Genomic DNA, 43,527 nt, shown 5'->3' with positions numbered 1-43,527 from the left:
GCCCAACACCCCGGGTACGTCCGCGCCGAACCCGACCAATGCCCCCGCCCATTCCGAGCAGCCGGCACCCACCACCGCGGCGCCGGCCCCTCAGACTCCGGGGGAGAACTGCAGGAAGGCGGACTGATGTCCGCACCGGCACCGCCGTCCGCTGGAGCGTTCCCCAGTCCACCGGGCGGGTTCGCTCCCGCGCCGCCACCCTCGACCCGCCGCAACGTCGAACTGTTGCTGCTGGGTTTCGCGGTGGTCATCACCACGGTTGCGCTGGTGCTGGTGGAGGCCAGTCAGGATCAGGAAATCACCTGGGATCTGGCCAAATTGGGTTTCGCCTATCTGGCGCTGTTCGGTGTCGCCCATCTCGCGGTGCGGCGCTTCGCCCCGTTCGCCGATCCGCTGCTGTTACCGATCGCGGCACTGCTCAACGGACTCGGGCTGGTGCTGATCCATCGCCTGGATCTCGCCGACGAGCAGACCGCGATCCACAACTCGTGGTCGATCCCCTCCCCCGACGCCAATCAACAGGTGCTGTGGACAGCGCTGGGGATCACTCTGTTCATCGCGGTGCTGGTGCTGCTGCGCGACTACCGCACCCTGGCCCGCTACGGCTATACCCTCGGGCTGCTCGGCCTGGTGGCGTTGATGATCCCCGCGCTGCTGCCGGGGAGGTTCTCCGAAACCAACGGCGCCAAGATCTGGATCCGGTTGCCCGGTTTCAGTGTGCAGCCGGGTGAGTTCGCGAAGATCCTGCTGATCATCTTCTTCGCGTCGGTACTGGTCGCCAAGCGGGATCTGTTCACCGCGGCCGGGCGCCATGTCCTGGGAATGGAGTTGCCGCGACCGCGCGACCTCGGCCCGATTCTGCTGGTGTGGGCGGCCTGCCTGGTCGTGTTGTTCTTCGAGAAGGACCTCGGCACCTCGCTGCTGATCTTCGCCACCGTGCTGGCGATGCTCTACATCGCGACCGAGCGGGTGGGCTGGCTGATCGTCGGCGCCGGACTGCTGGCGCTCGGATTCTTCCTCGCCTACAACGCCTTCGGCCACGTGCGGGTACGAGTGTCGACGTGGTTGCACCCGTTCGACGACTACAACAGCACCGGCTACCAGATCTCGCAATCGCTGTTCGGGCTCGCGACCGGCGGCCTGGCCGGGACCGGACTCGGCAGCGGCCGGCCTTCCCAGGTGCCGTTCGCCAAGACCGACTTCATCATCGCCACCATCGGTGAGGAGCTGGGCCTGATCGGGCTCACCGTGGTGCTGATGCTGTTCGCCGTCTTCGTGGTGCGCGGATTGCGCACGGCCCTGGCGGTCCGCGACAGTTTCGGCAAGCTGCTCGCCGCCGGATTGGCGTTCACCATCGCCATTCAGGTATTCGTGGTGGTGGGTGGCGTCACCAAACTGATTCCCCTGACCGGACTCACCACCCCCTTCGTGTCCTACGGCGGCTCCTCGCTGCTCGCGAACTACGCCCTGCTGGCGTTACTGGTGAAGATCTCCGACGCCGCTCGGGCGCCGGCGCCGGCTCGCCGCCGGGAAGCCGCACCGATCGCCGAAGCACAGACCGAGATGATCCGCGCCGAGACGCCCCGACCCGAGAAGGGAGAGCCGGCATGAACACCCCGCTCCGCCGGGTCGCGATGGCGGTCATGGTGATGATCGTCGCGCTGCTGGTGAACGCGACCTACGTCCAGGTCATCAAGGCCGACAGCCTGCGCAACGATCCCCGCAACTCCCGGGTGCTGCTCGACGAATACAGCCGCCAGCGCGGTCAGATCTCGGCCGGCGGCACGGTGCTCGCCAGTTCGGTGGCCACCGACGACCGCTACAAATACCTGCGCACCTATCCCACCGATCCCTCCGCCTACGCCCCGGTGACCGGCTTCTATTCGATGCAGTACGGCAGCACCGGTCTGGAGCGTTCCGAGGATTCGGTGCTCAACGGTTCCGACAGCGCGCTGTTCGGCCGCCGCCTGATCGACATGATCTCCGGCCGCGATCCGCGCGGCGGCAACGTGGTGACCACCATCAATCCGATGATGCAGAAGGTCGCCTACGACCAGCTCACCAGCAAGGGTTACACCGGCTCCGTCGTCGCGATCGAACCGGGTACCGGCCGAATTCTGACCATGGTGTCGACACCGAGCTACGACCCCAACCAGCTGTCCACGCACGACGGCGCGCGCGCCACCCAGGCCTGGGAATCGCTGAGCGCGGACCCGAGTCAGCCGATGTTGAATCGTGCGGTGTCGCAGACGTATCCACCCGGTTCGACCTTCAAGGTCGTCGTCGCGGCGGCCGCACTGTCGATGGGGATCAAGCCGGAGGACGCGTTCACCGCGGCGCCGAACATCACCCTGCCCGGGACGAACACCACGCTGGAGAACTACAACGGCACCCCCTGCGGCGGGGGTGCGACCGCGACCATGCACGACGCGTTCCGGCTCTCGTGCAACACCGCCTTCGCCGAGATCGGCATGAAGGTGGGCGCGGCCAAACTGAAGGACGAGGCCACGGCCTTCGGCATCGGCCCGCATTCGGGCATCCCGATCCCGGTGGCCGACAGCACGGTCGGCCCGATTCCGGACAACGCGGCGCTGGCCCAGACCAGCATCGGCCAGCGAGACGTAGCTCTCACCCCACTCGACGATGCGGTGATCGCGGCTACCGTAGCCAATGGCGGTGTGCGGATGGAGCCGCATCTGGTCGACCGGACCCAGGGTCCCGACCTGCGCGATCTGTCCACCACCAAACCGGTGTCGGTCGGGCAGGCGATCAGCGCCCCGGTGGCCAGCCAGCTGACCGGGCTGATGATCGATTCGGAGAAGGCGACGGCCGGGGGCACCCAGCCGCGGCCGTACCAGATCGCCTCCAAGACCGGCACCGCCGAACACGGCAGCGACCCGCGCAACACCCCGCCGCACGCCTGGTACATCGCGTTCGCGCCGGCGCAGAACCCGAAGATCGCGATCGCGGTCATCGTGGAGAACGGCGGCGACCGCGCGCTGGCCGCGACCGGCGGATCGGTGGCGGCGCCGGTGGCACGGGCGGTGCTGGATGCCGGATTGCAGGGGGGCTGAGGACGATGAGTAAGCGAGGACCAGGACCCCAGGTGGATATGCAACAACGTCGTGATCGGCGAACCTACCGTCGGGGGCGGCCATGCTGAACAACGGTGCCCTGATCGCCGATCGGTATCGGCTGCAACGTCTGATCGCCACGGGCGGTATGGGCCAGGTGTGGGAGGCGTTGGACACCCGCCTGGACCGCCGGGTCGCGGTGAAGGTCCTCAAGGCCGAATTCTCTGCGGATCCGACGTTCCGGCATCGGTTCAAGACCGAGGCCAAGACCACCGCGCAGCTCAACCACCCCGGCATCGCGGGGGTCTACGACTACGGCGAGACCTACGACCCGCAGGGCGGTGAAACCGCCTATCTGGTGATGGAGCTCGTCCAGGGCGAACCGCTCAACGCGGTGCTGAACCGGCTCGGCCGGCTCTCGGTCGGCCAGGGTCTGGACATGCTGGAGCAGACCAGCCGCGCCCTCGAGGTCGCCCATGCCGCGGGCGTGGTCCACCGCGACGTGAAGCCCGGCAATATCCTGGTCACCCCCACCGGCCAGGTGAAGATCACCGACTTCGGCATCGCGAAGGCGGTCGACGCCTCACCGGTGACCAAGACCGGCATGGTGATGGGCACCGCCCAGTACATCGCTCCCGAGCAGGCCACCGGCGAGGATGCCACCTCGGCCAGTGACGTGTACTCGCTCGGCGTCGTCGGCTACGAGGCGCTGTCGGGCCATCGGCCGTTCACCGGTGACGGTGCCCTGACGGTGGCGATGAAGCATGTGCGCGAGGCGCCGCCGCCGATGCCGGCCGATCTGCCGCCGAACGTGCGCGAACTGATCGACATCACGATGACCAAGGATCCGACGCGGCGCTACCACAGCGGCGGCGAATTCGCCGATGCCGTGGCCGCGGTCCGGGCCGGTCGCCGTCCACCGCCGCCGCGCGGAGGTGCGGTCCCGCAGACCGGCGCCACTCGTGTCCTCCCGCCCGGCCCGACCGCGATCATCCCTCGCGGTGATTACGACGGCGCGACCGCCCGTTATTCGACCGCTGAACCGGCCCGGGTGGGCGCGGCGGGCGGTTCGACGGCCATGATGCCGGGCCCCGGCCCGGCCGGCGACACCGAGAAGCCGGGATTCACCACCGGTCAGAAGGTGATGGCCGGACTCGGCGCGGGCGCGGTTCTGCTCGGCGGCCTGGCCGCCTGGGTGCTGCTCAGCGGTAAGGCCCCGGATTCGACGGTGTCGCCGGTGAAGTCGACCACCTCCGTGGTCGCGCCCCCGCCGCCGACCACGGTGTGGACCACGAACGAAGAGCCGACGACCACCATCCAACCGGCCCCGCCGCCGGTGGTGACGACGACTCCCGAGCCGACGACGACCACCACACCCCCGCCGACCACAACCACCACGGCACCGCCGACGACCACCACCCGGGAGCGGCCGACCCGCACCACGCGTCCCACAACACGCCCGTCCGTCCCCTCGCTCGACCTACCATTGCCGGGGGCCGGCGATTCACTACCGGGGGCCGGCGGTACGCACGAAGCCGACAGCAGTAGACACCCTGACACCTCCTCACAAGGACTGCCATGACGACCCCGAAGAATCTGTCTTCTCGCTACGAACTGGGCGAGATCATCGGATTCGGTGGTATGTCGGAGGTGCACAAGGCTCGCGACCTGCGGCTCGGGCGCGACGTGGCGATCAAGGTGCTGCGCGCGGATCTCGCCCGCGACCCCACGTTCTATCTGCGCTTCAAGCGCGAGGCACAGAACGCGGCGGCGTTGAACCACCCGGCGATCGTCGCGGTATACGACACCGGCGAGGCCGAGATCGACGGCGGCCCGCTGCCCTACATCGTGATGGAGTACGTCGACGGCGAGACGCTGCGCGATATCGTGCGCGGCAAGGGTCCGCTGCCGCCGCGCCGGGCGATGGAGATCATCGCCGATGTCTGTGCCGCACTGGATTTCAGCCACAAGAACGGCATCGTGCATCGCGATATGAAGCCGGCCAACATCATGATCAACCGCCAGGGTGCGGTGAAGGTGATGGACTTCGGTATCGCGCGTGCCATCGCGGACAGCTCGAATCCGATGACCCAGACCGCCGCGGTGATCGGCACCGCGCAGTATCTGTCACCGGAACAGGCGCGCGGCGAACAGGTCGACGCCCGGTCCGACGTGTACTCCGTCGGCTGTGTGCTGTACGAAATCCTCACGGGACAGCCGCCTTTCACCGGTGATTCACCGGTCGCGGTCGCCTACCAGCATGTCCGCGAGGATCCGAAGCTGCCCTCGCTGGTTCATCCGGGCGTACCGCGCGAACTCGATTCGGTCATCCTCAAGGCGATGAGCAAGAATCCGGCCAACCGGTATCAGTCCGCCGCCGAGATGCGCGCCGATCTGATCCGGGTGCTGGGTGGCCAGAAGCCGCAGGCGCCGATGGTGATGACCGAGGAGGACCGCACCACCTTCCTCGGCAGTATGGATCCCGAACCTCGCAGCTACCGCACGGTCGAACGCAACGACGGCGACGACGAGCCGGAACCCGAATCCGACGGTTCGAGGCGCAAGGTGTGGATCGGCATCGGTGCCGCCGCGGTGGTCGCGGTGCTGGTCGCGCTGTTCTGGGTGTTGATCGGTCCGGGCAGCAGACCCGATCAGGTCGCGATCCCCGATCTGTCCAATCAGCCGGCGGAGCAGGCGCGCAACGATCTCCAGAAGCTGGGATTCAATGTCGCCGTCCAGCCGAAACCGGACGGCAAGGTCGCCAGCGGCAATGTGGTCGCCACCCAGCCCCTGGGCGGTGCGCGCGTCGACAAGGGGTCCACGGTGACCCTGCAGATTTCGACCGGTCCGCAGCAGGTGCCGGTGCCACAGCTGACGAAACTGACCCAGCAACAGGCCGAGCAGAATTTGAACGCGGCCGGGCTGCTCCTGGATCCGCAGATCCAGCGCGGCGCCTCCAGTCCGGAGGACAAGGACAAGGTGATCGCCGAATCACCCGCCGCCGGAACCAAGATCGATGCCGGTTCGAAGGTGACGATCACCCTCGGCAAGGGGCCGGACCAGGTTCGCGTGCCGGATGTGGTGGGCCAGTCGATCGATGTGGCGGAACCGAATCTGGCCGACAGCGCGGGGTTCAAGGTCGTGATCCAGAAGGTCAGCTCGTCGCGGCCCGCCGGTGAGGTGCTGTCCACCGATCCGGCCGGCGGTTCGATGGCCGACAAGGGCTCGACCATCACCGTGCAGGTGTCCAGCGATCAGATCACCATGCCGTCGCTGACCGGTCTCACCCCGTCGCAGGCCGTGGACAAACTGCGCTCGGTGGGCTGGACCGGTGGTGTGGGCCAGATCAGCCAGAGCACCCAGGGCACGTTCGACGCGAGCAATGTCGGCCGGGTGATCGATCAGCAGCCGCGGCCCGGTTCGTCGGTGGCACGCAACGCGACCATCACGATCGTCACGGGAGTGCTCGGCCCGCCCTGACGCGGGCCGGTGATCACAGCGCGAGGTGGCGATTCATCGACATGGCCTCCTCGGCCAGGTCGGGAAGTTCGACCACCTCGACTCCGTGGTCGCGCAGATTCTCCACGCCGACACAGTTCTCCACGAAGGTGCGCGGTTCACGCCATGCGATGACGACGCGCGGAATTCCGGCGGCCAGGATGCGGTCGGCACACGGGACGCGGCCGACCGAGGCCCGGGTGGAACACGGTTCGAGCGTGCTGTAGATGGTGGCCTGCGCGAGCCGGGGATCGGCGCCGAGTTTGTTCAGTGCCGATTCCTCGGCGTGCACCTTCGCCTCGGTTTCACGGGAGTAGCCGTGGGCGAGTTCGACGCCGTCCGGGCCGACGATCACCGCGCCGACCGAGAAGGCGGTGGCACTGGGCGGGCACAGCCGGGCCAGGCCGATCGCGTGATGCATCCAGAACCGGTGCGCCCCGGGCCGGCCGGGGATACGGCTGCCCGACTCGACCGACTCCCACGCATCGGATTCGGTTGTCACTGTGCGTCTTTCATCGTCGCCGAACTCCCATCGGACGGTGCCGGCCGCGGCAGATACCGCAGGACTGCGATATCTCCGAGGCGAGTGATATCCACCAAAGCCATTCTGCGCCGAGAACCGCCGGGAAAGTCGGCCGGATGCAAAAATTTCGGGGCCGCGCTGTCACCGACCAGTACCGGGGCGACCGCCATCAGCAGTTCGTCGGCCAGATCCGCCGCCAGGAAGGCGGTGTGGATGCGGCCACCGCCCTCGACCATCAGGCGGGCGATCCCGCGCTCGCCCAGATCGTCGAGCAGCGCGCCGAAGTCGACGGAGCTGCCGAGGGCGACGACCTCGGCTCGGCCGGTGAGCCGATCGCCCAGCCGCTCCCGCCCGGCCGTGGTCGTATAGACCAGCCGCCGGCCACCCTGATTCCACAACCGCTGCCCGGGATCGAGTTCACCGCTCGCGGTGACGACGACGCGCACCGGGAATTCGGGTTTTCCCGCCGCGATCCGCGCCTCGCGTCGCCGCTCACTGTTCAGCGACAACCGAGGATCGTCGCGTCGCAGGGTCTCGGCTCCGATCAGAATCGCGTCGGACTCGGCACGCACCTGGTCGACACGATCGAAATCCTCGGCGTTGGACAGCAGCAATCGTTGCGGACCGGCGTCATCGATATATCCGTCGATGCTGGTGGCCACCGAGAGCACGACGTACGGCCGGGCCATCAGCGCCGCCGGGGCACGATGACCGCGCCGAGCTCATGCATGCGCAAACTCCTTGTCACGGTGAGGCTTTCGCGTGCCCCGGCGCGGCGGCCCGGTCACACCAGCGCGGCGACCTCGGATTCGAGCGTCTGGACCAGGCCCTCGGCCGGACGCTCGCCGCACACCTCGAGCCAGTTCGCCAGCATCCGGTGCCCACCCTGGGTGAGCACCGATTCGGGGTGGAACTGCACGCCGTGGATGGGCAGGTCGCGGTGCCGTACGGCCATCACGATGCCGCTCTCGGTGCGTCCGATCACCTCGATATCACCGGGCAAAGTGTCCTCGAGCACGGTCAGCGAGTGATAGCGGGTGGCGGTGAACGGGTCGGGCAGCCCCGCCAGCACTCCGGCACCGATGTGGAAGACCGAACTCGTCTTACCGTGCAGCAGCTCGGGGGCGCGGGTCACGGTCGCGCCGAACGCCTCTCCGATCGCCTGATGTCCCAGGCACACGCCGAGCAGCGGAGTCCGGGTCCTGGCGCAGGCGCGGACCAGTTCGATACTCGCGCCGGCACGGTCCGGGGTGCCCGGGCCCGGGCTGATCAACAGGCCGTCGAAATCGGCGGCCACGGCGTCGGTGTCCTGCAGCCGGGAGTCGTCGTTGCGCCAGACGGTCGCCTCGGCACCCAGCTGGCCCAGATATTGGACCAGGTTGAATACGAAGCTGTCGTAATTGTCGACGACCAGAACACGCATGGTTCGAGAGTACGTGGCGCCACCATCGATACGCAGCTGAGATAGCCTTTAGGCAGACCTGCACGCCGAATACGAGGACGTCATGCCCAAGTCGAAGGTCCGCAAGAAGACCGACTACACGATCAACCCGACCAGCCGCACTCCGGTGAAGGTGAAGGGCGGTCCGTCGCCGGTCTGGTATGTGGCGATCATGCTCGGCTTCATGCTGGCCGGTCTGGCGTGGTTGCTGGTCTACTACCTGGGCGCCGACCACATCCAGTGGATGAGCGATCTCAACGCCTGGAACTTCCTGATCGGCTTCGGACTGATGGTGATCGGCCTGATCATGACGATGCGGTGGCGCTGAGCGTTCTGTCGCACGGTGGCGCTGATCGCGCGGCGTTTGCGCTTATTACACGCGTGTGATTCATGCACACCTGTGGATGATTCTGTGGACAACTCGAGGAGCAATTGGGGACCGTGAGCACACCGCCCGAACACCCCGAGTCCGATCGTCCGGGGTCCGCTGGGGAATTCGGTAGTTCGGAGCCGGCGCCCCGGCTCGAGTGGTCCACGCCGGCGCCCGCCCTGGCCGCTGTCTCCCTCGGCGGAGTGGCGCTGGCCGTGGCCGCCGCGTTCGCCTCCGACGCACCGAGCCGGCTGTTGATCGGCTTGGCCGCGGCGCTGCTGCTGTGCCTGGCCGGACTGGGCTTCCGACAGCGCCCACGCCTGACTGTCGTTCCCGGAAAACCGGCCCAGCTGGTGATTCGTGGCCTGCTCGGGCCGGTCGGCTACGGTCCCGACCAGATTCTGCGGGCCCGAGTCGTCGGGTTCCGGCGCCTGGGCCGCAGCATCCCCAATCTGGAACTCGACGTCGACCACAAGGGCGAGGAGCGGCTGGTGATCTTCGGCCGCTGGGACCTCGGTACCCACCCCCAGGACGTCCTGGATGTGATGAGCGTGCACGGTCTCGTCCCCCCCGAACCCCGCAACAACTGACACCGGGATCCGCCGGGGACCGAATCAGGCGAGAACGGCCGCACCCGCGCCGATCAGCGCGATCGTCAGCGCCGCGAGGCCGGCCACCGAACTCCATCCGATCCATCGGATCGAATCCCGGGTCCGCGCCCGCAGCCATTCCGGTAGGAACAGGATTCCGGCGGCGGCGAGCGTGCCCGCCACCAGCCCACCGAGATGGCCCCACAGCGAGATACCCGGCAGGGACACGCTGATGAGCAGGTTGATCGCGATCAACACCAGCATCTGCACGGGACTCTGCCGCAGCCGCAGCAGAATGACGGTCATCGCGCCGAACAGGCCGTAGATGGCGCCGGACGCACCGGCCGTGGCGGAATCGGTCGCCAGCCACATGACCGCCGCCGATCCGCCGAGCAGCGAAACCAGATAGATCGCGAGGAATCGCGCACGTCCCAGCACGAGTTCGATATCGCGGCCGAGAATGTAGAGGGCGAACATGTTGACCACCAGGTGCAACGGCCCGTAGTGCAGGAACCCGGAACCGAGGACGCGAATCCACTGCCCCTGTGCGACCCACTTCGGTGCGAGCACCCAGTCGTAGAACAGCTGCGACAGATGATTGTCGGTGACACTGTGGGCTTGGCTCGCGGTGACCGCGAAGACCGCGACATTGATCGCGATCAACGCGTAGGTGACATACGGCGTGCGACCTGCGGTGGCGGACGGACCGCTGACGGCCGGCCGGCCGGAACGAATATCGCTGCGCCCCTGCGCGACACACTCCGCACAGTGCTGTCCGACGGCGGCCGGTTGCAGACATTGGGGGCACGCCGGCCGCCCGCACCGCGTGCATGCCAGGCCGGTGGTGCGATCGGGATGGCGGTAGCAGGTCGGTGCGGGCGGTTGCGGATTCACGAAACTCCGATGGGTCAGCTCAGGGTGATGCTCGAGATGACGACCGGCTCCTTCGGCCGGTCGTTGCGGTCGGTCGCGGTGGTCGCGATGGCGTCGACGACCTTGCGCGAATCGGCGTCCACCACTTCGCCGAAGATGGTGTGGCGGCGGTTCAGGTGCGGCTGCGCACCGACGGTGATGAAGAACTGCGAACCGTTGGTGCCGGGCCCGGCGTTGGCCATGGCCAGCAGGTAGCCGCGGTCGAAGCGCAGTTCGGGGTGGAATTCGTCGGCGAATTCGTAGCCCGGCCCACCACGGCCGGTACCCGTCGGGTCACCGCCCTGAATCATGAAACCGTCGATCACGCGGTGGAATACGCTGCCGTCGTAGAACGGTCCGGAGGTGCCGCCGCCGGCGTTCTTCGTCGTGTAGGCCGCGCTGCCGTCGGCGAGGCCGACGAAGTTGCGCACCGTCTTCGGGGCGTGGTTACCGAAGAGCGAGATCTTGATATCGCCGAGGTTGGTGTGCAGGACGGCCACGGCGGTCTGATTCGGTGAGGTCACGCCGAATATCGTGCCATGTCGGCTGTCCGTACTCGCAGGGCGCGCCTAGCCGGTGTGCGCCGCGTCGTCGGCCGGCTGCGCCGCCGTCCCAGGTGCGGTCGCTCCGCCCGCATATCCCAGCCGCGGCGGTTCCGCGGCCGGCTCCGGCGGCTGCGGGCGACGTGAGGCGGCCGCCCATGCGGCACCGCCCGCGGCCGCGGCAACGCCCGCCGCGATGAGCCGATTACGCAACCGACCGGATTTCCGGGAACTGCCCAACTGCATGCCCCCATGCTGTCACAGCCCCGGGCCGGCCGCAGTAGCGCCAGGTGAGAGCCTCACCGGCTGACGGACCGCTTGAACTGACGAAGTGCCAGTGGCACGAAGATCACCAGAATCGCCACCACCCAGATCAATGTCGTCGCCACCGGATGCTGCAGCGACCACACGTCGGGCGTGGGATTCGCCGGACTCGTGTTGCCGAACAGATCGCGCGTCGCCTGCGTCACCGCCGAGACCGGATTCCATTCCGCGACCACGCGCAGCGGCGTGGGTAGCACCTCGCTGGGCACGAAAGTGTTGGCGATGAAGGTCAGCGGGAAGATCACCATGAAACTGGCGTTGTTGAACACTTCCGGCGCCCGCACCAGCAGACCGACCACGGCCATGATCCAGGAAATCGCGTAGGCGAACAGCAGCAGCAGTACGTAGGCCAGCACGGCCTCGAGGAAGGAGCCGTGGATGCGCCAGCCGACGAGCAGTCCGGTCACCGACATCACCACCAGGCTCACCACATTGATGGCGACGTCGGCCACGGTGCGCCCGACCAGGACCGCCGAGGGCGCCATCGGCAGCGAGCGGAACCGGTCGATGATTCCACGCTGCATATCCTCGGCCAGGCTGGTGCCGGTGAACGTGGCGCCGAAGACCGAGGTCTGGGCGAAGATGCCGGCGATCAGGAATTCGCGATACGAGGTGCCCTGCACGCTGATCGCCGATCCGAAGATGTAGGCGAACAGCAGGACGAACATGATCGGCGACAGCGTCGAGAAGATCAGCACGTCGGGCACTCGTTTGATCTTGATGACGTTGCGCTTGGCGATGGTCAGGCTGTCACCGGCAACGATGGCCGCGCGTTCGGCCAGCGTCGGTCTGCGGGTATCGATCGCCGCGGTGATCATCTGCTGTGTCCTTCCGTGGCTTGTTCGAGGGTCTGCGCGGCATCGGCCGGGTCGATGGAGTCGGCGGCCTCGTGCCCGGTCAGGGTGAGGAAGACGTCGTCGAGCGAGGGCCGCCGCAGGCCCACGTCCTGGATGCGCACCCGGTGCGCGGACAGCCGCTCGATGGTGTCGACCAGCGCCTGTGAGCCGTCGTCGACGGGGATGGTGAGCCGCCGCAATCCCGGTTCGACGTGGATATCGCCGACGGCGAGCCCGGCCAGGGCCTGCTGCGCGACGGCGAGGACGTCGGCGTGTTCGACGGTCAGCTCGATCCGGTCGCCCCCGACCAGGGTCTTGAGCTCGTCGGCGGTGCCGCGCGCGATGACCCTGCCGTGGTCGATCACCGCGATCGCATCGGCCAGCCGGTCCGCTTCCTCCATGTACTGCGTGGTCAGCAGCAGGGTGGTACCGCCGGCGACCAGTTCCTCGATCACATCCCACAGATCCAGCCGGGCCCGCGGGTCGAGGCCGGTGGTGGGCTCGTCGAGGAACAACACCGGCGGATTCGCCACCAGGGCGCCGGCCAGGTCCAGGCGGCGGCGCATCCCGCCGGAGTAACCCTTCACCGGCCGATCGGCCGCCTCGCTGAGCCGGAAGCGTTCGAGCAGTTCCCGGGCACGCTGTTTACTGCGCTGGATGCCCAGGTGGTAGAGCCGCCCCACCATCTCCAGATTCTCGAAGCCGGTGAGGTATTCGTCCACGGCCGCGTACTGGCCGGAGGCGCCGATGTGCGCGCGTAACCGCTGCGGTTCGCGCAGGACATCGATACCGGCGACGGTGGCGCGGCCGGCATCGGGTGTGAGCAGCGTGGTCAGCACCCGGACGGTCGTGGTCTTCCCGGCGCCGTTGGGGCCGAGCAGTGCGGTCACCGTTCCCTCGGGAACCGCGAGATCGAGCCCGTCGAGGGCGACGAGCCGACCGTATTTCTTGACCAAACCCTCGGCGATGATGGCGTCGGGCATGCTTTTCCCCTGCCGTTCGATGTGGATGTGAGGTTTGCTACTGCCGTGCAGTATTGCCCACACCACCGACAAGTTCATCCGAATAAGCCCACATCGCGCACCGGCTCGACCGGCCGGGAAACGGAGGTGGTCGCATCCCGGGATCCGGCGGTGCTCGGGGGTGCCGGCGGGATGCGACCGATTCGATAGTCCCGCGCCCGCACTCGAAGGTCGCGAGTAGTGCACTACTCGAGTACGTCCCGCGCGGCTACCTACCGTCGCTCGCGTAAAGCCCCAAAGGTGTGAAAACGCCCACGACTGGGCGGCGCCACACCCGCACAGCTACCGAATTCGACGCCGGCGACGAGGCCTCGCCACCGCCGATCGTTTCACGTGGAACAAGTTTATTCCGCTGCGTCGCAACATAATTCGCGATTGCCACCGTGACGGCTATCCGGCTCTCGGCAAACCGGACGAGCCGCCCCGCAACACGCCAGAGAAAAAAATTTCGAAACTAGCGCCCCTCATGCAGACACAAACGAGAATCGTCGCGTAGGATCAGTCACGTCGGCCCCTCCCCCCCGGGCCGACCCTACGCGGGCCTCGGCTAACTCCCCCCCTTCGCCGAGGCCCGCTTCCAATTCCCGGACTTTTCCGAGCGGCACACGGACCGCTTCCCCCGTTGTGCGACAGCACTTTCAGCTCCCGTTCCGCCGCAGCACATGGGAACCCAGACGGTTGATTCCACGCACTCGCACACTGCGCAGATTCCGCAGCGAGAACTCGGGTTCGTCCGCCAATTGTGTTGCCGCGCCGTCGTCCACCAGGACGGTGCCCGGCCGCGCGACACCGGTCAGCCGCGCCGCGGTATTCACCACCGAACCGTAGAGATCACCGAACCGTTGCAACACTTGCCCATAGGCCAGCCCGACCCGCAGTTCAGGGGTGGTTCCGGCACTCGTCGTGGCTTCCTGGATCGCCAATGCGATCCGGCCGGCGGCCACCGCGGATTCGGCCGCGAACATGACCTCGTCGCCGACGTTCTTGATGGTCCAGCCACCGTTCGCGGTGATCGCATCCGTGGTGACGGATTCGAACGACTCGAGCAGATCGTCCAGTTCATCGGCTTCCAGATGCCGGGTCAGCCGGGTGTAGCCGACCATATCCGCGAATCCGACGGCCAACTCCCGCAACGTTTCTCCCGTACCGTCGCCGGCCAGGGACCGTGTCAGCGCCGCCGCGAGATGCCGCCGCCACGCATATGCCTGCAGTTGCTGCAGCGCCGACACCACCTCGGCGGTCGCCTCCCGGGCCACCTTGTCCTGGTCCACCCCGGGATCGCCCGCCGTGATCGACCGGATCCGGTCGGCGATCTCCTCCGCGACCAGATCGACCTGCCATTCCGCCAATCGCGCCATCGACTGCCCGAGGGTGCGCGCGGCCGCCTGCTGCCGGCGCACATCGGCGCCGGCCAGCGCGTCGAGACTGCGGAAGTTCCGGACCGCGTTCACATCGCCGTCGGTGAATTCCACCGCGGCGTCGTCGTCATGAGCCGGAAAGCCGAGCGAAACCCACAGCCGCCGGGACAGATCGGCCGGCACACCCGACAGTTCCGCGACCTCGACCCGGTTGTAGCGGCGAGGTCCCTCCAGTAGATACGGCTCGACGACCGACTGGACCAGCTTCGACAGCTCCGGGGAGGCCATAATTCCGACGATACGGATCCCGCCGGAGCCGGGTCGCCCGCCGATGACTTGTCACAGCCGAGCGACCCGGTCGGTCACACGCGGTCCGGGCCGGGCTGCCAGGTCGCGACCGCCCAGATCACCACGACATTCAACGCGATCACCAGGATCGACCACGCCGGGTAGTACGGCAGCCACAAAAAGTTCGCGAGAATCGACAACGCCGCCAACGTGATTGCCACGATCCGGCCCCACGTGGTGCCGGCCATCAGACCGAGGGCGGCGATGACCAGCAGGATCCCCAGCACGATGTGGATCCATCCCCAGGTCGTGGTGTCGAACTGGTAGACGTAGTCGATCCCCACGACGAACAGGTTGTCGTTGGCGACCGCCGAAATTCCTTCCAGAATCGAGAGCACACCGACGGTGACCAGCAGGATCGCCGCGCCGATCGATGTTCCGGCGGCGATGCCCTGACGTACCGGATGCTCCTGCGGGGTTGTGGTCATGGCAGAACTCCTTCCCAGCCGAGGGGCTTTCCCATGAATGTGCCCATCGCGACGCGCCGTGACTTCACCCGTGGCGGGTGAGTATCGGGCGCGGTCGTTCCGCCGGACCGGTTCGCGGCCGGATCTCGAGCTCATCCCGGGCGGATGAGGCGACCACCAGCGGTGGTGCACGAGCCTGGAGGCGAGCAGGCAACCCGGCCGAGGAGGTGAGTTGGTCGTTGTCGATCCGCTATCAGTTCGTCATCGATGGTGAATTGTCCGAGCGGGCCCTGGCGGCATTTCCGGAGTTGAGCCGCAGCGAGCATTCCTCGGCGGGCACGACCACGCTGTTCGGCGCACTCTCCGATGCCACGGCCATGCGGGGTGTGCTCGCGCGGATCGATTCGCTCGGCCTGACACTGCTGGGAATGGCACAACTGCCCGACTCCGCCGGCTGAGGTCGCCGCCGGCTACGGTTCCTCGTCCGGTTCGGGCGCCCGGTCCTGGATCAGCACGCCGACCCACCGGGTGGTCGGATCGATATCGAGCAGCAGCGCCTTCATCAACAGGGTCAGCGGAATCGCCAGCAGCGCACCGAGCGCTCCCAGGACCCACGACCAGAAGACCAGCGACAGGAACGTCACGGTCACGCTGAGGCCGACCGCATCCCCGACGAATTTGGGCTGGATGATCGACTGAATGACGAAATTGATCACCGAGTAGACGACGATCACCCACACCATCAGGATCGGCCCGCTGTCGAGCAGCGCCAGCAGCGCCGGCGGAATCAAGCCGATGACGAAACCGATATTCGGAATGTAGTTGGTGATGAACGACAGCAGCGCCCACAAAAGCGGAAGCGGCACGCCCATCAGCCACAGCGCACCGCCGTCGAAGACGGCGACGATCAAGCCGAATACCGTGGAAACCACCAGGTACTTCCGGGTGCCGCTGGCGAATACGCCCAGCGCATACGCGATTTCGGGTCGAGCCTTGGCGACCACCGCCAGTTTCCGATCGATCATCATGCCGTCGATCGCCATGAACAGCAGCAGTGCCAGCACGAAGAACAGATTGGAGAAGATTCCGAGCGCATTGCTCAGCGCGACGGACAGGACATCGACGACCTTGCCCACATCCAGGCCGTTGAGCGCGTTGTGGATCTGCTCGGTATCCACCCCCAGATCGGCGAGGGTATCCCGCACGCCGTTGAGCATGTCGTCGAGTTTGTCGGAGTATTTCGGCAGTTCGGATGCCAATTGCGCGATCGAGAGCACCAGCGCGCCGAGCAGGACGAGCAGGATCAGTACAACCAGGATCAGCGCCGCCACCATCCCGATCCACGGCCGCCAGCCGCGCCGCTGTACCCAGGTCTGCACCGGCTGAACGGCCATGGTCAGCATCAGCGCCAGGAAGGTGGGACCGAGCACACCGGCGAACGCCCTCATTCCCAGGACTGCCACCACGGCGCCGGCAACGGACAGCATCACGATCAGTCCCCGCGGAAGCGGCCATGTTCCCCCGGAAGCGGGTGGCGGAGCTGCTCGTTCGGCCCGCGCGGGCCGATCTCGTCGCAATTGCATCGGAATTACCTCGCCGCCGCAGACCGGACTGTCGATTCTCCGACCGACACTACGGCTCCGACCGGCCCGGCAGGTCCTGCGCCACGGCCGAATTCGACGGCCCGAGACCGATTCGAAATCATGATGGAACGCACATTTTGACCGATTTCAGCAAATGATTAGTGTACGTTTCAGTTTGGAGAAAGCAGGCTTCACCGACACTGCCTTCGGCGAAGGCACAGCTCCGGGAGGCGCTTTGAACGCTTCGCCCAGAACAACACGATCGCTAGCCGATAGCTCAAACATTGCCACCATCCGCAGTGGCCTCCAACTCGGCGTGCCGGAACTCTCCTTCGTACCGCTGTCGCTTCCCGCCGCTCACGCCCGCATCGACGAGGCGGCGACGACCGGCGCCGGACAGGCCGTATTGATCTGCGCCCCCGCGGGAACCGGCAAGACCGTCCTGGCCGCCGACTGGGTGACGCGACTGGCGACCCGGCATTCCGACTGCCGGGTGGGCTGGCTGACCTTCACCGGCCGCCGCGGCGAATCGGCCGATCTGTGGCGTGCGATCGCCGGAGTGCTCGACCTCCCCGTCGGATCACCGGACCGGGACCCCACCGGTCCGCTCGCCGAACCGGCGACACTGGTGGACCGGTTGACCGACCGAGCCGAACCGACGGTGCTCGTCCTCGACGACGCCCACCTACTCACCGACCCCTTGGCCCTGGCGGGTCTGGAGTATGTCGTCGAAAACGCACCGCCGACCCTCACGACGATCGTCACCGGCCGGTTCGATCCGCCGCTGCGATGGCACGGGCTCGAGCTGAGTGGCCGGCTCACCCGTCTGACCGCGCGCGAACTCGCGCTCGACGACGAACGCACCGCGGCCCTGCTCGGCCAGCACGACCTCCACCTGAGCGCTGCCGATATCGCCGGAATCCAACGGCTGACCTGCGGCTGGGCCGCACTCGTACGGATCGCCGCGATCTACCTGGCCGCGAATCCGCAGGACCGGCCGACCGCGTTGGCGGCATTGGCCCGCGCGCCCCACGCCATCAGCGACTTCCTCGTCGGCGAATTGCTGGGCGCGCTGCCCGACGATGCGCTGCACTTCCTGCTCGCGACCGCGGTACCCGAGGAGTTCAGTGTCGCGCTGGCCACCGAGCTGGTCGGCGAATCCGCCCCGGCCACACTGGAATATCTGCTGCGCAACAACCTGCCGATCACGTGCGTGGCACGCTACGGCGAACTGTGGCACAGCTATCACCCGATGCTGCGGGCCTACCTGCTCGCCGAGGCCGCGCGCACGCTTGCGAACCGGCTGCCACGCATTCACCGCAGTTGTTCCGCATGGTTCGTCGATGCCCGGATGCCCTCCGCGGCACTGCATCATGTGCTCGCCGTGCCGGGGCACCCGCAGCTGTCGCGGTTCATCCGCGAACACGGCCCGAGGTTGGTGTTCGGCGGGGACGGGCCGTCCTTCTTCGCCCGGCTCGACGATGTCGGCGAACTCGCCGACGATCAATTCGTCCAGCTACTGCGCATCGCCGAGGCCGTGAGCCGCGGGGACGTGGCGGCGTGCACGGCATATCTGGATCGACTCGAAGCAGAACCCTGTTCGGCCTCCGCCCTGGTGCCCGCGTCCTGGCTGATCGCACTGCGCACCGCGGTGGTCGTGGATGTCGCGGTGTTGACGGGCGCCGAACCCGCTGCGCCCGAGCCGGCGACGCCCACGCCGACCGGTCACGCCGAACTGGACTGCTACATCGTCGCGCAGGTGGCGAATGCGCATCTGCACCGCGGCGATGTGGCGCGCGCCGAATCGGGACTGTGGCAGGCGCTCGCGCTGGCCGAACACGCCGGACTGGGCCGCTTCGTCGTGCCGGCGGCGACGCGATTGGCGCTGTGCGGCGGTATCGGCGGCCATCTCACGGTGATGTGCAAGCGGGCCGAACACGCCGTGGAACTCGCCGAGAAGTACGGACTGCGAACACATTCCGCGATGACGCACGCACAGGCGATGATCGCCTACGCGCACTACCTGCAGGGTGATCCGATCGAGGCCCACGGGCAGCTCCCGCCCGCCACGACGAGCGGCCTCTCCCCCGCGCCGACCGCCGACCGGCAGGCGCTGGCGTTGCTCCGGCTGATCGAATTCGATTCCGCCACAGATCGTTTCCTGGCCGCCGATACGCTGCGGATGCAACTGCTGGACATGTTCGCCGAGCCGACACCGCCGCGCTCCGCGGGCAATCTGGTCCTGCACACGGTGTCGGCACTGCTGCGGATCCAATCCCGCGTCGGCGCACAGACTCTGGTCGAGCGAGCGATCGCGGTGCTGGGCCACACACCCGATGTCGTGCTGGCGCAGGCCTGCCTGTCGGAGTACGCGCAGACCTCGTCGACGACACTCGAACTGCTGCAGCCATTGCTGCGCCGGACCGAGGGACTGCCCGCGCTCACCGCCGTCACCGGCTGGCTCTTGTACGCCTCCGCATCCGACCATCTGGACCGTCCGGTCAAGGCCTACGAGGCACTGGCGCGGGCGCTGAATCACGCGGCCGACGACCGGATCGTGCGACCGTTCCTGGAGGTGCCGGGAATCGTTGCGTTACTGGACGGTTCGGTCGGCCGTTTCGGTCACCACGACCGGCTGGTCGATCTGATCCGGTCCCATCCGTCGGCTCGCGGCGCGGCGCACAACCCCGGGCTGACCGAAACCGAGATGTCGGTGTTGCGCCAGCTGCCGTCCGGGATGACGACGCTGAATATCGCCGAGGGCATGGGTGTTTCGATCAACACCGTCAAAACACATTTGCGCGGGATCTATCACAAACTGGGTAGCGGATCCCGGGCCGAGGCCATCGCACGGGCGCGCGAACTCGGTTTGATCTGATCGGAATCGGCCGAGCCGTCCGAAGGGTCGCCGAGAAAATCGCCGATCGCGGGCCAGGTCGAGCCGGCCGCGTCGGGACCCACCATCAGGCCCAGATGTCCGCCGGACACCTCCACGAACCGCACCTCGGCGGCGCCGGTGAGCAGGTCCACACCGCGGCGGGTGGAACCGGCGGGCACCAGCATGTCGGTGCGGCTGCCGATCAGCAGCACCCGGCAGGTCAGTTTCGACAGATCCACGACGAGATCCGAGCGCAGTCGAATCACGCCGTCCGCCAATTCGTTTCGCAACACCAGACTGCGATAGATCTGCCACAGCGAACGTCCGGGATAGCCGGGCATGGTCGCCATGAAGCGGTCGACCGCTTCCATGCGGGCCAGCGCCTCGGTGTCGGCGGCGTGCCGGGCGATGAACAGCGGACGGGTCAGCTCGCGATCGAAGGCCTGTAACCGGAAGCCGAGCCGGACCAGCTCGCGCGGGGCCCCGCCGAGCAATTTCGTCGCCAGGGCGACGCCTCGTCCACCGGTCAGCTTCCCCGCCATCCGGACCGGCACCAGGAACGGGGTGCGGCGCTGGTCGAACGGTGCAGCCAGGCCGGTGACCGACGCGATCGGCAGATCCGCATGGGCCGCCGCGGCGATCATCGCGAGCGCGCCACCCAGCGACCAGCCGATCACGTCCACGGGTCGCCCGTGTTCGGCGGCGACGCGGCGCACCGCGTCCGGCACGATGCCGTGGGTCCAGTGCTCGAGGCCGAGATCCCGGTCGCCGTAATCGAAATCGCCGTAGTCGACCACATACGGCTGCTTGCCGATGGCGAGCAGGTAGCGCACGAGGCTCTGGCCGTCCCGCAGGTCGAAGCAGGCCGGCGTGACCGCGAGCGGTGGTACCAGCAGCACCGGATTCCCGGTACCGGGTTCGTCGCGGTCGTAGCGCAGCAGTCGATTGTGCGGCTGCTCGCTGATCGGTGTGGACGACGCCGGCCGGTAGGGCTCAATTCCGTCGCCGAACGACACCGCCCAGATATTGCGCGCCGCGCGCGGCAGATCCGCAACGATCGCGACCACGGGCTGTTCCCTTCCACTCCCGGCCGCGATTCCCGCAGCACGCCGGTCCACACCGGCACCTCGACGAACGATAGCTATTCGATGGTAGGCAGGCAGCACATCTGCCCGCTACGCGAAGTTACATATAACACGTTCGGTAAGGTCGGCGGGAATCGCGCTCACCGACCGAACCAGCGAGTCAGGGCCGTCGTCACACCCTCGACACCCTCGGTGGCTGCCCACGCGACATATCCGTCCGGACGGACGAGCACCCCGGCCGCCTCGCCGGCACCGGTCCCGTCCGAGGCGTTCAGCGGCTTCGCCGTGACGATCCGTATCCGGTCCTGCCACGGCGCCGCCGCGGCGCGCAGCTCCACGGAGTCGGCGAAGTCGAACAGCACGCCCTGGCCGGAGGCGAAGTGTTCGGCCACGCGAGTCCCGTCGGAGAGATCGCGATCGGGAACGATGGTGCCGACCAGTTCGTGGTCGCCGCCCAGGTGGTAACGGTGCAGGACGCCGGAGATCCGTTTGAACACGGTGGTCGCGCCGTCGCCGGTGGACAGCAGTTCGGACATCACCGCCCGCAGTGCCTTACTGCGCCGATCCAGCCGCATCAGCGCGACCTGCGCCCGAGTCCATTCCAGCACCCAGGCGCCGATCGGATACCGCTCGGCGGTGTAGGTGTCCAGGAGCCGCTCGTCCATCCGGCCGTCGACGACCGCGGCCAGCTTCCAGCCGAGACAGACCGCATCGCCGATTCCCAGATTCAGGCCCTGTCCGCCGAACGGCGAATGCACGTGCGCCGCATCGCCGGCGAGCAGCACGCGGCCCTTGCGATAGTCCGGGACCTGACGGGTGTTGTCGGTGAACCGGGTCGCCGAATGCACCGCCGAGACCCGCACGGGTACCCCGGCGACCCGGCGCAGGCTCGCCTCCAGCTCGGCGGCCGTGATCGGCGCGTCACGATCGACGGGCGGTCCGTCGAGTTCGACCGTCAGAAAACGGCCGGGGGTCGGCCCGTAGACATAGATGCCATGGTCGGTGTCGTGCCAACCGGGCCGCAGCCCTTCGGTTTCCGACATCTCCACCACCGCCTGCCGCCCGGTGATCTCCGGCCCGATACCCGGGAAATCGAAGCCGGCGAGTCTGCGGACGGTGCTGCGTCCGCCGTCGCAACCCACCAGCCACGAAGCACGGATCTCGTCGGAACGGCCGCTCTCTTCGCCGCCGCTGCTCTCGCCGGCACGGCAACGCACCGTCACCGCGTCGCCGTGGTCGGTCAGATCGATCAGGTGCACGCCCCGGCGCACCACCACGCCGAGTTCCGCCGCGCGCGCACCGAGAATCTCCTCGATGCCCTGCTGGCTCACCAGCACGGCTCGCCCCGCCGGCCCCACGCCCGCGAAGGCCGGATCTTCCGCGTCGATCAGGTCGAACGACAACATGATTCCCGCGAAATGGCCCGCGATCGGCGGCCGGTTCGCAGGGCCCGCCGTCGAACCGGTGAACGCCTTCATCCGCTCGACCGCCGCCTGCTGATGCGACAGCAACTCGGGCAACAGTCCGCGCCGATCGAAGGCCTGTGCCGTCGGCACATTGATCGCGCCGGCCTTGATGGTCCGATCGATCTCCGTCAGCCGCTCCACGACCAGCACCTCGACGCCGGCCAGCCGCAGTTCACATGCCAGCATCAGCCCGACCGGGCCCGCACCGGCGATCACCACATCGAATGTCTCGCTCATGGCATCGACCCTGCCGCCGGTCGCTTGCAGCTCCCTTGCACCGCGAATGCGGCCTACGCAAGGCTCAGGTGAGCGCCACCAGTTCGTGCAAGGTGGTGCCGGTACGCCGGACCGGTTCGGCCCCGCCGAGCACGGTGAGTTCGAAGGTGGATTCGAATCGGAAATAGCCCGGACGACCGACCAACCTGTGCGCCAGCGGTTTCAGCAATCGCGTGCCGACCACCGGAATATCGTCGAGGAGATCGTGGGCGTGAATCACCCGATCCACGGTCAGCCGCAACTCGACCTGATCGGGTACGCGCAGTTCGATCCACTCCGGATAGCCGCGCCCGGCGGTGGCGTCGAACCGCGCCGGCCCCTCCCGCAAGGTCGTCTCGCCGGTCGAGAGGACAATGCGGTCCCGATGAGCCAGCATGAGCGGCGCGATCTCGTGCGCTCCGCGCCGCTGCTGGGTCAGCACGTCGGCGAACAGCAGCGAATAGTCCTCGACATACAGCCGGCCCCAGTGCCAGCGCTCGATGATCTTGCGCATATCGCCGACGCCCCAGTTGTGGTCGGCGTAACCGCGACCGGTCACGGACCGCTCGACGCCGTCGATGGTCACGGTGCCGCTCACCCGGGCTCGCGGCGCGCCGACCACCCAGCCGAAGGAATCACCGCCGCCGAAATGCGTTTCGCCCTGTCCCGGCATCCAGCTGGGCAGTTCGTTGTCGAAGCGCAGGTCGAATTCCAGACCGTCCTCGGCCAGTCGCAGATGGTGTGTCGGCAACCCGCCGGGCCGGAATTCGGTATAGGCGCGGTTGTTTCCGATCCGCACATCGCAGGATCGCGCATCGAACGACGCCTGCTTGCGGGGATACTTCCGCGAGACCTGCCGGCGGGTGCCGTCCGGTTCGTAGACCATCAACTCGACCCAGGGACGCGCGTGCGGGAAATCCTCGGGACGGCGTTTGGTGAGAAATCCGACGACGGTGTGCCCGCTGTCGAGATGTGCGTCGAAATACCAGTGCTCGAAGGCGAGCGAACTCGCCGCGGGATGGAGTGCGTTGTGCCGCGGCTCGACCGTGGTGAGATCGCCGTCCCGGCGGCCGGGACCGTTCCATGCCTCGACAATGGCTGTGTCGTTCATCGCCGCAACGCTCCGCTCGCATCGAATTCCGCTTCCCGGCCCTGCATTTGGGCGCGGTACCAGTTCTCCCGGTGCCGGACCATCACCGTCTCGTGCAGCCGGCCGACCGGCGGTATCCGGCGCACGAATTCCATGGCGGTGATCAACGGGAGCCGCAGCACCGGAATCAGCAGCCAGGGAAAGGCCGGGGGCATACGGTATTTGCGCCGTGTGCCGGGCGCCATGTACATCGCCGAATACACCGAGTTGATGCGGTAGTTGTAGGCCGCCCGCAACCGGCTCGCGCCGCGGTGTTCGGGACGCGGGGCGAAGGCGGCGGGATAGGACTCGATCAATTCCGCGCCGTGCACACCGGCGTCGTAGGAACGCGAGGCGATCGTCATCGCCAGCACCCGCAGCGAGTCGATCACCGTTTCGGGATGCCACTGCAATCGCACGCCCAGCAGATAACCCATGTACCTCTGAAAGTGCAGCAGCGCACGGATTTCCGACGGCGTGGTCTGATAGCCCAGCGCCCACAGCCCGAGGCCGGGTGTCACACTGCCCGCGATCAGGGTCAGCAACTGATAGGTCTGGCTGATCGGCAGTCCCCACTTGTCGGTATCCCATTCGGGATGGCCGGCCACCCGCGCCCGCACCGACACGTGCATCACTCGGACCTTCAGCGCGGTGGCGCGCCCGGTGGACCCCGGCGTCAGCAGCGCATTCGGCTGTGAGACGTCCATCCAGAATCGGCAGGTCTCCAAATACCTTCGCAGCGCACTGTTTCCGGCGTAACCGCCCGCGAGCGACAGCGGGGTGGCGACCGCGGATTCGGTGTACATCTCCAGCGTTTCCGCACCCGCGAAGCTGAACAACATGGTGCCCCACCGCCGCCAAATGGCCGCACCCTGTTCGACCAGCTCCGGACGCACCCATTCGGGCACGGTGTCGAATTCGGCGAACAGTTCGCGCATCGAATCCGGTGCCTCGGGAACGGCATCGATCCCTTCGGCCAACGCCCGGTCCAGCAGAGCCCGGCCGGCCGCCGAGCCGCCGGGACCGTGCATCACCTCGGCGACGAATCGTTCGGCGACCGGATCACCGGCGAACAGATCCTCGGTGAGGGCCCGCGCCTGGTCGTCGGTCGGAAAGAGTTCAGCGCCGGTCACCTTCCGCACGATCGCTTCCAGCCGCTGGACGGCGGGCTGCTGCTTGGCCTCCCAGTACCGGAAAGCGCTGGGGCATTTCAGGGTTCGCAGCTGTGTCGTCATTCGCATTCACCGCACCGTTCGGAATCGCAGCATCATGTCGTGGTCCTCGTGATCGAGCAGATGGCAGTGCCAGACGAAACCGCGTAGATCCGAATCCTGATGCGCGGCATGTTCCGCCGAATGCGCCGCACCCGGCATCGGCGGGCCGATCCTGGGGAACGAGGCGTCGGGATCGAAGCCGAGTTCGTCGGCGGTGGGAAATCGCACCACGATGCGGGTGACGGTGCCGCCGTCGACTCGCACCACATCCTTGCGGCCGCTCTCCCACGGCGCCGGCGGCTGCGCCGGGCCCGCGAGGAAACCCTCCGGGTCGGGAGTCCAGCGGGTGCCGATCGGCGGTTGGGGATGAGCGAGTTGATAATCCACAGTCCGTAGCGGCGTCCTGCTCAGGATGCGGAAATCCACCAGGTGGATGTGGATGGGATGGGGATCGGGTGTGATGTTGACGATGTTCCACACCTCGGTCGTGCCCTGCCGCGGCATGTCGATATCCGGATCCGAATAGCGCAGGTTGTTCAGCGACATGATCGCGGGCGGCATCCGCAGTTCATAGGGCTGGCTGATGGTGAGGGTGCGCGACAGCGCCGGAACCGGCACCGGCGGCAGCGCCGCGGGCTGTCGCGGCCCGCCGCGCAGCGTCTGCGGCACCGGTCCGCGCAATCCCGCGCGATCCTCGGCGCGGAAGCGGCAGAACACCGGCATCGCGACCTCCCCGAGGATCGCTGCCTGGAACACCGGTTGTTCGTCGTTGCACAGGTCGACCGTCTCCCCCGGCGCGAGATCGGCGAAATCCACCAGGAGATCGATCCGTTCGGCCGGGGCGAGCCGCAGATTACGCACCGGCACCGGCGCATCGAGGAGTCCGTGGTCGTTTCCGATCACCCAGAACCGCATCCGATTGCCGAAGAACAGATTCCACGTGCTGAACGAGGCGGCATTGATCGCACGGAACCGATACAGCCCGCGCGCGACCGGCAGCAGCGGCCACACCGCCCCGTTCACCACCCCGACGTCGCCGACCGCACCGCCCTCCCACGAACCCGGTGGGACCACCGCGGTCGAACGCAGACTCTGGCGGCCGTCGGGGGAGAACAATTTCTCCTGCAGCACCAGAGGTATTTCGAACTCTCCCGCCGGCAGCCCGAGCGGATTGCCCGAAGCTCCCGTGTCGAATTCGTCGCGCAGCAGCATCATGCCCGTCAATCCGGCGTAGACGTTCGCGCGGGTGATCCCCATCGCGTGGTCGTGGTACCAGAGGTGACCGGCCGACTGGCGCAGCGGGAAGTCGTAATCGAGGTGCTGTCCCGGCATGACCAGGCGTTCGGGATGTCCGTCACTGGCGGGCGGCGTCACTGCGCCGTGCAGATGCAGCGAGGCCGGGACCGTGGTCCGGTAACTCTCCGGCACCCCGTGCAGCGTGGTGTCGATATCGGCCGCGAACGGATGGTCGCCGAGCCGGTTGTGGAACCGGACGGTGAGGGGGCGGCCGGCCTCGTGTTCGATGGTCGGGCCCAGGTACGTCCGGTCGTTGTACCCGAACGCGGGCACCGCGGGCATATCGCGGTGAAAGCGATGGCTGGTGGTGGTCGCCACGAGGTCCAGGTGACTCCCGGTGACGACGGGTGGCCGCGGAAGTTCATCGACGAAGGGCCGCATCGGCGGCGAATGGAATATCAGCGGACTCTCGAACCCGCCGGGTGCGGGATCGGCGGTGGCCGTCGCCGCGCGCCCGGCCACCGCGGCCGTCAGACCTGCGCCGAAACCGCGCAGCATCGCGCGGCGGCCGATCGGTCGATACATCCCTCGCACCTTCCGAGGTGACACCGATCGTCACCCGTCGCAGCGACCATACCATTGAGTACAGTAGACGGTACTCGTTTGAATGGTCCGAGGAGGTGCGCCGGATGCGCGTCGAATCCCCAGCCGACCGGCTCCCCTACGATCGGGTCATGGATCTGGGCGACTCGGCGGTGAATGGATGACGACACCGAAGAAGGCCCCGGTCACGTCCGAGAAGGCGGTGTCGAAGAAGGCGGTGTCCAAAAAGGCGGAGGCACAACATCGCAACCGCCCACGAACGGCGCGGCTGTCGTACGACGACTGGGTGAACGGCGCCTTGGACCTGCTCGGGCGCGAGGGTGTGACCGCGATCCGGATTCCCCGGCTGTGCGAGGAACTGGGCGTCACCAAGGGCAGTTTCTACTGGCATTTCGACGATCTCGAACAACTGATGGCCGCGATGGCCGACCGGTGGGGCGACATGCAGAGCGAAGCCGTGCGTGCCCTCGCCGCCTTGGATTCGATTCCGGTCGAGTCCCGCATCGAACAGATGGCGGCCATGCTGGTGGATCCGAAGCACTGGATGGTCGAGGCATCGGTGCGGGAGTGGTCACGCACCGACGACACCGTGGCGGCGGCGGTCCGGGCGCTGGATCAGCGCATCTTCCGCACCGTGCAGACAGCCATGCTCGATCTGGGTTTCGAGCCGGTTCAGGCGCGGCTGCGCGCCGGCGCGATGGTGTATCTGGGAATCGGGCTGATCCACGGCCGCGACAATCTGCCGACCCCGACGCCGGAGGAAGTACAGGCGGTCATCGACCTGCTGGCCCGGCCGTGATTTTGTGGAGCTGTGAACGTTGTGGAGCCTAGGGGAATCGAACCCCTAACCCCTGCCTTGCAAAGGCAGTGCTCTGCCAATTGAGCTAAGGCCCCGGTCGAGCGTGACGGCTCAGCGCGCGGTCACCTCGTGCCACAGATCCGCCTCGCTCCGCTTGCGAACCTTGGTGACAGCGAAGACAACTGCGGCAATGACACCGATCGTCAGAAGAAGTTTCATGCCGTCCACCCTACTGTGCCGCGACTGCCCCGGCAGACAGTGATCGGATCCGCCCGATCGTGAGAAGAAGAAGTGGAGCCTAGGGGAATCGAACCCCTAACCCCTGCCTTGCAAAGGCAGTGCTCTGCCAATTGAGCTAAGGCCCCCTCGGCCGTCGATGACGACCAGGTGTGTGAATGTGGGCCTAGGAGGACTTGAACCTCCGACCTCTTCGTTATCAGCGAAGCGCTCTAACCGCCTGAGCTATAGGCCCGTGGTGTTCGTCTCGACATGTTGTCGTGACTGACTCGGTAGAGACTACACAACCCTCCGATTGCTCTCCAAAACGCCTGGTCAGAGCGCCCGTAAAGCACGAACGGCCGGTCCGGTGAGAACCGGCCGGCCGTGCGTCGCGAGTCGTCAGTCCGGATCGGCCAGCGTCACCTGCACGCCGCCCACCAGATCGGTGCACTGGTTGTAGATGAATACGCCCACCGTCGACAGCGCGGTGAACAGCACCACGTTGATCAGGCCGATGACGGCCGCGTATCCGAAGACGCTGCCGGCGTCGATGATCGTCGTCGCCGAGGAGTTGTTGTCGTTCACCATGTCGGTGAAGGTGCTGTTCAGGCGGTCCCACACACCCATGCCGGACAGCACGATGTAGAGGAATCCGACGGCCAGCATCCACACGAAGAACATGGCGACGCTGATCACCAGCGACACCTTCAACGTCGACCACGGGTCGATATGGCGCACCTGCACGGTCGCGCGCAACGGCTCACCGCTGGTGACCGCCTGGGCGACCGCCGCCTGCGCCGCCGGGGAGACGGTCGGCGCCGCGGTCTTCACCGCCATCGGAACCGACTGTGCCGCACCGGGGTCCGCCTGCGGCATCGGATGACGCAGATCCGACAGATCGGGCAGATCCTTGATCAGTTCCGGGCGGGCGATGCTGCGGGTGGGTCCGTCGATGCCGACGGACTTCACCATCGCCGCTTCCTTGCGCGCGGCCTTGGCCGCGAGGTCGGTGGTGGTGCGGGCGTTCTTCACCCCGCCACCGAGTCCGGTCTGCGAATTCGCCCGGCCCTGCACCGGGGCCTGGCCGGGGCGATTCAGATTCGACTGCGGCTCCCGCTGCGGCAGCTGCGACCACCCCTCCTCGAAGCGAGAACCACGACCGTCACCGGCCTCGGCGGCCTCCGGCGCCGAACCGCCGGATTTCGCGGAATCGCCTTGCGACTCGGGGTTTGCGGGCGAACTACCCGAGCCGTTGTCGGCCGACGACCCCGACCGCGGCGCCGGCCGCGGCGGAATCGGTGACGGTGCGATCCGCTCGGTCACACCGTTGGCGTGGTTTCGCTCGTCGTTCGGCTGATTCGGAGTGGTCAATGCAGAATCCTTCGATCCGTCGTGGCGCCGCTGCTTGTGGAGAAATTACCGCTTCCAGAACCTAACGCTAATCCGAGCCTCAGGCCTCTTCTTCACCGGAAACCTGGTCGGGCTCATCAGCGTTACGAGCGATCGCCAGCAAGGTATCGCCCTCGCCGAGGTTCATCAAACGCACGCCCTTGGTCTGCCGGCCCGCCTTGCGTACCTGATTCGCCGCCGTCCGGATGACACCGCCGCCGGACGTGATGGCATAGAGCTCGTCATCGTCGTCGACGATGAGCGCTCCTACCAGACTGCCACGCTTCGGGTCGTACTGAATCGTCAACACACCTTTACCGCCGCGGCCCTGTGCGGTGTACTCCTCGATCGCGGTGCGCTTGGAGTATCCGCCCGCGGTCGCGACCAGCAGATAGGTGCCGTCGCGAACGACGTTGAGCGACAACAGCTCATCGTCGGCGTTGAACCTCATACCCTGCACGCCCGAGGTCGCGCGGCCCATGGGACGCAGCACCTCGTCGTTGGCGGTGAACCGGATCGACTGCCCGTGCGCGGACACCAGCAGCAGATCCTCCTCGGCCGAACACAGTGCGGCGCCGACCAATTCGTCACCGTCGCGCAGATTCACCGCGACGATGCCGCCAGTGCGGTTGGAGTCGAAGTCGGTCAGTTTCGACTTCTTCACCAGGCCGTTGCGGGTGGCCAGCACCAGATACGGAGCGTCCTCGTAGGTCTTGATCCGGATGACCTGGGCGATCTTCTCCTCCGGCTGGAAAGCCAGCAGGTTGGCCACGTGCTGGCCGCGCGCGGTGCGGTTGGCCTCGGGCAACTCGTAGGCCTTGGCCCGGTAGACCCGGCCGAGGTTGGTGAAGAACAGCAGCCAGTCGTGGGTCGAGGTGACGAAGAAGTGCTTGACCAGATCGTCCTGCTTGAGGCCCGCACCCTGCACACCCTTACCGCCGCGCTTCTGGCTGCGGTACAGATCGGTCTTGGTGCGCTTGGCGTAGCCGGTCGCGGTGATGGTGACCACGACGTCCTCGCGAGCGATCAGATCCTCGTCGGCGACGTCGCCGTCGGCCGCGACGATCTTGGTGCGGCGGTCGTCGCCGTACTTCTCGACGATCTCGGCCAGTTCGTCGCGCACGATGGCACGCTGACGTTCCGGCTTCTCCAGGATGTCCTTCAAATCGGCGATCTCGGCCTCGATGCGGGCCAATTCGTCGATGATCTTCTGCCGCTCCAGGGCCGACAGGCGCCGCAGCTGCATATCCAGGATGGCGGTCGCCTGGATCTCGTCGATCTCGAGCAGTTCCATCAGGCCGGTGCGCGCGGTGTCGGTATTGGCCGAACGCCGGATCAGGGCGATGACCTCGTCCAGCATGTCCAGGGCCTTGACCAGGCCGCGCAGGATGTGCGCCCGCTCCTCGGCCTTGCGCAACAGGTAGCGGGTGCGCCGGACGATGACGTCCAACTGGTGATCGACGTAGAGCCGGATCATCTGGTCCAACCGCAGCGTGCGCGGCACACCGTCGACGATCGACAGCATGTTGGCGCCGAAGCTGGTCTGCAGCTGGGTGTGCTTGTAGAGGTTGTTCAGCACCACCTTGGCCACGGCATCGCGCTTGACCGTGACCACGATCCGCATACCCGCGCGGTCGGAGGACTCGTCGTGGATATCGGAGATACCCGCGATCTTGCCGTCCTTGACCTGCTCGGCGATCGAGTTGATGAAGTTGTCGGTGTTGACCTGGTACGGCAGCTCGGTGATGACGATCGTGGTGCGACCGCGATTGTCCTCCTCGATCTCCACCACACCGCGCATCCGGATGGAACCGCGTCCGGTGGTGTAGGCGTCGTGGATGCCCTGGTTTCCGACGATCAGGCCGTAGGTCGGGAAGTCCGGACCCTTGACGCGCTCCATACACGCGGCGAGGGTGGTCTCCTCGTCGGCGTCGTAGTTGTCCAGCGCCCAGTAGATGGCGTCGGCCAACTCGTTCAGGTTGTGCGGCGGGATATTGGTCGCCATACCGACGGCGATGCCGTTGGACCCGTTCATCAACAGGTTCGGCACCCGGCTGGGGAGAACCACGGGCTCCTGGGAGCGGCCGTCGTAGTTCGGCGTGAAATCGACCGTCTCGTGGTCGATTTCGCGGAGCAGCTCCATCGCCAGCGGGGTGAGCCGGCACTCGGTGTACCGCATGGCGGCCGCGCCGTCGTTACCGCGGGAACCGAAGTTGCCCTGCCCGTCGACCAGCGGATACCGCAGCGACCACGGCTGCGCCATGCGCACCAGGGTGTCGTAGATCGAGGCGTCGCCGTGCGGGTGGTAGTTACCCATGGTCTCGGCGACCGGACGCGCGGATTTCACGTAACCGCGGTCGGGCCGATACCCGTTGTCGTACATCGCGTAGAGCACGCGCCGGTGCACCGGCTTGAGACCGTCGCGCACATCGGGCAGCGCGCGGCCCACGATCACGCTCATCGCGTAATCGATGTAGCTGCTCTGCATTTCGTTCTGGATGTCGACCGGCTCGATCCGGTCGCCCGCACCACCTTCGGGCGGCAGGGTGGTCTCAGTCATGAATTCTCCTTAACAGGCCTGGGCGGTGTGACGGGCGCGCGGGCAGACCGCGCAGCACCGGTTACACATCGAGGAAGCGGACGTCCTTGGCGTTGCGGGTGATGAAGCTGCGACGCGCCTCGACGTCTTCACCCATCAGCACGGAGAACAACTCGTCGGCCGCGGCCGCGTCGTCCAACGTCACCTGACGAAGCACCCGCACCGAAGGATCCATGGTGGTTTCCCACAGCTCCTTGGCGTTCATCTCGCCGAGACCCTTGTAGCGCTGGACGCCGTCGTCCTTGTTGATCTTCTTACCGGCGGCCAGACCGGCCTCCAGCAGACCGTCGCGCTCGCGGTCCGAGTAGGCGAATTCCGGATCCGAGCGCTGCCACTTCAGCTTGTACAGCGGCGGCTGGGCGAGGTACACGTGCCCGTGTTCGACCAGCGGGCGCATGAAGCGGAACAGCAGGGTGAGCAGCAGGGTCGAGATGTGCTGGCCGTCGACGTCGGCGTCGGCCATCAGCACGATCTTGTGATACCGCAGCTTCGAGATGTCGAACTCGTCGTGGATACCGGTGCCGAAGGCGGTGATGATCGACTGGACCTCGTTGTTCTTGAGGACTCGGTCGATACGCGCCTTCTCGACGTTGATGATCTTTCCGCGCAGCGGCAGGATCGCCTGGTACATCGAGTCGCGACCGGATTTCGCCGAGCCACCGGCGGAGTCACCCTCGACGATGTAGATCTCGGACTTGCTCGGATCCTTGGACCGGCAGTCGGCCAGCTTGCCCGGCAGCCCGCCCAGGTCGGTGGCGCTCTTGCGCCGCACCAGCTCACGAGCCTTGCGGGCGGCGACGCGGGCCTGCGCGGAGGACACCGCCTTCTGCACGATCGTCTTGGCATCGGCCGGATTGGCCTCGAACCAGTGCGCGAGATGTTCGTTGCAGGTGCGCTGGACGAACGACTTCACCTCGGTGTTGCCGAGCTTCGTCTTGGTCTGGCCCTCGAACTGCGGCTCGCTGACCTTGACGCTCACGATGGCGGCCAGACCCTCGCGGATGTCGTCACCGGTGAGGTTGCCGTCCTTCTCCTTGAGGAGCTTCTTGTCCTTGGCGTACTTGTTGACCACGGTGGTCAGCGCCGCGCGGAAGCCCTCTTCGTGGGTACCACCCTCGTGGGTGTTGATGGTGTTGGCGAAGGTGTGGACGGATTCGGAGTACCCCGAATTCCACTGCATCGCGACCTCGAGTTCGTGGCCGGTGCCCTTGCTGGTGAACGAGACGACGGTGTTGTGGATCGCCTGCTTGGTGCGGTTGATGTGCTTGACGAAATCCTCGAGCCCGCCCGGGTAGTGGTAGGTGCGAGTCTTGACCTTCGGCTCCGGCGGCGCGGCGGTGCCCTCGTCGTGCTTGGGCGCCTCGGCGGTCTCGCTGACCACCTCGTCGGTGACCTCGGCCTCGCTGACCCGCTGGTCGGTGAGGGTGATGGTCAGGCCCTTGTTCAGGAAGGCCATCTCCTGCAACCGGCGCGAGATCGTCTCGAAGTTGTAGGTCGTGGTCTCGAAGACGTCCGGATCCGCCCAGAAGCGCTGCGTGGTGCCGGTCCGGTCGGTGGGCTCGCCCTTGACGAGCTTGCCGGGCTTGGCGTCCTTGTACTCCTGGCTCCAATGGAAGCCGTCGCGGTCGATCTCGGTGACCATCCGGCTGGACAGCGCGTTCACCACGGAGATACCGACACCGTGCAGACCACCGGACACGGCGTAGGCGTCCGAGTCGAACTTGCCGCCGGCGTGCAGCTGGGTCATGACGACCTCGATGGTGGGCACACCCGTGGCGTGCATCGCCACCGGGATACCGCGGCCGTCGTCGACGACCTCGACGCCGCCGTCGGCCAGCAGCGTCACGTCGACCCGGCTGGCGTAACCGGCCATCGCCTCGTCGACGGAGTTGTCCACAACCTCCCAGATCAGGTGGTGCAGACCGCGCTCACCGGTGGAACCGATGTACATACCGGGGCGTTTGCGGACCGCCTCGAGTCCTTCGAGAACGGTGATGTTGGAGGCACCGTAGTCCTTGTTGCCCGCTTTCGCCTTGGACGAGCCGCTTGCGTTGGAGTCGTTGGCAGCCACTGCTCGGTAGCTCTCCTTACTTGCTGATCCCTCGATGCGACGTCGGACAACACACACAGACCGAGCCCCGTATGGCCTCTGCTCGAGATGTTCGAACTGCTCGAGAATTACGGGTCCTCGCGCGTGCTGCACGGAACGCGCCGAAGGTATCGCCGCTAGTTACTCTTCCATCCTACTGGTACCCCCGGCACAGGATGCACCTATGACACCCCTGAGAGCGTCGTGAGTGCGTGAAATCGGTCGCCACCGGGTCCGGTTATAGGCGAACCCGCTCCCGTGAGCCTCAGCGGACAGCGACGGGCACTCGGATCCCGCGCCGGGAAGTTACGCCGATGTGGTTCCGCACAAGACGATGCTCCGCACCGGTTCCACGTGAAACTCACGGACCCGGATCAGCCGTAGGTGTCGCGCGGACCGCGCCCCTTGATATGCCGCTCGCCCTTGCGCCAGCTCGGTGCGGCGGGACCACTGATCTTCAGCGAGGTGACCACGCCCTGACCGACCGCGGCGTTGATCTTCGCCAATATCTGCGACTGCAGCATTCGCAACTGGGTGGCCCAGGCGGTGGATTCGGCCTGGATACTCAGCACGCCGTCGGTGAGCGATACCGGGTCGGCATGTGCCGCGATATCGTCGCCGACCACGGCCGACCACCGGCCGAAAACCATTCCCTCGGCGACCTTTCCCGACCATCCGCGACTCTTGGCCAGCGATCCGGTCAGTGCGGAGAGCAGTTGCGGATCCCGGTCGTCGGGCCGCGCACCGGACCAGCCGGAGCGGCGGCGCAATGCTCGTACCCCGCCCTTACGCGGTGAGGCTCGCCCCTGGCCGACCGCCTTACCGCTGGCACGGGCCGCGGCGCGGGCCTCCTCCAGGGCACGGCGTGCCAGGTCCACACCGCGCAGTTCCGGTTCGGGGCCGGCGGACGGCGGGGAGCCGTCTTCGCGCCCGGGTTCTGCGGCCACCTTCGACTCCTTTCCCGTCCTGTCACTGCATTGCGGCAAGGCTAGCCGCTGGGTCCGACAACTCGCGCCCCTTGTGCCCTGGGCAATTCGGCCCAGGTGACGCCGATCGGCGTCACCCGATGTGCCGGCCTTCGGTGGGCTCGTCCGCACGGGGCTCGTCCGTGAGGGACGGCGGCTCGACGATGTGCGAGGTCCGCCCGTCCGCGACGCCGTCGGTCTCGACCCGGACCGGATTCGCCTCGAGTTCCGGCGGCACGTCCTCGGGCACCGCGGCCGTGATCAGTACCTGTTCGGCGCCCGCGGCCACCGCCGCCAACGCGGTGCGGCGGCGGCGATCCAATTCCGCGAAGACGTCGTCGAGCAGCAGGACCGGATCCGTCCCCGCGCTGCGCAGCAGTTCGAAGGCGCCAAGTCGCAGGGCCAAGGCGAACGACCACGATTCCCCGTGGCTGGCAAAACCTTTCGCGGGCGCCGAACCGAGCATCAGATCCAGATCGTCGCGATGCGGGCCGACCAGGCAGACGCCGCGCTCGAGTTCCTTGCCGCGCGCGGAAGCCAACTCGCTCAACATATTCGCCTCCAGCGCCTCGACATCCCCGGGCTGTGGAGAACGCTGTGGATCCAGGAATTCCTCGGGCAGCGCGGAACTGCGGTAGCGGATGGCGGCGGTCCGCGATTCGGGTGCGATGGACCGGTAGGCCTGCTCGAGATAGGGGTGTAGTTCGTGCACCAGCCGCAGTCGCTGGGCCAGTAGTTCCGCACCGTGTGCGGCCAGATGTCCGTCCCAGACGTCGAGGGTGCTCAGTTCGGCCGGCGCACCGGCGCGCGAACGAGCCTGCCGTCCAGCCGTTTTCAACAGCGCCGAGCGCTGCCGCAGCACGCGGTCGTAGTCCGAACGGACCGCGGCCAAGCGTGGCAGCCGGGCGGTGGCCAGTTCGTCCAGGAAACGGCGGCGTTCGGCGGGGTCGCCGCGGACCAGCGCCAGATCCTCCGGCGCGAACAACACGGTCTGCAGGATGCCGAGGATCTCGCGCGTGCGGCGGACCGGCGACCGATTGATCTGCGCGCGATTGGCGGAGCCCTGGTTCAACTCAACATCGATGCGCAGTTCGCGGCCGGCGTTGACGACGGTCGCGCCGATCCGAGATCGCTGCTGCCCCAACCTGATCAGCGGGGCATCACCGGCAACCCGGTGGGAACCGAGTGTGGACAGATATCCGACGGCCTCGACGAGATTGGTCTTACCGTTGCCGTTCGACCCCAGGAAAACGGTTCTGCCTGTGGGTAATTCGAGATCGGCGTGCTCCCAGGAGCGGAAATCACGCAGTGTGAGCGTCCGGATGTGCATAGCTGAACCCGCCGTCACCAGGCACTTTGTGACGGACGGGTCGAAATGCACACGCGCCCGGGGTTTTTCACAGGTTTATCAACATCTCCACAGGTCGGAGTGAACGAATGCCGCCTCGCCGGTCGTATCGCGGCCGGCGAGGCGGGAAACATGGGGATCGAATCGATCAGCCGGGCAAACGAACCGGCATCAACAGGTAGATGTAGTTGCTCGACAGCGCCGCGAACGCGCCGGAGTCCGACGGTTCCGGTTCGTCATCGGTGGTCGGGCACATCACCGCCGGGCGGCTGGGAGTGGTGAAGCCGAAGGTGACCCGGTCCGAATGCAACGCCGACAGACCGTCGTTGAGGTAGCCCGGGTTGAACGCGATGGTCAGCGGTTCACCGCGGAACTCGGCCTCCAGCCATTCCTCGGCGCGACCGGCGTCGTCGCCACCGGCGGAGAGCTGCAGACCCTGATCGGAGAACTCGAGCCGCACCTGGGCGCCGCGCTCGGCCACCAGTGCTACGCGCTTGATGGCCTCGATCAGCGCGCTCACCTGGAGGGTCGCGATCGAGGTGTGCTCCTTGGGGAGCAATTGGCGGAACTTGGGGAATTCCGCGTCGAGCAGCCGGGTGGTGGTCCGGCGGCCGCCGTTGACGATCCCCAGCAGTCCGTCGGTGCCGGTGCCGAAGGCCAGCTGGACGGGCGCATCGGAGGCGCCGAGCGTCTTCGCCGATTCCGAGAGCGTGCGCGCCGGGACCAGCACCGCGGTCTCCACATCCGAGCGACCGGGCTGCCACTCCAGATGCCGCACCGCGAGGCGGAAGCGGTCGGTGGCCGCCAGAACCACCTGGGAGCCGTCGATTTCCACACGGATACCGGTGAGCATGGGCAGCGTGTCGTCGCGACCGGCGGCGACCGCCACCTGGCCCACGGCCTCGGAGAACAGATCCACACCCAGTTCACCGGTCTGCGGGGGCAGTTCGGGCAACTGGGGATAGTCCTCGACCGGCATGGTCGGCAGCGAGAACTTGGCGCTGCCACAGGCGATCAGCACGCGGGTGCCGTCGACCGAGACGTCGACGGGCTTGTTGGACAGTGCCTTGGTGATGTCGGCCAGCAGGCGGCCGGAGACCAGCACCTGTCCCGGGCCGGCCACCTCGGCGGCGACACGCATCTGCGCGGAGACCTCGTAGTCGAATCCGGAGACCGTGAGGCCGTCCTCGTCGGCCACCAGCAGCACACCGCCCAGGACGGGCACGGGCGGGCGAGACGGCAGGCTACGGGCCACCCAGGCGACGGATTCCGCGAAATCCTCGCGAGCGACCCGAAACTTCATACTTGCAAGCTCCATCGCTCGGTATGTCCTCTCCCAGTCTCGATCGGTCGTGATCTGTGCGACGCCGTGGTGATCAGCGTGGTTCATACAACAGCGTGGTTCGCGCGGCAATGCGGTCGGAACGGCTCGCCCGTACGCACCGCAGTGTGGCACAGGCGACCGACATCAAACCGTACCCGCGCAAGCGGGCGATGACTACGTCACCCCCTCACCCGGTGCGTCGTCGCCGGAGGGCCGGATCCGTTCTGCTCGCTGCTCCGTTCGGATGTGGACTGCCGCGAATCGATCCGTCGGTCCCCGAGCCGAGTTTCCACACACCCTGTTTTCAAGAAGAAATCTAAAGAAGAAGAACTGAAGTAGTAGTAGGCACTGTGGATTCTGTGGACGCGGGCCGTCCGCCCAGTTCAGGAGGCGTGGCGGCGTGGGGATGTCCGGCGGGTGACTCGAGGATGAACGGTGGGCCGCTGTGGAGGCCGGAAAACTGTTCAACCTCCATCCTCGAGCCATCCTCGAGTTCTTCCATGGCTCGAGGCCTGTTGTACACACGTGTGTGCCGATCGGTGCACTACCGGGGGATTCCTCGAGGACCTGACAGGGAGTCCTCGAGGAATCCACATGCCGATTCGGCCGTCTTCGCAGTTCGGACCCCGTGGACGAATTCGGCTGTGGGAACTGTGGACCGAGGGCTGTGAGCGAATGCGTGCACAGGCTCACGCGTCGACTGTGCGCAACCTCGAGGACAAACCTGGGATTCCTCGAGGACTCCACAAGGACTCCTCGAGGAATCCACAACACGAAAAAGCCGATCCACCCAGGTCAACCGGGTGGATCGGCTTGTGGAGGGATTCAGCGCGAGCGCTGTTTGATTCGGGCTGTGAGTTCTTGAACCTGGTCGTAGACCCGGCGGCGCTCGGTCATCTCCTTGCGCACTTTCTTCTCCGCGTACATGACCGTCGTGTGGTCGCGACCGAAGGCCTGGCCGATCTTCGGCAGGGAAAGATCGGTCAGTTCCCGGCACAGGTACATCGCGATCTGACGAGCCTGAGCCAGCGGCCGGGCCTTACCAGGACCGGTCAGTTCCTCCAGCGTGGTGTTGAAGTACTCCGCGGTCACGGCCATGATCGTCGACGCCGTGATCTCGATGGTCGTGGTGTCCGGCATCAGATCGCGCAGCACGACCTCGGCCAGCGACAGATCCAGCGGCTGGCCGTTGAGGGAGGCGAAGGCCGTCACCCGGATCAACGCACCCTCGAGTTCACGGATATTGCGCTCGACCCGGCTGGCGATCAGTTCCAGCACGTCGTGCGGCACATCGAGGCGATCCATCCGCGCCTTCTTGCGCAGGATCGCGATCCGGGTCTCCAGCTCCGGCGGCTGCACATCGGTGATCAGACCCCATTCGAACCGGGTGCGCAGGCGTTCCTCCAGCGTCGCCAGCTGCTTCGGCGGCCGGTCGGAGGAGACGACGATCTGCTTGTTCGCGTTGTGCAGGGTGTTGAAGGTGTGGAAGAACTCCTCCTGGATACCTTCCTTACCCTCGATGAACTGGATGTCGTCCACCAGCAGGATGTCGGTCTCGCGGTAGCGGCGTTTGAACGCCACCTTCCGGTCGTCGCGCAGGCTGTTGATGAAGTCGTTGGTGAATTCCTCGGTCGAGACGTATTTGACGCGCATCCCGGGAAACAGCCGCTGGGCATAGTGCCCGGCCGCGTGCAGCAGATGTGTCTTCCCCAGACCGGAGGCCCCCCAGACGAACAGCGGGTTGTACGCGCGGGCCGGCGCCTCGGCGATCGCCACCGCCGCCGCGTGCGCGAACCGGTTCGAGGCGCCGATGACGAAGGTCTCGAAGGTGTACTTGGCGTTCAAACTGGCCGAGGACGACGCGGGCGCCGGCGCCGGCGGTTCGGGCGACTTCGCGAAATACGTCGGCCAGGAATTGCGTGCGCTCACCACCGGTTCGTCGGAGTCCTCGGCCACGCCCGGGCGCTGTCCGACCTCCGGTTCCGGCGCGAACAGCGACTCCTGTCCGGGATGTCCGCCCGTCCGGGGCAGCTCCTGGTCGTGCCGCAGTGGCTCGGGCTCCCGGCGCAGCGCCTCCTGTGGATGGTGCAGTTCGTGGTCGCGGCGCAGTGCGTCCGCCTCACGCCGCAGCGAATCCGGACCGTGCAATCCGTCCCGGCCGGACAGCGTGTCGGCGTCCCGCCGCAGGGCGTCGGTATCGCGCCGGAGTGCGTCCGGATCGTGGCGGAAGGCGTCGGGGTCCCGGCGCAGATCGTCGGGATCGCGCCGCAGACTGTCCGGATGCCGGACCAGCGCTTCGTCGTGCAGATGCGCTTCCGGGTCCCGGCGCAGCGGCGAGGAAGGTCCGAGGCTGTCCGGCAATTCCCCGGCCATCGGAGCGGACGGATACTCACCCTGGGGATAGGCGGTCCGAGCCTGGTAGTCGGCTGGGGAAAGATAGCGTGGGGTGGGGAAATCGTCGGCGTCGGGATACTGCGGCGGCGCCGGGAACCCGACCGGTTCGCGGGGCTTGTCGCGCATCCGCTCGGGGCGTGAGGTGAGGCGAGCATGGCGGGCGCCGGCGCCGGGACGGTCCGGCGGCGGGTTGGCCGGCGCGGCGATCCGGACGCCGAGACCCTCCACCTGCGGGCCCAGCCGACGGGCCAGCGACCGCAGGATCGGTTCGCGCAGATCGCGTTCGATGGCCTCCTGGGCCAGGGAAGAAGGCACCGAGAGCAGGGCAAACCCTTGTGCGACCGTGAGCGGTTTGACCAGGCCGAGCCACGCCTTCTGGGCGTTGGTCACCGGCGGGATGGCTCCGTCGGTGGAGCCGGCGGTGAGCTCGGCGACCACTTCGGGCCAGACCGCGGTCAACACGTTCTGCTCGTCGTCCACGTATTATTTCCTCCCCGGAGCAACTCGACAGGAGCTCCAACGGTCGGCGACCACTGACATGCCTGGCCGTCAGCCATACGAATATGCCACTCCAGGGGTCTTTCCACACAATTATCCACAGATGTGGAGAACTGGGATGATACGTGGTTCGCTGCAACAACCCCCCGGTCAGCGCTTGGACCTGCGCTTCTGCAGCTATCTTCTAGCTATGAATCGTAGTGGGTCTCCGGTGGCTGTGACAAGGGTGGTTCACGAGTGCGCCGTCCACACGGCGCGTCGCGGCAGCACGGTGAGTCGCCTGGGGTGAACGGATGTCGCGGGCCCGGATTCAGTGGCGGGCGTCTCATGAGGGACCCCGAGTTTGACCCTCTCCTGGCTGATCAGTACCCTCGTACAGTCACCCGTTGACGCGGTGTTGGCTGCCTGCTGCCTGGTCGAATAGTCGATCCAGCGGGACCACCACGCAATGGGCGTTGTGCCGATGAAGACCAGTTTTCATCGCGACCACATACGTTTCACCGAACAGCTTCGGGCGCCGCCTGGCGCCCACCAACTCGAGGAGTGTTGACCGTGGCCAAGGGCAAGCGGACGTTCCAGCCGAACAACCGTCGTCGTGCGCGGGTCCACGGCTTCCGCCTCCGGATGCGCACCCGTGCCGGGCGCGCGATCGTGTCGGCGCGCCGTCGCAAGGGCCGCGCTTCTCTGACGGCCTGATCGCACGGCATCGGCATCGCCGCCATGCCTGACTCGTCGATCGTCTCGCTGCTTCCGTTCACCCGTTACGTGCTCGGACACTCGGGTGTTGCCTGAGCCGTACCGGCTGCATCATCGTGCCGACTTCTCCCGGACGGTGCGACGTGGCCGACGAGTCGGGAGACGGGACATCGTCGTGCATGTGGTGGTGCCGTCGGCATCGGCGGACATGAGCTCCGACGATGCCGCGAGGTCCGACGATGCGGCGGCCCGATCGCTCGCACGCTTCGGTGGTCCTCGTTTCGGATTGATCGTCAGCAAGGCGGTGGGCACCGCGGTGGTACGACACCGCGTCGCCCGCCGCCTGCGTCATATCTGCGCCGGGGTCGTCGCCGACCTTCCGGCGGAGGCCGATGTCGTGATCCGCGCCCTCCCCGGTGCCGCGACCGCGACTTCGGCGGAGCTGGACCAGCAATTGCGTTCCGCGTTGCGGAAGATGTCCTTCGATCCCTCCGCCGCGCGGGTGGCTTCGAGTGATGCGTCATGAACCGCCTGCGCGTGGTGACGCGGCTTCCGGCGAAACTCGTGATCTTTCTGATCGAGCTGTACCGGACCTACGTCTCCCCCACCCGCATGCCGGTGTGCCGATTCACCCCGACCTGTAGCGAGTACGCGGTGACGGCCCTGCGTACTCGCGGGCTGTTCGTCGGTCTCGGATTGACGGCCGTGCGTCTGGCCAAATGTGCGCCCTGGCACCCTGGTGGGTGGGACCCGGTTCCGGAACGGAAACGGGCTGCTGCCGAAGCGGCTCACGAGACGAGCCGGGCCCATGACGAGGCGGCTGAACACAAGTCTTGTAAAGGGTCGCCGCGCGCGGTGACCGGCGACACGACCGACGGGAGTACATAGAGCCGTGCTCGACTTCATCTATTACCCGGTGTCCTGGATCCTTTGGTTCTGGCACCGGATCTTCGGGTTCGTCTTCGGACTCGGAGATTTCGACAAGGGCGCCAGCAACGGGTTCGCCTGGGCGCTGGCAGTGGTGTTCCTGGTGTTCACCCTGCGCTTGGTGCTGTACAAGCCCTTCGTCAAACAGGTGCGCACCACGCGGCAGATGCAGGAACTGCAGCCGCAGATCAAGGAACTGCAGCGCAAGTACAAGAACGACCGCCAGAAGATGGCCGTCGAGATGCAGAAGCTGCAGAAGGAACACGGCTTCAACCCGCTGATGGGCTGTCTGCCGGTGCTGGCTCAGGTGCCGGTGTTCATCGGTCTGTACCACGTGCTGCGGTCGTTCAACCGCACCGGTAGCGGTATCGGCCAGCTGCACATGACGCCCGAGCAGAACGCGATGACGCCGAACTACGTGTTCAGCGCGCACGATGTGCAGTCGTTCCTGAGCGCCCGTATCTTCGGTGCACCGATCTCCGCCGCGATCACCTCCCCCAAGGCGACCCTGGACGCCTACGCGGATTTCGGCGGCATCCCGCATGTGTGGAACATGGTCGTCGTCGCGGTTCCGCTGATGGTCATCGCCGGCCTCGCGACCCACTTCAACGCCCGCGCTTCGGTGGCACGCCAGAGCGCGGAGGCGGCGGCGAATCCGCAAGCCGCGCTGATGAACAAGTTGGCGCTGTGGGTCTTCCCGCTCGGTGTCGTCGTCGGTGGCCCCTTCCTGCCCATCGCGATCCTGCTCTACTGGGTGTCCAACAACATCTGGACCTACGGGCAGCAGCATCTGGTCTTCGGGCGCATCGACAAGGAAGAGCAGCAGAAGAAGGAAGAGGCGATCGAGCGGAAGGCGCAGAACGCGCCGAAGCCCGGCGCCAAGCCGACCGCCAAGAAGAAATCCGGCGCCGCCGAGACGTCGGCCGCCGACGCGGACAAGCCCGCGGCCGCGACCAACGGCATTGCCGCCTCCACGACTTCGGACTCCACGAGTTCTTCGGCCAAGGCCGGTTCGGCCTCCGGCAAGTCGGGCTCGTCGGGTAAGTCACCGGGGCCGGGTAATCGCAAGCGATCCGGCAACAGAGGTCGAGCGAATCAGAAGCGACGTCGCTAGCGGATCCGATACGACGGATGATTCAGATTGAAGGAAACGACATATGACTGTTGAGACCGATGGAGGGGACGCCACTGTGGCCCTCGGTGTGCAGGATGATGCGGCGGCGGTGGACGACCGCGACGAGGCGACCGAACCGGATCCGACCGATGCCGAAGAGGCGTTGATCGAAGAGGGTGAGATCGCGGGCGACTATCTGGAGCAGCTGCTGGACGTTCTCGACTTCGACGGCGATATCGATCTGGATGTCGAGGGCGACCGCGCGGTCGTGAGCATCGACGGCGGGCGGGATCTGTCGAAGCTCGTCGGCCGGCGCGGAGAGGTTCTGGACGCGCTGCAGGAGTTGACCCGACTGGCCGTGCAGCAGGCGACCGGTGTGCGCAGCCGCCTGATGCTCGATGTGGCCGGGTGGCGGGCGAAGCGTCGCGAGGAGTTGAGCGCGCTCGGAACCGAGGCGGCGCGGCGCGTGGCG

At 66.8% G+C, this 43,527-nt stretch carries 38 protein-coding genes and 3 tRNA genes (1 of these 41 cut by a window edge); 14 read left to right on the top strand and 27 right to left on the bottom strand.

The genetic code is table 11. The features are described 5' to 3' along the window. The first annotated feature begins 126 nt into the window (after nt 1-126). The 4 genes from C8258_RS12810 (at nt 127) to pknB (ending at nt 6,554) form a co-directional block, all read left to right on the top strand. On the top strand, nt 127-1,611 hold the full coding sequence (locus tag C8258_RS12810; protein ID WP_036496933.1) for an FtsW/RodA/SpoVE family cell cycle protein: 1,485 nt from the start codon (nt 127-129) through the stop codon (nt 1,609-1,611). Then, nucleotides 1,608-3,074 carry a penicillin-binding protein 2 gene (locus tag C8258_RS12805; protein ID WP_106955350.1) on the top strand — a complete coding sequence of 489 codons (1,467 nt, stop codon included), beginning with the start codon at nt 1,608-1,610 and terminating at the stop codon, nt 3,072-3,074. The genes C8258_RS12810 and C8258_RS12805 overlap by 4 nt, the downstream gene beginning before the upstream one ends. An 82-nt stretch (nt 3,075-3,156) precedes the next feature. Then, complete coding sequence (locus C8258_RS12800) at nt 3,157-4,656, top strand: protein kinase (protein ID WP_106955349.1); 1,500 nt, start codon at nt 3,157-3,159, stop codon at nt 4,654-4,656. After that, nucleotides 4,653-6,554 (top strand): Stk1 family PASTA domain-containing Ser/Thr kinase, encoded by a 1,902-nt coding sequence (gene pknB / locus C8258_RS12795; RefSeq protein WP_106955348.1) that lies wholly within the window; start codon nt 4,653-4,655, stop codon nt 6,552-6,554. Before C8258_RS12800 ends, pknB begins: the two co-directional genes overlap by 4 nt. Before the next feature lie 13 nt (nt 6,555-6,567). Here the strand turns inward: pknB and C8258_RS12790 are convergent, their stop codons facing one another. From C8258_RS12790 to C8258_RS12780, 3 genes are all read right to left on the bottom strand, one after another. Next, entirely contained in the window at nt 6,568-7,074 is a 507-nt protein-coding gene (locus tag C8258_RS12790; RefSeq protein WP_232329212.1) for a deaminase, read from the bottom strand. Continuing rightward, nucleotides 7,071-7,784: a dihydrofolate reductase family protein gene (locus C8258_RS12785; protein WP_106955347.1), complete on the bottom strand. Its 714-nt coding sequence runs from the start codon at nt 7,782-7,784 to the stop codon at nt 7,071-7,073. The genes C8258_RS12790 and C8258_RS12785 overlap by 4 nt, the downstream gene beginning before the upstream one ends. Nucleotides 7,785-7,879: 95 nt before the next feature. Next, on the bottom strand, nt 7,880-8,518 hold the full coding sequence (locus C8258_RS12780) for an aminodeoxychorismate/anthranilate synthase component II (RefSeq protein ID WP_036496928.1): 639 nt from the start codon (nt 8,516-8,518) through the stop codon (nt 7,880-7,882). Between the two features lie 82 nt (nt 8,519-8,600). Between C8258_RS12780 and crgA the strand changes: the two genes are divergently transcribed. Continuing rightward, complete coding sequence (crgA, locus tag C8258_RS12775) at nt 8,601-8,864, top strand: cell division protein CrgA (protein WP_030516702.1); 264 nt, start codon at nt 8,601-8,603, stop codon at nt 8,862-8,864. Between the two features lie 113 nt (nt 8,865-8,977). Then, nucleotides 8,978-9,496 (top strand): PH domain-containing protein, encoded by a 519-nt coding sequence (locus tag C8258_RS12770; protein ID WP_106955346.1) that lies wholly within the window; start codon nt 8,978-8,980, stop codon nt 9,494-9,496. A 24-nt stretch (nt 9,497-9,520) separates the two neighbouring features. Here the strand turns inward: C8258_RS12770 and C8258_RS12765 are convergent, their stop codons facing one another. The 7 genes from C8258_RS12765 to C8258_RS12735 all read right to left on the bottom strand — a co-directional run bounded on the left by C8258_RS12765 (nt 9,521) and on the right by C8258_RS12735 (nt 15,266). Beyond that, on the bottom strand, nt 9,521-10,390 hold the full coding sequence (locus C8258_RS12765) for a rhomboid family intramembrane serine protease (RefSeq protein ID WP_106955345.1): 870 nt from the start codon (nt 10,388-10,390) through the stop codon (nt 9,521-9,523). 14 nt (nt 10,391-10,404) lie between these two features. Further along, complete coding sequence (locus C8258_RS12760) at nt 10,405-10,932, bottom strand: peptidylprolyl isomerase (RefSeq protein WP_036496926.1); 528 nt, start codon at nt 10,930-10,932, stop codon at nt 10,405-10,407. Between the two features lie 45 nt (nt 10,933-10,977). Further along, nucleotides 10,978-11,196 carry a hypothetical protein gene (locus tag C8258_RS12755; RefSeq protein ID WP_106955344.1) on the bottom strand — a complete coding sequence of 73 codons (219 nt, stop codon included), beginning with the start codon at nt 11,194-11,196 and terminating at the stop codon, nt 10,978-10,980. A gap of 53 nt (nt 11,197-11,249) precedes the next feature. Then, complete coding sequence (locus tag C8258_RS12750; protein WP_051043474.1) at nt 11,250-12,092, bottom strand: ABC transporter permease; 843 nt, start codon at nt 12,090-12,092, stop codon at nt 11,250-11,252. Then, on the bottom strand, nt 12,089-13,093 hold the full coding sequence (locus C8258_RS12745; protein ID WP_106955343.1) for an ATP-binding cassette domain-containing protein: 1,005 nt from the start codon (nt 13,091-13,093) through the stop codon (nt 12,089-12,091). Before C8258_RS12745 ends, C8258_RS12750 begins: the two co-directional genes overlap by 4 nt. Before the next feature lie 677 nt (nt 13,094-13,770). Beyond that, a complete protein-coding gene (locus tag C8258_RS12740) occupies nt 13,771-14,778 on the bottom strand; it encodes an adenylate/guanylate cyclase domain-containing protein (RefSeq protein ID WP_106955342.1) in 1,008 nt (335 codons plus the stop codon). A gap of 74 nt (nt 14,779-14,852) precedes the next feature. Continuing rightward, the gene (locus C8258_RS12735; protein ID WP_036496921.1) at nt 14,853-15,266 is read right to left on the bottom strand and encodes a hypothetical protein; all 414 of its coding nucleotides are present in this window, start codon (nt 15,264-15,266) and stop codon (nt 14,853-14,855) included. A gap of 206 nt (nt 15,267-15,472) precedes the next feature. Between C8258_RS12735 and C8258_RS12730 the strand changes: the two genes are divergently transcribed. Continuing rightward, nucleotides 15,473-15,703, top strand: a complete 231-nt coding sequence (locus C8258_RS12730) for a hypothetical protein (protein WP_036496920.1) — start codon at nt 15,473-15,475, stop codon at nt 15,701-15,703. Nucleotides 15,704-15,715: 12 nt separating this feature from the next. Here the strand turns inward: C8258_RS12730 and C8258_RS12725 are convergent, their stop codons facing one another. After that, the gene (locus C8258_RS12725) at nt 15,716-16,828 is read right to left on the bottom strand and encodes an AI-2E family transporter (RefSeq protein ID WP_106955341.1); all 1,113 of its coding nucleotides are present in this window, start codon (nt 16,826-16,828) and stop codon (nt 15,716-15,718) included. Nucleotides 16,829-17,144: 316 nt separating this feature from the next. Between C8258_RS12725 and C8258_RS12720 the strand changes: the two genes are divergently transcribed. Next, nucleotides 17,145-19,706 carry a LuxR C-terminal-related transcriptional regulator gene (locus C8258_RS12720; RefSeq protein ID WP_158271252.1) on the top strand — a complete coding sequence of 854 codons (2,562 nt, stop codon included), beginning with the start codon at nt 17,145-17,147 and terminating at the stop codon, nt 19,704-19,706. On the opposite strand, the gene C8258_RS12715 is transcribed toward C8258_RS12720, so the two are convergent. The 5 genes from C8258_RS12715 to C8258_RS12695 form a co-directional block, all read right to left on the bottom strand. Next, entirely contained in the window at nt 19,640-20,773 is a 1,134-nt protein-coding gene (locus C8258_RS12715; RefSeq protein ID WP_106955339.1) for an alpha/beta fold hydrolase, read from the bottom strand. The two genes, C8258_RS12720 and C8258_RS12715, sit on opposite strands and share 67 nt — an antisense overlap. Before the next feature lie 158 nt (nt 20,774-20,931). Then, nucleotides 20,932-22,494, bottom strand: a complete 1,563-nt coding sequence (locus tag C8258_RS12710; RefSeq protein WP_106955338.1) for an FAD-dependent monooxygenase — start codon at nt 22,492-22,494, stop codon at nt 20,932-20,934. A gap of 64 nt (nt 22,495-22,558) precedes the next feature. After that, complete coding sequence (locus tag C8258_RS12705) at nt 22,559-23,623, bottom strand: lipocalin-like domain-containing protein (protein ID WP_106955337.1); 1,065 nt, start codon at nt 23,621-23,623, stop codon at nt 22,559-22,561. After that, on the bottom strand, nt 23,620-24,876 hold the full coding sequence (locus tag C8258_RS12700) for an oxygenase MpaB family protein (RefSeq protein WP_106955392.1): 1,257 nt from the start codon (nt 24,874-24,876) through the stop codon (nt 23,620-23,622). Before C8258_RS12700 ends, C8258_RS12705 begins: the two co-directional genes overlap by 4 nt. A 6-nt stretch (nt 24,877-24,882) precedes the next feature. Further along, nucleotides 24,883-26,676: a multicopper oxidase family protein gene (locus C8258_RS12695; RefSeq protein WP_106955336.1), complete on the bottom strand. Its 1,794-nt coding sequence runs from the start codon at nt 26,674-26,676 to the stop codon at nt 24,883-24,885. 178 nt (nt 26,677-26,854) lie between these two features. Here C8258_RS12695 and C8258_RS12690 point away from each other — a divergent pair, with 178 nt between their 5' ends. Next, on the top strand, nt 26,855-27,493 hold the full coding sequence (locus tag C8258_RS12690) for a TetR/AcrR family transcriptional regulator (RefSeq protein WP_233225047.1): 639 nt from the start codon (nt 26,855-26,857) through the stop codon (nt 27,491-27,493). Nucleotides 27,494-27,515: 22 nt separating this feature from the next. On the opposite strand, the gene C8258_RS12685 is transcribed toward C8258_RS12690, so the two are convergent. The 11 genes from C8258_RS12685 to dnaA form a co-directional block, all read right to left on the bottom strand. Further along, nucleotides 27,516-27,588: transfer RNA gene (locus C8258_RS12685), tRNA-Ala, on the bottom strand. Between the two features lie 16 nt (nt 27,589-27,604). After that, nucleotides 27,605-27,712, bottom strand: a complete 108-nt coding sequence (locus C8258_RS33165; RefSeq protein ID WP_210743954.1) for a DLW-39 family protein — start codon at nt 27,710-27,712, stop codon at nt 27,605-27,607. A gap of 73 nt (nt 27,713-27,785) precedes the next feature. Beyond that, nucleotides 27,786-27,858 (bottom strand) — tRNA-Ala (locus tag C8258_RS12680). A 33-nt stretch (nt 27,859-27,891) separates the two neighbouring features. Further along, nucleotides 27,892-27,965 (bottom strand) — tRNA-Ile (locus C8258_RS12675). 146 nt (nt 27,966-28,111) lie between these two features. Beyond that, nucleotides 28,112-29,083, bottom strand: coding sequence for a DUF3566 domain-containing protein (locus tag C8258_RS32870; protein WP_063008843.1), 972 nt, complete (start codon nt 29,081-29,083; stop codon nt 28,112-28,114). Nucleotides 29,084-29,162: 79 nt separating this feature from the next. Further along, a complete protein-coding gene (gyrA, locus tag C8258_RS12665; protein WP_106955335.1) occupies nt 29,163-31,661 on the bottom strand; it encodes a DNA gyrase subunit A in 2,499 nt (832 codons plus the stop codon). A gap of 61 nt (nt 31,662-31,722) precedes the next feature. Next, nucleotides 31,723-33,771: a DNA topoisomerase (ATP-hydrolyzing) subunit B gene (gene gyrB / locus C8258_RS12660; RefSeq protein ID WP_030514042.1), complete on the bottom strand. Its 2,049-nt coding sequence runs from the start codon at nt 33,769-33,771 to the stop codon at nt 31,723-31,725. 392 nt (nt 33,772-34,163) lie between these two features. Beyond that, a complete protein-coding gene (locus C8258_RS12655; protein ID WP_106955334.1) occupies nt 34,164-34,736 on the bottom strand; it encodes a DUF721 family protein in 573 nt (190 codons plus the stop codon). Between the two features lie 112 nt (nt 34,737-34,848). Next, nucleotides 34,849-36,084 carry a DNA replication/repair protein RecF gene (recF, locus tag C8258_RS12650; protein WP_106955333.1) on the bottom strand — a complete coding sequence of 412 codons (1,236 nt, stop codon included), beginning with the start codon at nt 36,082-36,084 and terminating at the stop codon, nt 34,849-34,851. A gap of 166 nt (nt 36,085-36,250) precedes the next feature. Further along, nucleotides 36,251-37,420 (bottom strand): DNA polymerase III subunit beta, encoded by a 1,170-nt coding sequence (gene dnaN / locus C8258_RS12645; RefSeq protein WP_106955332.1) that lies wholly within the window; start codon nt 37,418-37,420, stop codon nt 36,251-36,253. An 831-nt stretch (nt 37,421-38,251) separates the two neighbouring features. After that, nucleotides 38,252-40,258: a chromosomal replication initiator protein DnaA gene (dnaA, locus tag C8258_RS12640; RefSeq protein ID WP_369974748.1), complete on the bottom strand. Its 2,007-nt coding sequence runs from the start codon at nt 40,256-40,258 to the stop codon at nt 38,252-38,254. A 612-nt stretch (nt 40,259-40,870) separates the two neighbouring features. Here dnaA and rpmH point away from each other — a divergent pair. The 5 genes from rpmH to C8258_RS12615 all read left to right on the top strand — a co-directional run. Then, nucleotides 40,871-41,014, top strand: a complete 144-nt coding sequence (rpmH, locus tag C8258_RS12635) for a 50S ribosomal protein L34 (RefSeq protein ID WP_006550910.1) — start codon at nt 40,871-40,873, stop codon at nt 41,012-41,014. Nucleotides 41,015-41,099: 85 nt separating this feature from the next. Continuing rightward, complete coding sequence (rnpA, locus tag C8258_RS12630) at nt 41,100-41,540, top strand: ribonuclease P protein component (RefSeq protein WP_106955330.1); 441 nt, start codon at nt 41,100-41,102, stop codon at nt 41,538-41,540. After that, complete coding sequence (yidD, locus tag C8258_RS12625) at nt 41,537-41,902, top strand: membrane protein insertion efficiency factor YidD (RefSeq protein WP_106955329.1); 366 nt, start codon at nt 41,537-41,539, stop codon at nt 41,900-41,902. The genes rnpA and yidD overlap by 4 nt, the downstream gene beginning before the upstream one ends. Nucleotides 41,903-41,906: 4 nt before the next feature. Then, nucleotides 41,907-43,055, top strand: a complete 1,149-nt coding sequence (gene yidC, locus C8258_RS12620; RefSeq protein ID WP_106955328.1) for a membrane protein insertase YidC — start codon at nt 41,907-41,909, stop codon at nt 43,053-43,055. Nucleotides 43,056-43,098: 43 nt separating this feature from the next. Further along, nucleotides 43,099-43,527, top strand: partial view of a protein jag gene (locus tag C8258_RS12615; RefSeq protein ID WP_233225046.1) — the 5' portion only. Its footprint extends 144 nt past the window's final position; the window shows 429 of its 573 coding nt (coding positions 1-429); its start codon is at nt 43,099-43,101; the stop codon falls past the right edge of the window.

The sequence above is a fragment of the Nocardia sp. MDA0666 genome, assembly GCF_003023875.1.
GTDB classification, from domain to species: domain Bacteria; phylum Actinomycetota; class Actinomycetes; order Mycobacteriales; family Mycobacteriaceae; genus Nocardia; species Nocardia aobensis.
Note: the sequence above shows the minus strand (reverse complement) of the source record. Positions and strands in the feature narration are given on the sequence as shown.

Excerpts from the sequence above, each read along its gene's own strand:
- C8258_RS12810 (WP_036496933.1), top strand. The coding sequence starts at position 127 with ATGTCCGCACCGGCACCGCCGTCCGCTGGAGCGTTCCCCAGTCCACCG.
- C8258_RS12805 (WP_106955350.1), top strand. The coding sequence starts at position 1,608 with ATGAACACCCCGCTCCGCCGGGTCGCGATGGCGGTCATGGTGATGATC.
- C8258_RS12800 (WP_106955349.1), top strand. The coding sequence starts at position 3,157 with ATGCTGAACAACGGTGCCCTGATCGCCGATCGGTATCGGCTGCAACGT.
- pknB (WP_106955348.1), top strand. The coding sequence starts at position 4,653 with ATGACGACCCCGAAGAATCTGTCTTCTCGCTACGAACTGGGCGAGATC.
- C8258_RS12785 (WP_106955347.1), bottom strand. The coding sequence starts at position 7,784 with ATGGCCCGGCCGTACGTCGTGCTCTCGGTGGCCACCAGCATCGACGGA.
- C8258_RS12780 (WP_036496928.1), bottom strand. The coding sequence starts at position 8,518 with ATGCGTGTTCTGGTCGTCGACAATTACGACAGCTTCGTATTCAACCTG.
- crgA (WP_030516702.1), top strand. The coding sequence starts at position 8,601 with ATGCCCAAGTCGAAGGTCCGCAAGAAGACCGACTACACGATCAACCCG.
- C8258_RS12755 (WP_106955344.1), bottom strand. The coding sequence starts at position 11,196 with ATGCAGTTGGGCAGTTCCCGGAAATCCGGTCGGTTGCGTAATCGGCTC.
- C8258_RS12750 (WP_051043474.1), bottom strand. The coding sequence starts at position 12,092 with ATGATCACCGCGGCGATCGATACCCGCAGACCGACGCTGGCCGAACGC.
- C8258_RS12745 (WP_106955343.1), bottom strand. The coding sequence starts at position 13,093 with ATGCCCGACGCCATCATCGCCGAGGGTTTGGTCAAGAAATACGGTCGG.
- C8258_RS12740 (WP_106955342.1), bottom strand. The coding sequence starts at position 14,778 with ATGGCCTCCCCGGAGCTGTCGAAGCTGGTCCAGTCGGTCGTCGAGCCG.
- C8258_RS12735 (WP_036496921.1), bottom strand. The coding sequence starts at position 15,266 with ATGACCACAACCCCGCAGGAGCATCCGGTACGTCAGGGCATCGCCGCC.
- C8258_RS12725 (WP_106955341.1), bottom strand. The coding sequence starts at position 16,828 with ATGCAATTGCGACGAGATCGGCCCGCGCGGGCCGAACGAGCAGCTCCG.
- C8258_RS12710 (WP_106955338.1), bottom strand. The coding sequence starts at position 22,494 with ATGAGCGAGACATTCGATGTGGTGATCGCCGGTGCGGGCCCGGTCGGG.
- C8258_RS12705 (WP_106955337.1), bottom strand. The coding sequence starts at position 23,623 with ATGAACGACACAGCCATTGTCGAGGCATGGAACGGTCCCGGCCGCCGG.
- C8258_RS12700 (WP_106955392.1), bottom strand. The coding sequence starts at position 24,876 with ATGACGACACAGCTGCGAACCCTGAAATGCCCCAGCGCTTTCCGGTAC.
- C8258_RS12695 (WP_106955336.1), bottom strand. The coding sequence starts at position 26,676 with ATGTATCGACCGATCGGCCGCCGCGCGATGCTGCGCGGTTTCGGCGCA.
- C8258_RS12690 (WP_233225047.1), top strand. The coding sequence starts at position 26,855 with ATGACGACACCGAAGAAGGCCCCGGTCACGTCCGAGAAGGCGGTGTCG.
- C8258_RS33165 (WP_210743954.1), bottom strand. The coding sequence starts at position 27,712 with ATGAAACTTCTTCTGACGATCGGTGTCATTGCCGCAGTTGTCTTCGCT.
- gyrA (WP_106955335.1), bottom strand. The coding sequence starts at position 31,661 with ATGACTGAGACCACCCTGCCGCCCGAAGGTGGTGCGGGCGACCGGATC.
- recF (WP_106955333.1), bottom strand. The coding sequence starts at position 36,084 with ATGCACATCCGGACGCTCACACTGCGTGATTTCCGCTCCTGGGAGCAC.
- dnaN (WP_106955332.1), bottom strand. The coding sequence starts at position 37,420 with ATGGAGCTTGCAAGTATGAAGTTTCGGGTCGCTCGCGAGGATTTCGCG.
- yidD (WP_106955329.1), top strand. The coding sequence starts at position 41,537 with ATGAACCGCCTGCGCGTGGTGACGCGGCTTCCGGCGAAACTCGTGATC.